The 56,698-nt window shown below is 72.6% G+C and carries 57 protein-coding genes (2 of these 57 running past the window's edge); 40 read left to right on the forward strand and 17 right to left on the reverse strand.

Translation table 11 applies throughout. The features are described from left to right. From malQ to BJY28_RS08805, 12 genes are all read left to right on the forward strand, one after another. A protein-coding gene (gene malQ / locus BJY28_RS08750) for a 4-alpha-glucanotransferase (protein ID WP_343037026.1) crosses the window boundary here: on the forward strand, nt 1–1,010 show its final stretch. The gene continues 1,084 nt to the left of window position 1, outside the view; 1,010 of the gene's 2,094 nt are visible here — the last part of the coding sequence; its start codon lies beyond the left edge, outside the window; the stop codon is at nt 1,008–1,010. A gap of 314 nt (nt 1,011–1,324) precedes the next feature. Further along, nucleotides 1,325–2,956 carry a peptide ABC transporter substrate-binding protein gene (locus BJY28_RS08755; protein ID WP_179462674.1) on the forward strand — a complete coding sequence of 544 codons (1,632 nt, stop codon included), beginning with the start codon at nt 1,325–1,327 and terminating at the stop codon, nt 2,954–2,956. 79 nt (nt 2,957–3,035) lie between these two features. After that, complete coding sequence (locus BJY28_RS08760; RefSeq protein WP_179462675.1) at nt 3,036–3,959, forward strand: ABC transporter permease subunit; 924 nt, start codon at nt 3,036–3,038, stop codon at nt 3,957–3,959. Further along, the gene (locus BJY28_RS08765) at nt 3,952–4,917 is read left to right on the forward strand and encodes an ABC transporter permease (RefSeq protein ID WP_179462676.1); all 966 of its coding nucleotides are present in this window, start codon (nt 3,952–3,954) and stop codon (nt 4,915–4,917) included. Before BJY28_RS08760 ends, BJY28_RS08765 begins: the two co-directional genes overlap by 8 nt. 18 nt (nt 4,918–4,935) lie before the next feature. Then, on the forward strand, nt 4,936–5,964 hold the full coding sequence (locus BJY28_RS08770) for an ABC transporter ATP-binding protein (protein WP_179462677.1): 1,029 nt from the start codon (nt 4,936–4,938) through the stop codon (nt 5,962–5,964). Next, nucleotides 5,957–7,033: an ABC transporter ATP-binding protein gene (locus BJY28_RS08775; protein WP_179462678.1), complete on the forward strand. Its 1,077-nt coding sequence runs from the start codon at nt 5,957–5,959 to the stop codon at nt 7,031–7,033. Before BJY28_RS08770 ends, BJY28_RS08775 begins: the two co-directional genes overlap by 8 nt. Nucleotides 7,034–7,300: 267 nt before the next feature. After that, a complete protein-coding gene (locus BJY28_RS08780; protein WP_179461960.1) occupies nt 7,301–8,509 on the forward strand; it encodes an IS110 family RNA-guided transposase in 1,209 nt (402 codons plus the stop codon). Nucleotides 8,510–8,688: 179 nt separating this feature from the next. Then, entirely contained in the window at nt 8,689–10,596 is a 1,908-nt protein-coding gene (gene typA / locus BJY28_RS08785; RefSeq protein WP_179462679.1) for a translational GTPase TypA, read from the forward strand. 10 nt (nt 10,597–10,606) lie between these two features. Further along, nucleotides 10,607–12,349 (forward strand): ABC transporter substrate-binding protein, encoded by a 1,743-nt coding sequence (locus BJY28_RS08790; protein ID WP_179462680.1) that lies wholly within the window; start codon nt 10,607–10,609, stop codon nt 12,347–12,349. After that, nucleotides 12,346–13,323, forward strand: coding sequence for an N-acetyl-1-D-myo-inositol-2-amino-2-deoxy-alpha-D-glucopyranoside deacetylase (gene mshB, locus BJY28_RS08795; RefSeq protein WP_343037027.1), 978 nt, complete (start codon nt 12,346–12,348; stop codon nt 13,321–13,323). The genes BJY28_RS08790 and mshB overlap by 4 nt, the downstream gene beginning before the upstream one ends. Continuing rightward, nucleotides 13,320–13,805, forward strand: coding sequence for a flavin reductase family protein (locus BJY28_RS08800; protein WP_246313377.1), 486 nt, complete (start codon nt 13,320–13,322; stop codon nt 13,803–13,805). Before mshB ends, BJY28_RS08800 begins: the two co-directional genes overlap by 4 nt. Before the next feature lie 5 nt (nt 13,806–13,810). Beyond that, nucleotides 13,811–15,541, forward strand: coding sequence for a VanW family protein (locus BJY28_RS08805; protein WP_246313708.1), 1,731 nt, complete (start codon nt 13,811–13,813; stop codon nt 15,539–15,541). A 97-nt stretch (nt 15,542–15,638) separates the two neighbouring features. On the opposite strand, the gene BJY28_RS08810 is transcribed toward BJY28_RS08805, so the two are convergent. Further along, nucleotides 15,639–16,688: a GNAT family N-acetyltransferase gene (locus BJY28_RS08810; protein WP_179462682.1), complete on the reverse strand. Its 1,050-nt coding sequence runs from the start codon at nt 16,686–16,688 to the stop codon at nt 15,639–15,641. Between the two features lie 21 nt (nt 16,689–16,709). On the opposite strand from BJY28_RS08810, the gene fdxA reads away from it, so the two are divergent. From fdxA to BJY28_RS08825, 3 genes are all read left to right on the forward strand, one after another. Continuing rightward, the gene (gene fdxA / locus BJY28_RS08815; protein ID WP_179462683.1) at nt 16,710–17,036 is read left to right on the forward strand and encodes a ferredoxin; all 327 of its coding nucleotides are present in this window, start codon (nt 16,710–16,712) and stop codon (nt 17,034–17,036) included. 44 nt (nt 17,037–17,080) lie between these two features. After that, the gene (gene dapC, locus BJY28_RS08820; protein WP_343037028.1) at nt 17,081–18,232 is read left to right on the forward strand and encodes a succinyldiaminopimelate transaminase; all 1,152 of its coding nucleotides are present in this window, start codon (nt 17,081–17,083) and stop codon (nt 18,230–18,232) included. A gap of 136 nt (nt 18,233–18,368) precedes the next feature. Beyond that, nucleotides 18,369–19,652 carry a citrate synthase gene (locus BJY28_RS08825; RefSeq protein ID WP_179462684.1) on the forward strand — a complete coding sequence of 428 codons (1,284 nt, stop codon included), beginning with the start codon at nt 18,369–18,371 and terminating at the stop codon, nt 19,650–19,652. Between the two features lie 163 nt (nt 19,653–19,815). Here BJY28_RS08825 and BJY28_RS08830 read toward each other — a convergent pair whose 3' ends face one another. Then, nucleotides 19,816–20,736 (reverse strand): hypothetical protein, encoded by a 921-nt coding sequence (locus BJY28_RS08830; RefSeq protein WP_343037029.1) that lies wholly within the window; start codon nt 20,734–20,736, stop codon nt 19,816–19,818. 6 nt (nt 20,737–20,742) lie between these two features. Continuing rightward, complete coding sequence (gene dapD, locus BJY28_RS08835; RefSeq protein ID WP_179462685.1) at nt 20,743–21,672, reverse strand: 2,3,4,5-tetrahydropyridine-2,6-dicarboxylate N-succinyltransferase; 930 nt, start codon at nt 21,670–21,672, stop codon at nt 20,743–20,745. A gap of 142 nt (nt 21,673–21,814) precedes the next feature. Between dapD and BJY28_RS08840 the strand changes: the two genes are divergently transcribed. The 9 genes from BJY28_RS08840 (at nt 21,815) to BJY28_RS08880 (ending at nt 28,626) form a co-directional block, all read left to right on the forward strand. Beyond that, nucleotides 21,815–22,264 carry a hypothetical protein gene (locus tag BJY28_RS08840; RefSeq protein WP_179462686.1) on the forward strand — a complete coding sequence of 150 codons (450 nt, stop codon included), beginning with the start codon at nt 21,815–21,817 and terminating at the stop codon, nt 22,262–22,264. A 94-nt stretch (nt 22,265–22,358) separates the two neighbouring features. After that, entirely contained in the window at nt 22,359–23,441 is a 1,083-nt protein-coding gene (gene dapE / locus BJY28_RS08845; RefSeq protein ID WP_179462687.1) for a succinyl-diaminopimelate desuccinylase, read from the forward strand. A gap of 9 nt (nt 23,442–23,450) precedes the next feature. Continuing rightward, nucleotides 23,451–24,218 (forward strand): LOG family protein, encoded by a 768-nt coding sequence (locus tag BJY28_RS08850; protein WP_425485704.1) that lies wholly within the window; start codon nt 23,451–23,453, stop codon nt 24,216–24,218. 4 nt (nt 24,219–24,222) lie between these two features. Continuing rightward, nucleotides 24,223–24,627, forward strand: coding sequence for a DivIVA domain-containing protein (locus BJY28_RS08855; protein WP_343037030.1), 405 nt, complete (start codon nt 24,223–24,225; stop codon nt 24,625–24,627). Continuing rightward, nucleotides 24,624–25,121, forward strand: coding sequence for an SRPBCC family protein (locus tag BJY28_RS08860; protein WP_179462688.1), 498 nt, complete (start codon nt 24,624–24,626; stop codon nt 25,119–25,121). The genes BJY28_RS08855 and BJY28_RS08860 overlap by 4 nt, the downstream gene beginning before the upstream one ends. Further along, the gene (locus BJY28_RS08865) at nt 25,118–26,407 is read left to right on the forward strand and encodes a hypothetical protein (RefSeq protein ID WP_343037031.1); all 1,290 of its coding nucleotides are present in this window, start codon (nt 25,118–25,120) and stop codon (nt 26,405–26,407) included. The genes BJY28_RS08860 and BJY28_RS08865 overlap by 4 nt, the downstream gene beginning before the upstream one ends. Before the next feature lie 114 nt (nt 26,408–26,521). Further along, nucleotides 26,522–26,695 carry a DUF3117 domain-containing protein gene (locus tag BJY28_RS08870; RefSeq protein WP_179462689.1) on the forward strand — a complete coding sequence of 58 codons (174 nt, stop codon included), beginning with the start codon at nt 26,522–26,524 and terminating at the stop codon, nt 26,693–26,695. A 93-nt stretch (nt 26,696–26,788) separates the two neighbouring features. Beyond that, nucleotides 26,789–28,255, forward strand: coding sequence for a M17 family metallopeptidase (locus BJY28_RS16860; protein WP_218875258.1), 1,467 nt, complete (start codon nt 26,789–26,791; stop codon nt 28,253–28,255). Continuing rightward, nucleotides 28,252–28,626: a hypothetical protein gene (locus BJY28_RS08880; RefSeq protein ID WP_179462690.1), complete on the forward strand. Its 375-nt coding sequence runs from the start codon at nt 28,252–28,254 to the stop codon at nt 28,624–28,626. Before BJY28_RS16860 ends, BJY28_RS08880 begins: the two co-directional genes overlap by 4 nt. A 12-nt stretch (nt 28,627–28,638) precedes the next feature. On the opposite strand, the gene BJY28_RS08885 is transcribed toward BJY28_RS08880, so the two are convergent. Then, a complete protein-coding gene (locus tag BJY28_RS08885) occupies nt 28,639–29,271 on the reverse strand; it encodes an O-methyltransferase (RefSeq protein WP_179462691.1) in 633 nt (210 codons plus the stop codon). A 76-nt stretch (nt 29,272–29,347) separates the two neighbouring features. On the opposite strand from BJY28_RS08885, the gene sigE reads away from it, so the two are divergent. Genes sigE through BJY28_RS08900 form a run of 3 tightly spaced genes read left to right on the forward strand, consistent with a single transcriptional unit; the run spans nt 29,348 to nt 31,678 of the window. Next, on the forward strand, nt 29,348–29,977 hold the full coding sequence (gene sigE, locus BJY28_RS08890) for an RNA polymerase sigma factor SigE (protein WP_343037032.1): 630 nt from the start codon (nt 29,348–29,350) through the stop codon (nt 29,975–29,977). A gap of 55 nt (nt 29,978–30,032) precedes the next feature. Continuing rightward, nucleotides 30,033–31,268: a S1C family serine protease gene (locus BJY28_RS08895; RefSeq protein WP_218875260.1), complete on the forward strand. Its 1,236-nt coding sequence runs from the start codon at nt 30,033–30,035 to the stop codon at nt 31,266–31,268. After that, a complete protein-coding gene (locus BJY28_RS08900) occupies nt 31,268–31,678 on the forward strand; it encodes a twin-arginine translocase TatA/TatE family subunit (RefSeq protein ID WP_179462693.1) in 411 nt (136 codons plus the stop codon). The genes BJY28_RS08895 and BJY28_RS08900 overlap by 1 nt, the downstream gene beginning before the upstream one ends. 57 nt (nt 31,679–31,735) lie before the next feature. On the opposite strand, the gene BJY28_RS08905 is transcribed toward BJY28_RS08900, so the two are convergent. The 4 genes from BJY28_RS08905 to BJY28_RS08920 form a co-directional block, all read right to left on the reverse strand. Continuing rightward, complete coding sequence (locus BJY28_RS08905; protein ID WP_179462694.1) at nt 31,736–32,881, reverse strand: Mrp/NBP35 family ATP-binding protein; 1,146 nt, start codon at nt 32,879–32,881, stop codon at nt 31,736–31,738. Between the two features lie 35 nt (nt 32,882–32,916). Continuing rightward, a complete protein-coding gene (locus BJY28_RS08910; protein WP_179462695.1) occupies nt 32,917–33,468 on the reverse strand; it encodes a DUF1003 domain-containing protein in 552 nt (183 codons plus the stop codon). Continuing rightward, nucleotides 33,461–34,738: a magnesium transporter MgtE N-terminal domain-containing protein gene (locus BJY28_RS08915; protein WP_179462696.1), complete on the reverse strand. Its 1,278-nt coding sequence runs from the start codon at nt 34,736–34,738 to the stop codon at nt 33,461–33,463. Before BJY28_RS08915 ends, BJY28_RS08910 begins: the two co-directional genes overlap by 8 nt. 128 nt (nt 34,739–34,866) lie before the next feature. Continuing rightward, a complete protein-coding gene (locus BJY28_RS08920; RefSeq protein WP_179462697.1) occupies nt 34,867–35,442 on the reverse strand; it encodes a hypothetical protein in 576 nt (191 codons plus the stop codon). Nucleotides 35,443–35,559: 117 nt separating this feature from the next. Between BJY28_RS08920 and BJY28_RS08925 the strand changes: the two genes are divergently transcribed. The 7 genes from BJY28_RS08925 (at nt 35,560) to BJY28_RS08955 (ending at nt 42,158) form a co-directional block, all read left to right on the forward strand. Then, a complete protein-coding gene (locus tag BJY28_RS08925) occupies nt 35,560–36,636 on the forward strand; it encodes an HpcH/HpaI aldolase/citrate lyase family protein (protein WP_179462698.1) in 1,077 nt (358 codons plus the stop codon). A 3-nt stretch (nt 36,637–36,639) separates the two neighbouring features. After that, entirely contained in the window at nt 36,640–37,518 is an 879-nt protein-coding gene (locus BJY28_RS08930; protein ID WP_343037033.1) for an HpcH/HpaI aldolase/citrate lyase family protein, read from the forward strand. 123 nt (nt 37,519–37,641) lie between these two features. Further along, nucleotides 37,642–38,346, forward strand: coding sequence for a L,D-transpeptidase family protein (locus BJY28_RS08935; protein WP_179462699.1), 705 nt, complete (start codon nt 37,642–37,644; stop codon nt 38,344–38,346). Between the two features lie 124 nt (nt 38,347–38,470). Further along, nucleotides 38,471–39,364, forward strand: a complete 894-nt coding sequence (locus BJY28_RS08940; protein ID WP_246313380.1) for a L,D-transpeptidase family protein — start codon at nt 38,471–38,473, stop codon at nt 39,362–39,364. 110 nt (nt 39,365–39,474) lie between these two features. After that, complete coding sequence (locus BJY28_RS08945; protein WP_179462700.1) at nt 39,475–40,677, forward strand: acyl-CoA dehydrogenase family protein; 1,203 nt, start codon at nt 39,475–39,477, stop codon at nt 40,675–40,677. A gap of 11 nt (nt 40,678–40,688) precedes the next feature. Continuing rightward, nucleotides 40,689–41,315 carry a YflT domain-containing protein gene (locus BJY28_RS08950; protein ID WP_246313381.1) on the forward strand — a complete coding sequence of 209 codons (627 nt, stop codon included), beginning with the start codon at nt 40,689–40,691 and terminating at the stop codon, nt 41,313–41,315. A gap of 108 nt (nt 41,316–41,423) precedes the next feature. Continuing rightward, nucleotides 41,424–42,158, forward strand: coding sequence for a PIG-L family deacetylase (locus BJY28_RS08955; RefSeq protein WP_179462701.1), 735 nt, complete (start codon nt 41,424–41,426; stop codon nt 42,156–42,158). A 105-nt stretch (nt 42,159–42,263) separates the two neighbouring features. On the opposite strand, the gene pdxT is transcribed toward BJY28_RS08955, so the two are convergent. Together pdxT and pdxS are read right to left on the reverse strand one after the other, a co-directional pair. Beyond that, the gene (gene pdxT, locus BJY28_RS15850; protein WP_343037034.1) at nt 42,264–42,878 is read right to left on the reverse strand and encodes a pyridoxal 5'-phosphate synthase glutaminase subunit PdxT; all 615 of its coding nucleotides are present in this window, start codon (nt 42,876–42,878) and stop codon (nt 42,264–42,266) included. Then, nucleotides 42,875–43,834, reverse strand: coding sequence for a pyridoxal 5'-phosphate synthase lyase subunit PdxS (pdxS, locus tag BJY28_RS15855; protein ID WP_218875262.1), 960 nt, complete (start codon nt 43,832–43,834; stop codon nt 42,875–42,877). Before pdxS ends, pdxT begins: the two co-directional genes overlap by 4 nt. A gap of 96 nt (nt 43,835–43,930) precedes the next feature. Between pdxS and pdxR the strand changes: the two genes are divergently transcribed. Beyond that, entirely contained in the window at nt 43,931–45,403 is a 1,473-nt protein-coding gene (pdxR, locus tag BJY28_RS08965) for a MocR-like pyridoxine biosynthesis transcription factor PdxR (RefSeq protein WP_179462702.1), read from the forward strand. A gap of 6 nt (nt 45,404–45,409) precedes the next feature. Here pdxR and BJY28_RS08970 read toward each other — a convergent pair whose 3' ends face one another. From BJY28_RS08970 to BJY28_RS08980, 4 genes are all read right to left on the reverse strand, one after another. Further along, complete coding sequence (locus tag BJY28_RS08970) at nt 45,410–45,934, reverse strand: RBBP9/YdeN family alpha/beta hydrolase (protein WP_179462703.1); 525 nt, start codon at nt 45,932–45,934, stop codon at nt 45,410–45,412. Then, complete coding sequence (locus BJY28_RS08975) at nt 45,931–46,821, reverse strand: MFS transporter (protein WP_281367022.1); 891 nt, start codon at nt 46,819–46,821, stop codon at nt 45,931–45,933. Before BJY28_RS08975 ends, BJY28_RS08970 begins: the two co-directional genes overlap by 4 nt. A gap of 129 nt (nt 46,822–46,950) precedes the next feature. Next, nucleotides 46,951–47,094, reverse strand: coding sequence for a hypothetical protein (locus BJY28_RS15860; protein ID WP_218875266.1), 144 nt, complete (start codon nt 47,092–47,094; stop codon nt 46,951–46,953). A 28-nt stretch (nt 47,095–47,122) separates the two neighbouring features. Beyond that, nucleotides 47,123–47,728, reverse strand: a complete 606-nt coding sequence (locus BJY28_RS08980; RefSeq protein ID WP_343037035.1) for a 3-keto-5-aminohexanoate cleavage protein — start codon at nt 47,726–47,728, stop codon at nt 47,123–47,125. On the opposite strand from BJY28_RS08980, the gene BJY28_RS08985 reads away from it, so the two are divergent. Beyond that, nucleotides 47,680–48,096, forward strand: a complete 417-nt coding sequence (locus BJY28_RS08985; protein ID WP_179462705.1) for a helix-turn-helix domain-containing protein — start codon at nt 47,680–47,682, stop codon at nt 48,094–48,096. The two genes, BJY28_RS08980 and BJY28_RS08985, sit on opposite strands and share 49 nt — an antisense overlap. 391 nt (nt 48,097–48,487) lie before the next feature. Here BJY28_RS08985 and BJY28_RS08990 read toward each other — a convergent pair whose 3' ends face one another. Continuing rightward, nucleotides 48,488–49,417: a LysR family transcriptional regulator gene (locus tag BJY28_RS08990; protein WP_179462706.1), complete on the reverse strand. Its 930-nt coding sequence runs from the start codon at nt 49,415–49,417 to the stop codon at nt 48,488–48,490. Between the two features lie 96 nt (nt 49,418–49,513). Here BJY28_RS08990 and BJY28_RS08995 point away from each other — a divergent pair, with 96 nt between their 5' ends. Next, a complete protein-coding gene (locus BJY28_RS08995) occupies nt 49,514–50,677 on the forward strand; it encodes an SLAC1 family transporter (RefSeq protein WP_179462707.1) in 1,164 nt (387 codons plus the stop codon). Nucleotides 50,678–50,829: 152 nt separating this feature from the next. On the opposite strand, the gene BJY28_RS09000 is transcribed toward BJY28_RS08995, so the two are convergent. Beyond that, nucleotides 50,830–51,894, reverse strand: a complete 1,065-nt coding sequence (locus BJY28_RS09000; RefSeq protein ID WP_179462708.1) for a MaoC family dehydratase — start codon at nt 51,892–51,894, stop codon at nt 50,830–50,832. Between the two features lie 162 nt (nt 51,895–52,056). Further along, nucleotides 52,057–53,547 (reverse strand): aminopeptidase P N-terminal domain-containing protein, encoded by a 1,491-nt coding sequence (locus tag BJY28_RS09005; RefSeq protein ID WP_179462709.1) that lies wholly within the window; start codon nt 53,545–53,547, stop codon nt 52,057–52,059. Nucleotides 53,548–53,589: 42 nt separating this feature from the next. Between BJY28_RS09005 and BJY28_RS09010 the strand changes: the two genes are divergently transcribed. From BJY28_RS09010 to BJY28_RS09020, 3 genes are all read left to right on the forward strand, one after another. Next, nucleotides 53,590–54,435, forward strand: coding sequence for a PHP domain-containing protein (locus BJY28_RS09010; RefSeq protein WP_179462710.1), 846 nt, complete (start codon nt 53,590–53,592; stop codon nt 54,433–54,435). Between the two features lie 85 nt (nt 54,436–54,520). Then, the gene (locus BJY28_RS09015) at nt 54,521–55,294 is read left to right on the forward strand and encodes an AAA family ATPase (protein ID WP_179462711.1); all 774 of its coding nucleotides are present in this window, start codon (nt 54,521–54,523) and stop codon (nt 55,292–55,294) included. Further along, a protein-coding gene (locus tag BJY28_RS09020; RefSeq protein ID WP_343037036.1) for a glycosyltransferase family protein crosses the window boundary here: on the forward strand, nt 55,291–56,698 show its 5' portion. 470 nt of this gene lie beyond the right edge of the window; the window shows 1,408 of its 1,878 coding nt (coding positions 1–1,408); its start codon is at nt 55,291–55,293; its stop codon lies off the right edge, out of view. The genes BJY28_RS09015 and BJY28_RS09020 overlap by 4 nt, the downstream gene beginning before the upstream one ends.

Below are 56,698 nucleotides of genomic sequence, written 5' to 3' on the forward strand. Positions count from 1 at the left end.
GCGAGGAGATCTCGTACCAGGTGTGGCTGCAGTGGGTCGTGCAGACCCAGCTCGCGCACGCCCAGCAGCGGCTGCAGGAGGCCGGCATGCCGCTGGGCATCGTCGGTGACCTCGCGGTCGGCATCCACGCCGAGGGCGCCGAGCGGTGGGCCCTCGGCGACGTCTTCGCCCACGGGGTGACCGTCGGTGCGCCGCCGGACCAGTTCAACCAGCTCGGTCAGGACTGGAGCCAGCCGCCGTGGCGGCCGGACCGTCTCGCCGAGGCGGGCTACGCCCCCTTCCGGGACATGATCCGGGCGGTGCTGCGCGCGGCCGGGGGGCTGCGGGTGGACCACATCATCGGCCTCTTCCGGCTGTGGTGGGTGCCGGAGGGCGGCCTGCCGGTCGACGGCGCCTACGTCCGCTACGACCACGAGGCGATGATCGGGATCCTCGCCCTGGAGGCCGAGCGGGCCGGTGCGGTGGTCATCGGCGAGGACCTCGGCGTGGTCGAGCCGTGGGTGCGCGAGTACCTCACCGAGCGCGGGGTGCTCGGCACCAGCGTCGTCTGGTTCGAGCGCGACGAGCAGGGCGAGCCGCTGCCGCCGGAGCGCTACCGCGAGCTGTGCCTGGCCACCGTGACCACGCACGACCTGCCGCCCTCGACGGGGTACCTGCAGCTCGAGCACGTCGACGTCCGTCAGCGGCTGGGGCTGCTCACCCGCCCGGAGGAGCAGGAGCGGGCCGCCGAGCAGGAGAGCATCGACCAGGTCCGGCGCGCCCTGGCCGCGCGCGACCTGCTGCCCCGGGAGGACGCGCCGGTGGCCGAGGTGGTCGACGCGCTGCACCGCTGGCTGGAGCTCACCCCGTCGCGGCTGCGCGGGCTCGCCCTCACCGACCTCGTCGGCGATGTGCGCGCGGTCAACCAGCCGGGCACCTCGACCGAGTACCCCAACTGGCGGCTGCCGCTGGCCGGCCCGGACCGGCAGCCGCTGCTGCTGGAGGACCTCATCGACGGCGACACGCGCTAGCGCGCGGGAGCGATTGCCGTCACCTGGTTTCTCGCCTGTCGAGACTGCCGGTTGAAGGGCATTCTCACCGCAAGATCTTCGCTGCTGCCTTGATCACCCCAGACGTCCTGCGCTTAGGCTGCCCTGGTCGCCCAATAGTCACATTTGTGTCTCACCACACATGCCCGGATGGCGCTTGGCCGCTTCATGTCATTTCATGTCAGGTGCGCCTGCGAACGCAGTCGCGATCTATCCCTGAGGGAACCGGCGGCGACGCCGGTCCCGGATCATCAAGACCTTGCCGCCGACAGGCGGCTCGACGGAGGAGGACATCCATGCGGGTCAAGTCTCGCGCGATGACCGTCGCCAGCATCTCAGCGGTCGCGCTCTTCGCGACCGCGTGCGGTGGGAGCGACGACAGCGGCGACAGCGGTGGTGGTACCGGCGGCGAGATCATCGCCAAGGGCTGCGAGCCGGAGAACCCGCTGATCGGCGGCAACACCGGTGAGAGCTGCGGGCACGACATCGTCGAGCTCTTCACCTCGACCCTCTTCCGCTACGACCCGGAGACCTCCGAGCCGATCGCCGACCTGGCCGAGTCCGTCGAGACCGAGGACAACCAGAACTTCACGGTGAAGATCAAGGAGGGCGTGAAGTTCCACGACGACACCGAGGTCAAGGCCAAGAACTTCGTCGACGCCTGGAACTACACCGCGAACTCCGAGAACGCCCAGTACCTCGCGTACTTCTTCGAGCCGATCGAGGGCTACGAGGACGTCACCGCCGAGGAGGAGGGCGCCAAGCCCGCCAAGAGCGAGATGTCCGGCCTCGAGGTCGTCGACGACTACACCTTCACCATCAAGACCTCCGAGCCGGTCTCCAACCTGCCGATCCGCCTGGGCTACACCGCCTTCGCCCCGCAGCCGGACTCCTTCTTCGAGGACCCGGAGGAGTTCGCCAAGAACCCGGTCGGCGCCGGCCCGTACCAGCTGACCGAGTGGTCCTCGGGCCAGCAGGCGGTGCTGGAGAAGTTCGCCGACTACGGCGGCGGCGCGGCCAAGGGCAACCTCGACAAGATCACCTTCCGGATCTACGACGACGAGGAGGCCGCCTACAACGACCTGCTCGCCGGCAACCTGGACACCCTGGACAACCTGCCGGCCAGCGCCCTGGTCGACCAGCAGTACCGCACCGACCTCGGTGACCGCTGGGCCCAGGAGGAGTACCCGGCCATCCAGACCGTCACCTTCGCCCCGGCCGACGTCGACCCGAAGTACGACGACACCAAGCTGCGCCAGGCGGTCTCGATGGCGATCGACCGCGAGAAGATCATCACCGACCACTTCGACGGTGCCCGCGAGCCCGCCACCGGTTGGGTCGCCCCCGGCGTGGAGGGCTTCAAGGAGGGCGCCTGCGGCGAGTACTGCGAGTTCAACCCGGAGGAGGCCAAGAAGCTCCTCGACGAGGCCGGTGGCTTCGAGGGCCGGATGACGATCAGCTACAACGCCGATTCCGACCACAAGCCGTGGGTCACCGCCACCTGCAACTCTATCCGCGAGGCCCTGGACGTGGACTGCGTCGCCCAGCCGGTGACCACCTTCGCCCAGTTCCGTGAGCAGATCGGTGACGAGGAGATGAAGGGGATGTTCCGCTCCGGCTGGATCGCGGACTACCCGCACATCGAGAACTTCCTCACCCCGCTCTACGCCACCGACGGCTCCAGCAACGACGGCAACTACTCCAACAAGGAGTTCGAGTCCACCCTCGAGGAGGCCGCTCAGGCCGAGGGCGACGAGTCGCTGGCCCTCTACCAGGAGGCCGAGGCGATGCTCGCCGGCGAGGACTTCCCGGCCATCCCGATGTGGTACTACACCGCCACCATCGGCTGGTCCGAGAACGTCAGCAACGTCAAGGTCAGCCAGGCCTCCGGTCGCCCGGACCTGCTGAACGCGACCGCCAACAACTGATCGGCCGCGACATCGGCCCGGCCGCCGCAGCACGCGGTGGCCGGGCCCTTGTCAGGTTCTCGCGAGGAAGGAGGGCGACGTGGGCCAGTACGTGCTGCGGCGTCTGCTGCAGATGATCCCGGTGATCATCGGGGCGACGTTCATCATCTACGCGATGGTCTTCGCGCTCGGTGACCCGTCGGCCGGTGCGTGCGGCGACAAGCCGTGCCCGCCCGGCGTGCAGGCGGAGTTCGACGAGAAGTACAACTCCAACGACCCGCTGCCGGTGGCCTACGCCAAGTACCTCGGCGGCTTCGTCCAGGGCGACCTGGGGGAGAGCCGCTACGACCGCCCGGTCAGCGAGGAGCTCACCCAGCGGTACCCGGTCACCGCGAAGCTCGGCGCGATGGCGCTGGTCATCGAGGCCGTCATCGGCATCGCTGCCGGCGCCCTGGCCGCGGTGCGCAAGGGCGGCTTCCTCGACAACCTCGTCCTGGTGAGCACCCTGGTGCTCATCTCGGTGCCGGTCTTCGTCACCGGCGCGCTGGCGCAGTATTTCCTCGGGGTGAAGCTGGCCCTCTTCCCGGTGACCGTCCCCGCCGACCCGACGATGTACGACCTGCTGCTGCCGGCGATCGTGCTCGCGTCGCTGTCGATGGCCTACGTCGCCCGGCTCACCCGGACCAACCTGGCCGAGAACCTGCGCGCCGACTACGTGCGCACCGCCAAGGCGAAGGGGTTGACCCCCGGCCGGACCATCGGCGTGCACGCGCTGCGCAACTCGATGATCCCGGTGATCACCTTCATCGGCTACGACTTCGGCGCGCTGCTCGGCGGCGCCATCATCACCGAGCGCATCTTCAACATCCGGGGGGTCGGCGGATACGTCTTCGCCGGGATCGGCCAGCGGGACGCCTACGCCGTCGTCGGCGCGGTCACCGTGCTGGTCATCGTGTACCTGATCGTCAACCTCATCGTCGACCTGCTCTACGGCGCCCTCGACCCCAGGATCACCCATGACTGACACCAAGCCCCAGCACCCCCGGGACCCGGAGGCCGGTCAGCCGATCGAGGACGACCTCGACATCACGCCCGCCAGGGCGGGCGGCGACGGTCAGGACAAGGCCCGCTCGCTCGGCGCGGACGCCTGGCGCGAGCTGCGGCACAACTGGATGTTCTGGCTGGCCGCCGTGCTCATCGTGCTCTTCGTCGTCATGGCCGCCTTCCCCGGCCTCTTCACCGGCACCGACCCCCGGGCCACCGGCCAGGTCCGCGAGACCCCGAACGCCGACGCCTGGTTCGGCCGGGACACCCAGGGCTACGACATCTACGCCCGCACCATCCACGGCGCCCGGGCCTCGATCCTCGTCGGCATCCTCACGACCATCCTCACCACGGCCGTCGGCGTGGTCACCGGCATCGCCGCCGCCTACTTCGGCGGCTGGGTGGACACCCTGGTCAGCCGGATCACCGACGTCTTCTTCGCCATCCCGCTGATCCTCGGCGGCATCGTCTTCATGACCGCCTTCCCCAACGACCAGTCCACCCCCTACCTGGTGGTCGTCGGCAAGGTCGTCATCGCCCTGGCGCTGCTCGGCTGGCCCAGCGTCACCCGGCTGATGCGCGGCTCGGTCATGCAGGTGATGCCCAACGACTACATCCAGTCGGCGCGCGCCCTGGGTGCCTCGCCGTTCCGGATCATCCGGCGGCACGTGCTGCCCAACGCCATCGCGCCGGTGATGGTCGTGGCGACGATCAACCTCGGTGTCTACATCGTCGCCGAGGCCTCGTTGTCCTTCCTCGGCATCGGGCTGACCCCGCCGGCGATCTCCTGGGGCGTGGCGATCAGCGACTCGCTGACCACGGTCCGCAGCTACCCGCACATCCTCTTCTTCCCGGCGGCCTTCCTCAGCGTCTGCGTCTTCAGCTTCATCCTGCTGGGCGACGCGGTGCGGGACGCCTTCGACACGAAGAGCCGATGAGAGGCCGGTGACACGATCATGAGCACCTCCACGACGAGCGAGCACGCCCGGACCGCGGGCACCCCCGCCGACCACCTGCTCGAGGTCGACGACCTGCACGTCGAGTTCCGCACCCGGGACGGCGTCGCCAAGGCGATCAACGGGGTGAGCTTCTCCCTCGACGAGGGCGAGACCCTGGCGATCCTCGGCGAGTCCGGCTCGGGGAAGTCGGTGACCGCCCAGGCGATCATGGGCATCCTCGACATGCCCCCCGGCCACATCGGCGGCGGCCGGATCCTCTTCCAGGGCCGCGACCTGCTGACGATGCCGGAGAAGGAGCGGCGGGCCATGCGCGGCCCGGACGTCTCGATGATCTTCCAGGACGCGCTGAGCTCGCTGAACCCGGTCTTCCCGGTCGGCTGGCAGATCGGCGAGATGTTCCGCAAGCACCGCGGGATGAACCGCTCGGACGCCTACGAGCAGGCGGTCCGGCTCATGGAGCGGGTGAACATCCCGGCCGCCAAGGAGCGGGTCAAGGCCTACCCGCACCAGTTCTCCGGCGGGATGCGCCAGCGGATCATGATCGCCATGGCGATCGCCCTCGACCCCAAGGTGCTCATCGCCGACGAGCCGACCACGGCGCTCGACGTCACGGTCCAGGCGCAGATCATGAACCTGCTCAAGGAGCTCCAGGAGGAGTTCCACATGGGCCTGATCCTCATCACCCACGACCTCGGTGTGGTCGCCGACGTCGCCGACCGGATCGCCGTCATGTACGCCGGGCGGATCGTCGAACGGGCAGACGTCGGGGACATCTACGCCCGGCCGGCGCACCCCTACACCCGTGGGCTGCTGGAGTCGATCCCGCGGCTGGACCAGAAGGGGCAGACCCTCTCGGCCATCGGCGGGCTGCCGCCGAGCCTGCTGGCCATGCCCGACGGTTGCGCCTTCCACCCGCGCTGCGCCTTCGCCCGGGACGTCTGCCGCAGCGAGATCCCGCCGCTGGAGCAGATCGGCCCCCGCCGCGAGTCGGCCTGCCACTTCTCCGAGGAGGTCCTCAATGCCTGAGCGCGACGTCATCCTCAGCGCCCGCGACCTGAAGAAGCACTACCCGATCAAGGGCGGCGTGCTGCGCCGCACCGTCGGCGAGGTCAAGGCGGTCGACGGGGTCAGCTTCGACCTCTACAAGGGCGAGACGCTCGGCGTCGTCGGTGAGTCCGGCTGCGGCAAGTCCACCCTCGGCCGGCTGCTCATGCGGCTGGAGGACCCCACCGCGGGCAGCGTCACCTTCGACGGGGTGGACATGTACGAGCAGGCGGGGGCGGACATGCGCCGGCTGCGCCGGGACATCCAGATCGTCTTCCAGGACCCCTACACCTCGCTGAACCCGCGCCGGACGGTCGGCGAGATCATCTCCGAGCCCTTCGAGATCCACCCGGACGTGCTCGGCAAGAAGGACCGCACCGCCCGGGTCAAGGAGCTGCTCGAGCTCGTCGGGCTCAACCCGGAGCACATCAACCGCTACCCGCACCAGTTCTCCGGCGGTCAGCGGCAGCGCATCGGCATCGCCCGCGGCATCGCGCTCAACCCCAAGGTGCTCATCTGCGACGAGCCGGTCTCGGCCCTGGACGTCTCCGTCCAGGCGCAGGTGATCAACCTCATGGAGGAGCTGCAGGACGAGCTGGGCCTGTCCTACGTCTTCATCGCCCACGACCTCTCGGTGGTGCGGCACATCTCCGACCGGGTCGCGGTGATGTACCTCGGGCGGATCGTCGAGCTCGGCGACGAGGACGAGGTCTACAGCCGGCCCACCCACCCCTACACCCAGGCGCTGCTGTCGGCGGTGCCGGTGCCGGACCCGACGCTGCGCGGCAAGCGCGACCAGATCGTGCTCACCGGCGACGTGCCCAGCCCGGCGAACCCGCCGGCCGGCTGCCACTTCCACACCCGCTGCTGGAAGGCCGAGGACGTCTGCCGCACCGACGCCCCGGACCTGGCCGAGCGGGCCGACGGCGTCGGCCGGCACCCTTCGCGCTGCCACTTCGCCGAGCCGCGCGAGATCGTCCAGACCGAGGACGTCACCCACGTCGCTGGCGCCGGGATGCTCGCCGACACCTCGGGGGAGAGCACCCCCTGACCCTGGGGCGCCGCCCTCTCACCCTCCCCCGTTACCTTCTTCGTGCCCTCGATGATGGGGGTGTTGGTCGCTGGGTCCGGCATGACTGACCGCCCCTGTCTCGTCGATGATCCGGGGGGTGTTGTCACCGGGCCTGGTGGCGTCGGTCTGACCGCTGATAGGGACACGACCCCCGAACGGGTGGTCTCTTCGTAACGTGGCTGCCGGCTGCTGACGCCTGACCGCGGCCAGCATGATCACTGTCCGCGTGGGGCAAGGAGGCCCGTCATGGAAGAGCCATCAGCAGATCATGGGTACGCGGTGTTCCTCGGGTTGGACGTGGGCAAGGGCGAGCACCACGCCACCGCTCTCGACCCTGACGGGCGACGGGTGCACGACAAGCCGTTGCCGCAGGACGAGCACGCCCTGGGGGGCCTGTTCGAGCAGCTGAGCGAGCACGGGCCCGTGCTCGTCGTGGTCGACCAGCCCGCCTCGATCGGCGCACTGCCGGTCACGGTCGCGCGCGATGTGGGCGTGGACGTGGCCTACCTTCCCGGGCTGGCCATGCGCAGGATCGCTGACCTGCACCCGGGCAACGCCAAGACCGATGCCCGCGACGCGTACGTGATCGCCGAGGCGGCACGGTCGATGCCGCACGCCCTGCGGCGGGTCGACACCGGCGACGAAGCCCTAGCCGACCTGGAAGTCATCGTCGGATTCGACGACGACCTGGCCGCCGAGGTCACCCGGGTGACCAACCGCATCCACGGGCTGCTCACCCAGATCCACCCCGCCCTCGAACGGGCTATCGGCGGCAAGTTGCACCACAAGGCGATCCTGGAACTGCTCCGCCGCTTCGGTGGACCGACCGGCCTACGTCAAGCAGGCAAACGCCGGATCGCTGCAGCGGTCCGGGCGCGGGCTCCACGCAGCCACCACGCGATCGTCGAAGCGATCATGTCCGCGCTGGACGAGCAGAGCGTGACCGTGCCCGGCACCCGGGCCACCGAGCTGGTCCTGCCCCAACTGGCCGACCAGCTGACCTCGCTGCTGGCTCAACGCGAGCAGGCCGCCACGCAGGTCGAGGGGATGCTCGATGCGCACCCTCTTGCCGCGGTCCTGACCTCGATGCCCGGCATCGGGGTCAGGACCGGAGCGCGGATCCTCCTCGAGGTCGGCGACGGGTCGAGCTTCCCCACGCCGGGCCACCTGGCCGCCTACGCCGGACTGGCTCCAGTCACCCGCAGATCAGGCTCCTCCATCCGCGGCGAGCACCCCTCCCGAGCCGGCAACAAGAACCTCAAACGCGCCATGTTCCTCGCCGCGTTCGCCGCACTGTCCGACCCGACCTCACGCGCCTACTACGACCGCAAAAGAGCCCAAGGCAAGAAGCACAACGCCGCGCTGATCTGCCTGGCCAGACGACGCTGCGACGTCATCTACGCCATGCTCCGCGACGGCACCCCCTACCAGCCCCGCCCCGCCACCGCCGCTTGACGAAACCCATAGGGACACCCCCCTTCACCTCCATCCCCCACGGGGTGCGCGCTCTCACGACCCGGCTACCACGCAGTAAGTGCTGTGATCACGACACTTACTGCGTGGTAGCCAGGGGTTTAGGGTGCGCGGGGACAGCGCATTTGGGCCGGGAGCGGCCCGCTGAGACAATGCGCCCCATGCCCACCCAGACCCGCCACGACGTGCGCAACGTCGCCATCGTCGCCCATGTCGACCACGGCAAGACCACCCTCGTGGACAAGATGCTGTGGCAGGCGGGGACCTTCGGCGAGCACGACCACGTCGACGAGCGGGCCATGGACTCCGGCGACCTGGAGCGGGAGAAGGGGATCACGATCCTCGCCAAGAACACCGCGATCCGCTACGCCGGCCCCTCCGCCGCCGAGCACCAGGCCCCCGACGGGGTCACCATCAACATCATCGACACCCCCGGCCACGCCGACTTCGGCGGCGAGGTCGAGCGCGGGCTGTCCATGGTCGACGGGGTCGTGCTGCTCGTCGACGCCTCCGAGGGCCCGCTGCCGCAGACCCGCTTCGTGCTGCGCAAGGCGCTGGCCGCGCGGATGCCGGTCATCCTGTGCATCAACAAGGTGGACCGCCCGGACAGCCGCATCGCCGAGGTCGTCGACGAGGTCTACGAGCTCTTCATGGACCTCGTCGACGACGCCGCCGACCAGGAGAGCGCCCTGGACTTCCCGGTCGTCTACGCCTCGGCGAAGGCGGGTGTGGCCAGCCTGGAGGCACCGGCCGACGGCGGTCTGCCTGACGGGGACGACCTCGAGCCGCTCTTCGCCACCATCCTCGAGACGATCCCGGCGCCGACCTACGACAGCGACACCCCGCTGCAGGCGCACGTCACCAACCTCGACTCCAGCAACTTCCTCGGCCGCCTCGCCCTGCTGCGGGTGCACAACGGCGAGATCAGCAAGGGCCAGCAGGTCACCTGGTGCCGCACCGACGGCAGCCAGCAGCGGGTGAAGATCACCGAGCTGCTCATGACCGACGGCCTGGAGCGCAAGCCCCTGGAGGGCCGCCCGGCCGGCCCCGGCGACATCATCGCCATCGCCGGCATCCCCGAGATCATGATCGGCGAGACCATCGCCGACGCCGAGGACCCGCACCCGCTGCCGGTGATCACCGTCGACGAGCCGGCCATCTCGATGACCATCGGCACCAACACCTCCCCGCTGGTCGGCCGCGGCCCGACCCGCGGCACCAAGGTCACCGCCCGCCTGGTCAAGGACCGCCTCGACCGCGAGCTCGTCGGCAACGTCTCGCTGCGGGTGCTGCCCACCGAGCGGCCGGACGCCTGGGAGGTCCAGGGCCGCGGCGAGCTGGCGCTGGCCATCCTCGTCGAGCAGATGCGCCGCGAGGGCTTCGAGCTGACCGTCGGCAAGCCGCAGGTGGTCACCAAGGAGGTCGACGGCAAGGTCCACGAGCCCAGCGAGCGGCTGACCATCGACACCCCCGAGGAGCACCTCGGTGCGATCACCCAGATCCTCGCCGCCCGCAAGGGCCGGATGGAGCAGATGACCAACCACGGCACCGGCTGGATCCGGATGGAGTTCATCGTGCCCAGCCGCGGCCTCATCGGCTTCCGCACCGAGTTCCTCACCGAGACCCGCGGTACCGGCATCGCCCACCACGTCTTCGACGGCTACGAGCCGTGGGCGGGCACGATCACCACCCGGGTCTCCGGCTCGCTGGTGGCCGACCGCTCCGGCCCGGTGACCTCCTACGCCATGGTCAACCTGCAGGAGCGCGGCACCCTCTTCACCGACCCCGGCACCGAGGTCTACGAAGGGATGATCGTCGGCGAGAACTCCCGCGCCGACGACATGGACGTCAACATCACCAAGGAGAAGAAGCTCACCAACGTGCGCGCCTCCTCCGCCGACAACTTCGAGAAGGTCGTCCCCCCGCGCCGGCTCTCCCTGGAGCAGTCCCTGGAGTTCTGCCGCGAGGACGAGTGCGTCGAGGTCACCCCCGACGCCGTGCGCATCCGCAAGGTCGAGCTCGACCACACCCTGCGCGCCCGCGCCGCGGCGCGCGCCCGCAACTCCTGAGGCAGGACCCATGACCGGCACCCCGACCCGCTCTCGACGTGCCCGGCTGGCGGCCCTCGCGGCCACCGCCGGGGTGGTGCTCGCTGGATGCACCGGCGGCGACGACCAGGCCGAGGAGACCTCGACCCCGGAAGGACCGGAGGGGGAGCTGACCCTGCTCGCCCAGGGGCCGGTGGACGCCTGGGACCCGCAGCGGATCGTCGACCGGCGCACCGCGGGGGTCGCCAGCCGGCTGTGGATGCGCACCCTCACCGCCTACCCGCCGGCCGAGGACGCCGCCGGCCAGCGCGAGCTCACCGGTGACCTGGCCACCGACACCGGCACCCCCAACGAGGACCTCACCGAGTGGTCCTTCACCCTCCGCGAGGGCCTCACCTGGCAGGACGGGTCGCCGATCACCTGCGGCGACGTGCGCTACGGCGTCTCCCGCGCCTTCGCCGAGGACACCGGCTCCGGCGGCTACGCCGTCACCTACCTCGACATCCCGAAGCGGGCGGACGGCACCTCCACCTATCCCGGGCCCTACGGCAGCGAGGGCCGCAGCAGCGACGCCCGGAAGCTCATCGCCGATGCCGTCGAGTGCGACGGCCAGACGGTGACCTTCAACCTCGGCGAGCCCGTGGCCACCTTCGACGAGATCGTCAGCGTGCCGGAGTTCGCGCCCTACGAGGAGGCCCAGGACGAGCAGGGCGACTCCGCGCACCTCGCCTTCTCCTCCGGCCCCTACATGCTCGAGGAGGACTGGACCCCCTCGGACGGCGGCACCTGGGTGCGCAACCCGGAGTGGAGCGAGGGCGACGACCCGCTCCGCGAGGCCGGGCCGCGCGAGATCGTCCACCGCGAGGGCCTCGAGCCCGAGGACGCGCTGGCCGCACTCGCCGAGGACGACGGCACCCGCAGCCTCATGCTCGACCCGCTGCCGCCGGCCCTGGCCGACCAGCGCGAGCAGCTCGGCCAGGACGCGCGCTCGGTGACCGGGGACGGGCAGCTCGTGGAGTACCTCGCGCCCAACATGGAGAGCGACGCCTTCGCGAAGCAGGACGTGCGCCGCGCTTTCGCCCTGTCCACCGACCGCCGCGGCTACGTCGAGGCGCTCGGCGGACGCGACGCCGGCGGAGCGGCCTGGTCGCTGCTGCCGGAGATCCTGCCGTCCGCGCACGACGCGGTGATGGACGCCGGCCCGGGCGGCGACCCGGAGCGGGCCCAGGAGCTGCTCACCGAGGCCGAGGAGGACGAGCCGGTCGCGGTGACCGTCGCCTACCGCAGCGACACCGAGGGCATGGACGAGGCGATGCAGGCGCTCGCCGACGGCTGGGAGGCCGGGGGTTTCGAGGTGACCCTGGAGCCGGTCGAGACCGACTACTACGAGCAGGTCGGGGCCCGGCGGACCGCCGACGAGCGGGACGTCGTCTGGGCCAACTGGGGCCACGACTACCCGTCGGCCGCCACCGTGCTGCCGCCGCTCTTCGACAACCGGGTCAACCTCACCTCCACCTCGCTCGGCCGCAACTACGGCCAGGTCGCCGACACCGAGCTCAACGAGGCGATGGACGAGGCCGGGGAGACCCGCGGGGACTCCGCCCGCGCCGAGGCGTGGACCGAGGTGGACACCGAGCTGCTGCGCGACGGCGCCTACGTGCCGCTGCGCCAGACCCAGGTCACCTACGTCGCCGGGAGCGAGGTCACCGGTCTCGGGATCAACGCGGCCTACGGCGGGGTGCCCGACCTCGGCAGCGTCGGGGTGCGCCGGTGACGCTGGCGTCCGCCGCGCCGGTGCCGGTGCCGGGCCGACCGGCCCGGCTGCTGCTGGTGCACGCCCACCCGGACGACGAGACCCTGGCCACCGGCGTGACGATCGCCCATCACGTCGCCGCCGGCGACGAGGTGCACGTGCTCACCTGCACCCTCGGCGAGGAGGGCGAGGTCATCCCGGACGAGCTGGCGCACCTGGCGGCCGACCGGGAGGACCGTCTGGACGCGCACCGTCGCGAGGAGCTGCGCGGCGCGATGGCCAGCATCGGCGCGCGCAGCCACGTGCTGCGCGACGGGAGCCCCGAGCGCTGGCGCGACTCCGGGATGGCCGGCAGCCCGAGCGCCGCGCACCCGCGGGCATGGGCGGGGGCCCCGCTGGAGGAGGCCGCGGCCGCGGTCCGCGAGGTGATCGCGCAGGTCGACCCGGACCTGGTCATCACCTACGACCAGCACGGCGGCTACGCCCACCCCGACCACATCCGCACCCACGAGGCCACCTGCGCGGCGCTCGCCGCGATGCCGGCAGCCGCCCGGCCCGCGCTCTTCGGGATCTACACCCCGCGGTCCTGGGCGGACCAGGACCGGGACTGGCTGGCGGCGCACCCGGTGCCGGGCTGGACGCAGCCGGAGGGGCCCTACCCGCCGTCGGTGGTGGATGACGCCGTGGTCACCCACGCCGTCGTCGACCCGGACGCGGTCGCCGCCCAGGCCGCCGCCCTGGAGCACCACCGCACCCAGGTCACCGTGGCCGGCGAGACCTACGCCCTGTCCAACGACGTCGCCGCGCGGCTGCCGGGGCGCGAGGGCTTCGCCCGGCTGGACCCGGGGACCGGGCGGCCGCTGGCCGGCGACCAGCCCGCTGAGGTCGGCGACCGGCCCGCCGAGACGGGCGACAGGCTCGGCGACCCCGGTCAGGAGCGGCAGCCGTTGGTGCAGCGGACCGCGACCGCCGGATCGCCGGAGAGCTCGGGATGAGCGTCACCGGAGACCAGCTGCGGCAGGTGATGAGCCGCTTCGCCACCGGGGTCACCGTGGTCACCACCACCGCCGGTGAGCACGACCACGCGATGACCGCGAACACCTTCACCTCCGTCTCCCTGGACCCGCCGCTGGTGCTCGTCTGCGTCGAGCAGGACACCAGCTGGCACGACTCGGTCACCGCGGCCGGGGTCTGGGGCGTCTCCATCCTGCCGGCCTCGTCCCGCGCCGCCGCGGGCTGGCTGAGCACCGGCGGCCGACCGCTGCTGGGCCAGCTGGGGCGGGTGCCGCACCACCGCGGAGAGCTCGGGGTGGCGCTGCTCGACGGGGCACTGGCTACGGTGGAGTGCCGTACCACCCAGGCCCACCCCGCCGGGGACCACACCATCGTCGTCGGGGCTGTCGTGTCGGCCCGCGTCGACGAGCGCCCGGATGATGCACTGATCTACTACCGCAGCCGATACGGATCGACGAGGTGACCGAGATGTCCAGCCACGAGTACGCCGAGCCCCCTGCCCGGCGCGAGCCGCGCGGGCGCGGCTGGATCGCCGGTGCCTTCGTGCTGCTGGTCCTCGCCTTCCTCTACTTCGGGGCGGCCCTCTTCTTCGGCGACAAGGTGCCCTCTGGCACGACCGTCGGCGGGGTCAACGTCGGCGGCATGACCGAGGACGAGGCGCGCGAGGCGATCGAGCGCGACCTCGCCGACGACGAGGCCCGCGAGCTGACCATCAACGGCAGCGAGGAGTCGTTCAGCGTCGCCCCGGCCGACGCCGGCCTCGCCTACGACTACGAGGGCTCGATCGACGGGCTCACCGGCTTCAGCGCCAACCCGGTCGACCTCGTCCGGCACGTCAGCGGCGGCACCGACCACCAGGTCGAGACCACCATCGACCACGAGACGCTGCGCGCGACGGTCGACGAGGGGGCCGCCACGCTGGAGAGCGAGGCCGTCGAGGGCAAGGTGACCCTGGAGGGCGCCGAGGTCGAGGTGAAGAAGTCCCAGGAGGGTCTCGAGGTCGACCGTGACGCGCTGATCGCCTCGATCGAGGACGGCTGGCCGCGCTCGGTGGAGTACCGGGCCCCGGAGTCCGCGGTCGAGCCGACGCTGGCGCAGGACGAGATCGAGCGCTTCGTCGAGGAGGACCTCACCCCGCTGGTCTCCGGTCCGGTGACCATCACCACCACCGACCCGACCCGCAGCGGCAGCAAGGACGTCGAGTACGAGGTCAGCACCGAGGCCCTGGCCGAGGCGGTGAGCATCAAGAACGCCGACGGCACCCTCTCCGCGACCATCTCCGACAAGACGATCGAGGAGGCCGTGCTGGCCGCCGGACGGTCCTCGGACACCCTGCGGGCGGCCACGGATGCCAGCGTGGAGCGCACCGGCACCCGCCGCTTCGAGGTGATCCCGGCCAAGAACGGGCTCACCCTGAAGACCGACAGCATCGCCGAGCCGGTCAAGGAGGCGATGACGAAGGAGGGCTCGAAGCGCACCGCGGAGGTCACCTCGGAGGCGGCCAAGCCCGAGCTGAGCACCACCCAGGCGCGGCGCACCGTGCCCAAGGAGGTCATCTCCACCTTCTCCACGACCCTCACCGACGACGCCGAGCGCACCGAGAACATCGACACCGCGGCGCGCACCCTGGACGGCACCTACGTGGGTCCGGGGGAGAGCTTCAGCCTCAACGACGTGCTCGGCGAGCGGACCGCGGCGAAGGGGTACAACGAGGCCCCGGTCATCCTCAACGGCCGGCTGCGGATGGACTACGGCGGCGGCATCAGCCAGCTGTCGACGACCCTCTTCAACGCGGTCTTCTTCTCCGGGGCGAAGATCGAGGAGTTCCACCCGCACTCCTTCTACATCTCCCGCTACCCCGAGGGCCGCGAGGCGACGATCTCCTGGCCGGACGTCGACAACCGCTTCACCAACGACACCGGCGCCGGGATCCTCATCGAGGCCGAGGTCAGCGGCGGCGAGGTGACCGTCACCTTCTTCGGGCAGAAGAAGTGGGACATCGAGGCGGTCAAGGGCGACCGGCGCAACGTCACCCAGCCGGACCGGATCGTCGACGACTCCGAGGGCTGCGTGCCCCAGGCGGCGAGCCCCGGCTTCGACGTCACCGTCACCCGGATCTTCAAGGAGGGCGGCTCGGAGGAGAAGCGCAGCAGCTTCACCACGACCTACATCCCCGAGGACGAGGTCATCTGCCGCTGACCCCGGTGGTGCCTTTATCGGGTTACCCGATAATGCGCCGGTCCCCGGGGAAGCCTTCCCCCGCATGCGAGCGTTTATCGGGTAACCCGATAAACGCTCAGGGCAGGCGCAGGTACTGGTAGGCGTGGTGGGGGCGCAGGCCGAGGTCGCGGTAGAGGGTCAGTGCCGCCTCGTTGGTGCTCTCGACCTGCAGGTAGAGCGAGCGGACGCCCGCCTCGTGGGCCACGCGCGCCGCCGCCACCGACAGCCGCCGCCCGATCCCCAGACGCCGGTGCGGCATCGGCACGCTCAGCCCGAAGATCCCGGCCCAGCCGTCGTTGACCGGCACCCGGACCACGCCGAGCACCTCCGGGCCGTCCTCCACCGACAGGAAGCGCTGGTCGGCAGGGCCGGTGACGACCCGCCGCGCGACGTCGCCGTGCGCGGCCACCGCCGGCCCGCAGGCCGCCCACCATCCCTCCGTGGGCTGCTCGCGCACCACGACCTGACCTGGCCCTGTGGTCTCGGCAGGAGCAGCACCGGCCACCTCGGCGCCGGTCACCTCGGTGCCGGCCACCTCGGCGCTCTCCCCGGTGAGCACCAGCACCGGCGGGCCGAAGGGGGTGTACCCCCGTCTCAGCAGCTCGGCCCCCAGCGGGTCCGCCGCGACGGCGACCTCGGCGGATCCCGGTGGCCCGGGCAGCATGACCAGCGGCCGCAGCCCGCGTTCCCGGTGCCACCCCGCGGCCATCTCCACCGCTTCTGGCAGCGGCACCCCGGGGTCCCCGAGGGGCAGCAGCGAGTTCGCCCTCCCGGTGTAGCCGCCGGCCGCGCGCAGCAGCCAGCCCCGCCCGGGGTCGCCGATCCAGGCACGCTCCAGCGGCGGGTTGCCCTCGGTCATCACCCGGTGCAGGTCGGCGACCCCGACCGCGCGGTGCGGGGCGCCGCGGCGGACCGGCCGCGGCGGCACCACCTTCGCCGCGACGATCTCGCTCCGTGAGAGGACCACCGGACCGCGCCGCGACTCCAGGGTGACGCTCGCCTCGTCGACCGCGACCACCTCGCCGACGGTGTCGGTCAGCCGCGGCCCGTGCTCCGGTGGCGGGACGATCCGGGCGCGCACCGCCATCCTCGTCCCTAAGGCGAACCTCACCTTCGCGTCGCTCATCCGCCGCATACTATTGATCGCATGACGTACGTGATCGCGCAGCCTTGTGTGGACCTGAAGGACAAGGCCTGCATCGAGGAGTGCCCGGTCGACTGCATCTACGAGGGTGAGCGCAGCCTCTACATCCACCCCGACGAGTGCGTCGACTGCGGTGCCTGCGAGCCGGTCTGCCCCGTCGAGGCGATCTACTACGAGGACGACGTGCCGGAGGAGTGGGCCGACTACTACAAGGCCAACGTCGAGTTCTTCGACGACCTCGGCAGCCCCGGCGGCGCCGCGAAGATGGGCATGATCAAGAAGGACCACCCGGTGATCTCCGTGCTGCCGCCGCAGGAGCACGACGAGTGACCCTGGGCGCCACCCGCCCCGCGGCCGCCTGAACGGGGGCGGCCGTGATCTCCTCGCTGCCCGACTTCCCCTGGGACTCGCTGCTCCCGGCGAAGGAGCGTGCCCGCGCCTTCACCGGCGCCACCCCGGACGAAGGGGAGGGGATCGTCGACCTGTCCGTCGGCACCCCGGTCGATCCCACCCCGCAGGTCGTCACCGACGCGCTCTCGGCCGCCGCCGACGCCCCCGGCTATCCGCAGACCTGGGGGACCCCTGACCTGCGCGAGGCCGTCGCCGACTGGTTCGCCCGGCGCCGCTCCGCGCCGGGCGTGGACCCGGACGGGGTGCTGCCGACGATCGGCTCCAAGGAGCTCGTCGCCTGGCTGCCCACCCTCCTGGGCCTCGGTCCCGGCGACGTCGTCGGCTTCCCCCGGGTGGCCTACCCCACCTACGACGTCGGGGCCCGCCTCGCCGGGGCGACCCCGACGCCGGCGGACGCCACCACCGCCTTCGGCCCGGCCGCGCCGCGGCTGCTGTGGCTGAACACCCCGAGCAACCCCACCGGGCAGGTCCTCGGGGTCGAGCACCTGCGCAAGGTCGTCGACTGGGCCCGCGAGCGCGGGGTGGTCGTCGCCTCCGACGAGTGCTACGCCGAGCTGGACTGGCGCACCGTCGAGGAGCGGGCCGCCGACGGCGACGGGCCGGACGCGGTGAGCACGCCCAGCCTGCTCGACCCGCGGGTGTGCGGCGGCGACCACACCGGGCTGCTGGTGGCCTACTCGCTGTCCAAGCAGTCCAACCTCGCCGGCTACCGGGCCGCCTTCCTCGCCGGTGACCCGCGCCTGGTGGCCGGGCTGCTCGAGGTGCGCAAGCACGCCGGGATGATCGTGCCGTGGCCGGTGCAGCGGGCGATGCTCGCCGCCCTGGGCGACGGGGGGCACGTCGCGGAGCAGAAGGCGCGCTACCGGGCCCGTCGGGGCGTGCTCGAGCCGGCGGTCGCGGCCGCCGGGCTGCGGGTCGACCACTCCCGGGCCGGCCTCTACCTCTGGGCCAGCGCGGACGAGCCCAGCCGGGTGACCGTGGACCGGCTGGCCGAGCGCGGGATCCTCGTCGCCCCTGGCGACTTCTACGGCACCGCCGGCGCGCAGCACGTGCGGATCGCGCTGACCGCGACCGACGAGCGGATCGCCGCCGCTGCCGCGCGGCTGGGCCGCTGACTGGCCGGGACGCCCCGTCCACGAGGCGACCCCACATGGTCATCAGCGCCACGGCTGGGGTAGCGTCACAAGTGACCGGCGCGCCGGCCCACGACGCCGTGCCGCGCCCATCCGTACAACATGAACGGGGAACGACATGAGCGCTGACGCGACCTTCTCCGCCGGAGGCAAGGACCTGACCTTCGACGTGGTCGAGGCCAGCGAGGGCAACGACGGCTACGACATCTCCTCGCTGCTGAAGGAGACCGGCAACGTCACCTTCGACACCGGCTTCGTCAACACCGCCGTCTGCCGCTCGGACATCACCTACATCGACGGTGGTGCCGGGATCCTGCGCTACCGCGGCTACCCGATCGACCAGCTGGCCGGGCAGTCGACCTTCGTCGAGGTCGCCTACCTGCTCATCTACGGCGAGCTGCCGACCGCCGACCAGCTCGGCGAGTTCGAGGAGCGGATCAAGCGGCACACGATGCTGCACGAGGACCTCAAGGCGTTCTTCAACGGCTTCCCCCGGGACGCCCACCCCATGCCGGTGCTCTCCTCCGCGGTATCCGCGCTGGGCACCTTCTACCAGGACAGCCTGGACCCCTTCGACGCCGAGCAGGTCGAGATCAGCACGATCCGGCTGCTGGCGAAGCTGCCGACGATCGCCGCCTACGCGCACAAGAAGAGCGTCGGCCAGCCCTTCCTCTACCCGGACAACAGCCTCACCCTCACCGAGAACTTCCTCCGGATGACCTTCGGCTTCCCGGCCGAGCCCTACGAGCTGGACCCGGACATCGTCCGCGCGCTCGACCAGCTCTTCATCCTGCACGCCGACCACGAGCAGAACTGCTCCACCTCGACGGTGCGGCTCGTCGGCTCCGCGCACGCCAACCTCTTCAACTCGGTCTCGGCCGGCATCCACGCGCTCTCCGGCCCGCTGCACGGCGGCGCCAACCAGGCGGTGCTGGAGATGCTCGAGCAGATCAAGGCCTCCGACGACGGCGCCGAGACCTTCATGAAGAAGGTGAAGAACAAGGAGGACGGCGTCCGGCTGATGGGCTTCGGCCACCGGGTCTACAAGAGCTACGACCCGCGCGCCGCCATCGTCAAGGACACCGCGCACACCGTCCTGGAGAAGTCCGGCAGCAGCGAGCTCATGGACATCGCCATGAAGCTCGAGGAGGTCGCCCTCGCCGACGACTACTTCGTCGAGCGCAACCTCTACCCGAACGTCGACTTCTACACCGGCCTCATCTACACCGCGATGGGCTTCGAGCCGAAGATGTTCACCGTGCTCTTCGCCATCGGTCGCCTCCCGGGCTGGATCGCCCAGTGGCGCGAGATGATCGAGGACAAGGAGACGAAGATCGGTCGCCCGCGCCAGATCTACACCGGCGCCACCGAGCGCGACTACGTGGAGATCGGCAAGCGCTGACCCACCCCTTCTCACGCACCGAACGAGCCTTTATCGGGTAACCCGATAAAGGCTCGTTCTCGTGGGAAGGCTTCTCCGGGGACCGAGAGGTTCTCGACATTCCGCGTGCCGCGACCTGCTGGCGAGCCGGTCGAGCGAGTGACCTTCCCGGGGCGAAGGGAGGTCAGTCGTTGAGGGTGATGACCACCCGGGTGCCGTCCACCGGCGTGTCCGAGTCGTGCCACTCCAGCGCGTCGTTGCCGCCGCCACGCCGCCACTCCTGGCCGCCCACCTGGACCGCGGTGATCTGCCGGGCGCCCGCCTGAGCCACCGCCCAGGCACCGACCCCCCAGGCTCGGTCCGCGTCCGGCGCGTCGACGACCACCGTGATGCCGCTGCCGAGGTTCTCCTGGCTCGCGGTCAGGCCGGTCTGCTCGTCGATCGCCGAGATCAGCGTCTCCGGCCGCCCTGGCGCGTCGGGGTCGTCCAGCCGGCAGCCGATCGCCGCGGGGGAGTGGCCGGCGATGACCGAGGCGAGGGTGCGCCCTTCCTGCTCGTGGTCGGCGTACGCCTCGGGGTAGGCGCTGCGCTGCACCTCCTGGGCGATCTCGGTGATCCGCATCTCCTCCCAGCCCTCGACCTGCACCAGGGCGTCGTAGAAGGCGGTGGTCGCGTAGATCGGGTCGAGCAGCTCGGCCTCGGTGCCCCAGCCCTGGCTCGGGCGCTGCTGGAAGAGCCCCACCGAGTCCCGGTCGCCGTAGGTGAGGTTGCGCAGCTTGGACTCCTGGATCGCCGTGGCCACCGCGATGCTCCCGCCCCGGGCGGGCAGCCCGCGCCGCACCCCGAGCTGGACGATCGTCGAGGCGTGGTTCACCTGCACCGGGTCGAAGGTGACCGTCTCCCCGGCGGCGGTGGCCTCGCAGCTCTCCCCGAAGAAGAGCCCGATCCGGTCCCGGGCGTACCAGACCCCGGCCGCCACGACGGCGATCACGCAGAGGACGGCGACGAGCACGACGAGCCGCGAGGTGCCGGTGTCGGGCATCTCGGGCGGGTGCTCGGGGTCCTCCCCGCGGCGCGGGCGCCGGGGTCGCTCAGGGGTGGTCACGGGGGATCAGTTGGCGTGCAGGGCCTCGTTCAGCGCGATGCCGTCGCCGGTGCGGTCGCGGGCCTCGACGGCGCCGGAGACCGAGTTCCGGATGAAGAGGAGCCCGTCCCGCCCGGAGAGCTCGCGCGCCTTGACGACGCCGCCGTCGGGCAGGGTGACCTTGGTGCCGGCGGTGAGGTAGAGCCCGGCCTCGACGACGCAGTCGTCGCCCAGGGCGATGCCGACCCCGGCCTCGGCGCCGACCAGGCAGCGCCGACCGATGGCGACCCGCTCGGTGCCGCCGCCGGAGAGGGTGCCCATCGTCGAGGCGCCGCCGCCGATGTCGGAGCCGTCACCGGCGACGACACCCTGGCTGATCCGCCCTTCGACCATCGAGGCGCCGAGGGTGCCGGCGTTGAAGTTGACGAAGCCCTCGTGCATCACGGTGGTGCCCTCGGACAGGTGGGCGCCGAGCCGGACCCGGTCGGCGTCGCCGATCCGGATGCCCGCCGGGGTCACGTAGTCGACCATCCGCGGGAACTTGTCGACCGAGTAGACGGTGACGTGGCCGCGTGCCCGCAGCTGGGCCCGGGTGAGCTCGAAGCCCTCCACCGCGCACGGCCCGTGGTTGGTCCACACGACGTTGGTCAGCTGACCGAAGAGGCCGTCGAGGTTGATCGTGTTCGGCGCGACCAGCCGGTGGCTGAGCAGGTGCAGCCGCAGGTAGGCGTCGCTGCCGCCCGCCGGCGCCGCGTCGAGGTCGATGCTCACGGTGACCACCTCGGTGCGCACCCCGCGCGCGGCGTCCTCGCCGACGAGCGCGTCGAGCTCGGCCGGGGCGCTCACGCCCTCGGGGGCGTGACCCAGCGTCGGGCTCGGGTACCAGGTGTCCAGCACCGTCCCGTCGGCGGTGAGCGTGGCGAGGCCGTGGCCCCAGGCTGCGCGGGTCTCAGTCATGCCCGAATGGTAGGCAACGGAGCGTGGTGCCTCCCAACTCACCCGTCCGGAGCATCGGTTCGGCGACGGCGCGCGCTAGATTCCTCTCCGTCGCGAAGGCTCGTGAATGGAGGACGAGGCATGAAGGCAACGCTGGCCTGTGGTGGATGACACTGCCCTCGATGACGATGGTTCGCTCGAGAACGACTGCTCGGTACGGCTCGTCTACGTGAGGTCGGGGCCTGGCGACGACTCCGTCGAACCCCTGGTGGCGGTTGTTGCGTCGGAGGCTGAGGCCCTGGCCATCTACCACGAGCTGGCGAGCAGGATGCCGGACGCGTACACGTCGTGGGAGCACCACCCGCTCCAGGGGTACGAGATCGGCAGCACCCCGCCGGAGGTGGTGCACGTCGTGATGTCTGGGTGGGCGGAGGATCGCATGGCAGACGGTCCGCGGGAGATGACCGATCCGATCGGTGCGGCCGCCTTCGTCGACCTGGACGACGCAGGGCGCCTGGCTGCGGAGCTTGCTGCTGCTGAGGCTCCGGACTTCGCGGTGTGGTCACGCCGACTGGGCGAGCGGCGTCACGGGTGGCCCTTCGTCCCCTCCTGAGGCATCGGTCCAGACCAGCAGCAGCCTTCGGTGGCGGACGGCGTCGAGCGCGCGATCAGAAGGGCTGTCGCCGACCTTTTGTACGGTGGCGGGCATGACAGACCAGCTCGACCTCGGCGCGGACATCGTCACGCTCACCCGGCAGCTCTGCGACATCGAGTCGGTCAGCCGTGACGAAGGGCGGATCGCCGACGCCGTCGAGGCCGCGCTGCGGGCGCTGCCGCACCTGAGCGTCAGCCGCACCGGGCACACCATCGTCGCCCGCACCGACCTCGGGCGCGACGAGCGGGTCGTGCTCGCCGGGCACCTGGACACCGTGCCGCTGACCGACCCGCCGAACCTGCCCACCCGCCTCGAGGAGCGCGACGGCGAGGAGGTGCTCTGGGGCCGCGGGACGGTGGACATGAAGGGCGGCGTCGCCGTCCAGCTCAAGGTCGCCGCGAACGTCCCCGAGCCGAGCCGCGACCTCACCTTCCTCTTCTACGAGGCCGAGGAGATCGAGGAGCGCTACAACGGCCTCAAGGCGCTCGGCGAGCGCGACCCCGAGGTGCTGCGCGAGGCCGACCTGGCGATCCTCTTCGAGGGCACCCGCGCCGAGGTCGAAGGGGGCTGCAAGGGCACCCTGCGGGTCGAGGTCCGCACCACCGGCACCGCCGCCCACTCGGCCCGGCCCTGGCGCGGGCACAACGCCATCCACGACGCGGCCGACGTGCTGCAGCGGCTGCGCGACCACATCCAGCAGGAGGTCGAGGTCGACGGCCTGACCTACCACGAGGCGCTGCAGGCGGTCGGCATCCGCGGCGGCATCGCCGGCAACGTCGTCCCCGACGAGTGCGTCGTCACCGTCAACTACCGCTTCGCCCCGGACAAGAGCGGCGAGCAGGCGCTCGCCCACGTCCAGGACGTCTTCGACGGCTACGAGCTCACCGTCACCGACCTCGCCGAGGGCGCCCGCCCCGGCCTGGACCGCCCGGCGGCGCAGGCCTTCGTCGCCGCCCTGGGCGTCCCGGTCGGCCCCAAGGAGGGGTGGACCGACGTCGCCCGCTTCTCCGCGCTCGGCGTCCCGGCGATCAACTTCGGCCCGGGCGACCCGGGGCTGGCCCACCAGGCCGACGAGCACACCCCGACGGCGCAGCTGCGAGCCGCGGAGGCCGCCGTGCTGCGCTGGCTCGCGTAGGTTGGCCCCGTGAGCCAGCAGAGCCAGCCGCCGGAGCGCAGCTACCACAAGGGCCCGGTGCTCATGCGTGGCGCGCAGGTGCCGCGCTCGACCACCGACCAGCGGCTGCTGGATACCTCCGGCACCGCCGACTGGGTGCACACCGACCCGTGGCGGGTGCTGCGCATCCAGGCCGAGTTCGTCGAGGGCTTCGGCGCGCTCGCCGAGCTGGGCCCGGCGATCACCGTCTTCGGCAGCGCCCGGCTCGGCGCCGGCACCCGGTGGTACGACGAAGGGGTGCGCCTGGGGGAGGCCCTCGTCCGCGAGGGCTACGCCGTGATCACTGGAGGCGGGCCCGGCGCGATGGAGGCCGCCAACAAGGGCGCGAAGGAGGCCGGCGGCACCTCCGTCGGTCTGGGCATCGAGCTCCCCTTCGAGGCCGGGCTCAACCCCTACGTGGACCTCGGGGTGAACTTCCGCTACTTCTTCGCCCGGAAGACGATGTTCGTCAAGTACGCGATGGGCTTCATCGTGCTGCCGGGGGGCTTCGGCACCCTGGACGAGCTCTTCGAGGCCCTGACCCTCGCGCAGACCGGCAAGGTCACCTCCTTCCCGGTGGTGCTCGTCGGCCGCGACTACTGGGGCGGGCTGCTGGACTGGCTCCGTGAGAGCGCGCTCGGCGACGGCATGGTCTCGCCGGAGGACATCGACCGGCTCTACCTCACCGACGACGTCGACGAGGCCGTGGCCTACGTCCGCTCCGCCTCCGCCCGCGCCGTCGGCGACCCGGAGGGCTGAGCCGGTGGTCTGGGTCCTCTTCATCGTCGTCGCGGTGCTCGTCTGCGCGGTCACCGCCGCGCTGATCACCGGGCGGCTGGTCGGCGACCCGATGGCCGAGGCCCGTGCCAGCACCCCGGACCCGGGGCTCAGCCCGGGCTTCGCCGTGGCCGACATCGACGAGGTCCGCTTCGACACCGCGCTGCGCGGCTACCGGATGGACCAGGTCGACGACGTCCTCGACCTGCTGCAGGCGCGGATCGCCGAGCTCGAGGGCGGCGCCCCGGCGGCGTCCGAGGGCAAAGCCGCACCGGCCAGCACCGACGAGCTCGTGCTGGACCGGTCCGTGCCCGCCGAGCGACCCGCGCCCGACGAGCCGACCGCGCCGGCCGAGCGGCCCGCCCCCGCCGACCCCGACGGCCCGCGATGACCGCCGTCGAGGAGCGGGCCCGCTGCACCGCCCCAGTGGCGGTCCTCTGGGAGGTGCTCATGGACCTCCCGGCGACCACCGAGCAGGTGCCGCTGACCACGGGCACCGGCGACCCCGGGCCGGTCCGGCTGGGCTGGTCCTTCACCGCGCGCACCAGCCTGGGCCCGCTGCACCTCGACGACGAGATGGTCGTCACCGGCCTGACCCCGCCGAGCGACGGGTCGCCGGGGCGGGTGCGGATCCTCAAGACCGGGCGGCTGCTCGCCGGGTGGGCCGAGATCGAGGTGCGCCCCGATGACGAGGGCAGCGACGGCCGCGACGGCGACGGCAGCCTGCTCGTGTGGCGCGAGGAGGTCGGTCCACGGGCTGCGCCGCTGGCCGCGCTGACCCCCGGCCCGCTGCAGGACCGGTCCACCCGCGAGTTGCTGCGCCGGATGGTCGCGGACGTGGTCGCCCGCGCCGAGCAGCGCGCCGACGGACCGGTCCCCGGGTGACCGTCGCCGACCGCCCGCGCACGACGGTGCGCGAGCTGCTCTCCAGCGACGGACGGCACACCGTCTTCCAGCGGTGCCTGCACCGCCCGGTCCGCTCGCTGCTGGTCATCTACGCCATCAGCCGGCTGATCGCCCTGCTGGCCATCTGGGTGGCCGCCCGCTACTACCAGAACCCGGCGGGTGTCGGTCACCTCGAGCCCGGGCTGGCCGACATGTTCCTGCTCTGGGACAGCGACTGGTACCACCAGATCGTCACCGACGGCTACCCGATCCCGCTGCCGGCCAACCCCCGCACCGGCGACATCACCTACAGCTCGTGGGCGTTCTTCCCGCTCTTCCCCGGGCTGGTGCGCCTGGTGATGCTCACCGGCCTCGACTTCACCGCCTCGGCGGTCCTGCTCAACGTCCTGCTCGGCGCCGGCGCCACCATCCTCGTCTGGAAGGTGCTCAGCCACCCCGGCCACGCCGCCTCGCAGCCGGCCCGCGACCGGCTCGCCTTCGTCGCCGCCGCCCTGTGGTGCTTCTACCCGGCGACCGGGGTGATGCTGCTGCCCTACACCGAGGCGCTGGCGGCGCTGCTCATCACCGGGGCGCTGCTGCTGCTCATGCGCCAGCAGTACCTCTGGGCGACGGTCGTGGTGCTGCTCATCGGCTTCTCCCGCGGGGTCGCCGCGCCGCTCGGACTGGCCGTGCTGGCCCACCTGGCGGTGCGCTGGCGCGACGACCGGGCCGCCGGCGTCCCGGTCTTCGCCCACGACCGCGCCAAGATCGCCGCCCTGGTCCTGGCCACCGGCATCTCCGGGGTCGCCTGGCCGCTGACCGTCGGCTACCTCTCCGGCCTGCCGGACGCCTTCTTCCAGGTGCAGGCCGCCTGGGGGCAGCGCCCCGACGAGGGCCCCTTCGTGCTGTGGTTCAACTGGGCCTTCACCGAGCGCGGCTGGATGGGCGTCATCGTCATGGTCGGGCTGGTCGCCACCTACCTGGCGCTGGTCCTCGGCCGCCACGGCCGGTGGATCCCGCTGGAGGTGCGGATGTGGGCGGTTGCCTACCCGCTCTACCTCTTCGCCGTGGTCCGCCCGATCACGAGCATGTGGCGCTTCCTGCTGCTCGACGTGCCGCTGGCCGCGCTGGTGGCCTCGGTGACCATGCGCACCTCGACCGGCCAGCAGGTGGTGCGGCACTGGCGCCGCCGCGCGGTGGTCGTCGTGCTCGTGTGCATCGGCGGCATCTTCGCCTGGTCGTGCGGTCTGCTGCCCTACGTGCCCTGGCACGTCACCCCACCGTGAGCCGGATTAGCGGCGACGCACCTCGCGAGGGATAATGGGGGCCTGACAACTGGCGCACCGCGTCGACGTCGGCGAGGTCGCCGAGGTCATCCAGTGATGAAGGGAACACGAGTCATGGCTGCCATGAAGCCGCGCACGGGAGACGGGCCCCTCGAGGTCGTCAAGGAGGGCCGCGGCATCGTGCTGCGGATGCCCCTGGAGGGTGGCGGCCGCCTGGTCGTCGAGATGACCCCCGACGAGGTCAAGTCGCTCGGCGAGGCGATCGACAGCTGCGAGGGCCTGTCCTGACGCCAGTCCTCCCGCACGCACGCGGCCCCCGGAGCGATCGCTCCGGGGGCCGCGTCGTGCCCCGGGGCATGTCCGGCGGCTAGGGTCGAGCGCGTGCCGGACGACGACCTGCTGAGCCCCCCGACCACCGACCTGCGCGCCGCGGCCACCCTCGGGGAGGCGCTCGCCGAGCTGCCCGAGCCGGCCGTGGACCTGCTCGTCGTCGACCGCGAGCGGGTCGAGGAGCTGGCCGCCGCCGGCCTGCGCGTCGCCGGCACCGAGCACGTCCGCTGGCCCGAGGACCCGGACGAGCTGGTGGTGATCGGCCGCGCCGACGGCGAGCGGCCGGTGCTGGTCAGTGCGGCCGCGCCGACCCCCACCGCGACCGCGCTGCGTACCCTCGGCGCCCGCATCGGACGGGCCGGGACCGGCCTCGGTCAGGTGGTCGTGGCGGTCGCCGGCGACGACCTGCGGCCGCTGCTGGAAGGGCTGCTGCTGGGCGGGCACCAGCCGGTCGCGCGGCGAGCCTCCGGGCCGGTGCCCGGGGCACGGCCAGCCGGGCGCACGGTCGTCGTGGGCGCCGCGGCCGAGGATCTGTCGCAGGTCGCCACGGCTGTCCGGGCCGGTCTGCTCGCCCGCAACCTGGCCAACGCCCCCTCCAACGTCAAGGATCCGCAGTGGATGGTCGAGCGGGCCCGTGCGGTGGCCGAGCGCCGCGGCCTGGACATGACCGTCCTCGAGGAGGACGCGCTCGCCGAGCGCGGCTACGGCGGGCTCGTCGCCGTCGGCGGGGGCTCGGTTAGCCCGCCGCGGCTGGTGCAGCTCGCGTACCGGCCGGACGGGGCGAAGGGCGGTGCACCGCACGTGGTCCTCGTCGGCAAGGGGATCACCTTCGACACCGGCGGGGTCAACGTCAAGCCGGCCGCCGGGATGCTGGCCATGCGCACCGACATGTCCGGCTCGGCGGTCGTGCTGGCGGTGATCGACGCCGCCGCCGCGCTCGGGCTGCCGCTGCGGGTGACCGCGCTGCTGCCGCTCGCCGAGAACGCGATCGGCGGCGCCTCCTACCGCCCCGACGACGTCATCACCCCCTACGGCGGGCGGCGCACGGTGGAGATCACCAACACCGACGCCGAGGGCCGGCTGGTGCTCGCCGACGCGCTGGCCCACGCCGACATCCACCTCGACCCGGACCTGGTCGTCGACGTCGCCACCCTGACCGGGGCCGCCCGGGTGGCCCTGGCCCGCAGCATGGCCGCCCTCTTCAGCGACGACGACGAGCTCGCCGCCGGGCTGCTCGCCGCCGGCGAGCGCACCGGGGAGCCCTTCTGGAGGCTGCCGCTGCACCACGCCTACCGGCCGATGCTGGACAGCGCGGTGGCCGACCTGGACAACGCCCCCGGGCAGGCCGGGGCGATCACCGCGGCCCTCTTCCTCGCCGAGTTCGTCGGGGACCGGCGCTGGGCGCACCTGGACATCGCCGGCCCCGGGCGGTCGGATGATGACACCGGGCTGCTCAGCGAGGGCGCGACCGGCTACGGTGCCCGGGCACTGCTCACCTGGCTGGAGGACCTGACATGAACGCCGGATACGGGATGTCCGTGAGGTGGTCGCTGGCCGACGCCCCCGACGGGGTGGAGGAGCAGCTGCGCGAGTACGTCGTCGGCACGTCGATGGCGAACTTCATGTTCCTCGACGGGCTCGCCTTCAAGACGTGGCGGATGCGGGCCGGGGAGTGGTTCGAGGGGACCTACGTCTTCGGCGAGGCCCGGGACCGGGACGCCTTCCTCGAGGGCTTCCGTCCGGGCGCGGCCACCGCCCCCGGCAGCGAGATCATCGGGTCCGCCCCGACGCACATCGAGACCTTCGAGGTGGTCGCCGTCGCCGAGGGGCCGGCGCAGTTCCGCCGCGGCCCCGGCCCGGGGACCGACGGCGCGCCGCAGCGGGTCTGAGGCCGTCGCGGGTCAGCGCTTGACGGCGGTGAGCAGCCCGTCGCCGACCGGCAGCAGCGCGCTGACCAGCCGCTCGTCGTCCCGGATCTGCTTGCCGAGGTCGCGCAGCAGCACGGTCGTCTCGTCCCGGCTGGCCGGGTCGGCGACCTTGTCGTGCCAGAGCATGTTGTCCATGGCCAGCAGCCCGCCCGGGCGCAGCAGCCGGATCGCGTGCTCGACGTAGTCCGGGTAGCCGGCCTTGTCGGCGTCCACGTGCACCAGGTCGTAGGAGGCGTCGTTCATCCGGGGCAGCACGTCCACGGCGGCACCGGTGATGACCCTGGTCCGCTGCGCCGGCACCCCGGCGGCGGTGTAGGCCTGCCGGGCGGCCCGCGCGTGCTCCGGCTCGATCTCGATGGTGGTCAGCACCCCGTCCGCGGGCATGCCCCCGAGCAGCCACAGGCCGGAGGAGCCGCCGCCCGCGCCGATCTCCACGACGTGCCGGGCACCGACGGCGGCGGCCAGCAGGCGCAGCGTCGACCCGCCACCGGTGCCGATCGGCGCGGCCCCGAGCTCTGCCCCGCGCAGCCGCGCCTGCTCCGTGGCGGGCTCCTCGGCGACGAAGCCCTCGGCGTAGGTGATCGAGGCGATACGGCTGGCGCTCATGGAGGGCAAGACTAGTCCGGGCGGGCGCCGGGCCCGGTCACAGGCTGCGCCCAGGTTGGTCGCGCACCATGGACGGGTGAGCAGCTCGACGACCCCGGACCCCTCCGCCGCCGCGGACTGGGTGCCCCCGACCTGGGAGCAGGTGGTCAGCGAGCACTCGGCGCGGGTGTACCGGCTGGCCTACCGGCTCACCGGTGACCCGCACGACGCCGAGGACCTCACCCACGACGTCTTCGTCCGGGTCTTCCGCTCCCTCGACGGCTACACCCCCGGCACCTTCGAGGGGTGGCTGCACCGGATCACCACCAACCTCTTCCTCGACCGGGCCCGGCGCAAGCAGCGCCTGCGCTTCGACGCCCTGACCGACGAGCTGTCCGCGCGGCTGCACGCCGCCCAGCCGGGCCCGGAGCAGGTCTTCGACGCCACCCACCTCGACGAGGACGTGCAGCGGGCGCTGGACGCGCTGCCGCCGCAGTTCCGCGCCGCCGTGGTGCTGTGCGACATCGAGGGCCTCAGCTACGAGGAGGTGGCCGAGGTGCTCGGCATCAAGCTCGGCACGGTGCGCTCGCGCATCCACCGGGGCCGGGCCCAGCTGCGGGAGAGCCTGAGCCACCGGGCCCCGACCCCCTCCGCCGAGCCGCCTGCCCGTCGCCGTGGCCGCGCCTCCGGCTTCCCGGTGGCCCGCCCGGTCACGGGGCTGCTGTGACGCGGATCGCCGGGGACGGCCGCACGCCGTCGCCGCGACACGGCAGAATCGGGGCATGAGCTCTCCCTACGAGCCCCCGCACCAGGGCGGCCCCGGACCCGCCGGGCCGCCCCAGGGCACGGGCGCGCCCGCAGGGCCGGGACGGCCGGCGCCGCACCCCACCCAGCCGCTGCCCCCCTTCTACCGCGACGCGCAGACGCCGCCCCCGCAGGGCGGGGCCGGTCAGCCGCAGCCGGGCGGCCGGCGCGGACCTGGGTGGATCGCGGTCGTGGCCATCGCCATGGTGGCTGCGCTGTGCTCCGGCACGCTTGGCGGTCTCGGCGGGGCGCTGCTCGCCGGCAGCGACGACGAGCCCGCGCGCGCCGAGGGAGCCATCACCGACATCGCCGCCCAGACCGTGCCCAGCGTGGTCACCATCCGGGTCGGGGGCAGCGCCGCGAGCGGCGGCACCGGCACCGGCTGGGTCTACGACGACCAGGGGCACATCGTCACCAACAACCATGTGGTCGCCGACGGGGGCGACGACATCGCCATCCAGACCGACGCCGGCGACCGCTACGACGCCGAGCTCGTCGGCCGTGACGTCTCCTACGACCTGGCCGTCATCAAGGTCGAGGGGGCCGACCTGCCGCCGCTGCCGGTCGGTGCCTCGAAGGACGTCGTCGTCGGCGACGAGGTGGTCGCGGTCGGCTCGCCGCTGGGGCTGTCCTCGAGCGTCACCTCCGGGATCGTCTCCGCGATCGAGCGCCCGGTCACCGCCGGCGAGGAGGGCGAGGAGTCCTTCATCTCGGCGATCCAGACCGACGCGGCGATCAACCCGGGCAACTCCGGCGGCCCGCTCATCGACGACGCCGGGGAGGTCGTCGGGGTCAACTCGGCCATCGCCCAGCTGCCCGGCGGCCAGGCCTCCGGGTCGATCGGCGTGGGCTTCGCCATCCCCTCGGACGTGGTCGCGCGCACCGCCGACCAGCTCATCGCCGACGGCGAGGCCGAGCACCCGGCGATCGGGGTGAGCCTGGACACCCGGTGGTCCCAGGAGGGCGCCCGGGTGCTCGAGGACAGCGACGCCGACGGCGGCCAGGCGGTGCTGCCGGACGGGCCGGCGGCGAAGGCGGGCGTGCAGCCCGGCGACGTCATCGTCGAGATGGACGGCCAGCGGATCACCAGCCACGACCAGCTCATCGTGCGCATCCGGGCGAAGGCGGTGGGCGACCAGGTCACCCTCACCGTGCAGCGCGGCGACCAGGAGGAAGAGCTGACCATGACCCTCGAGCCGGCGCAGGAGCAGTAGTGGGCATCGTCTCCGGCTGGGAGTTCATCCTCCTCATCGTGCTGGCCATCGTCATCCTCGGCCCGACCAAGCTGCCCGAGTACTCGGCCAAGCTCGCCCGCCTCGTGATGAACGTGCGGCGGATGGCCTACGACGCCCGCGGGCAGCTGCGCGAGCAGATGGGGCCGGAGTTCGACGAGCTGAACTGGAAGCAGTACGACCCGCGCCAGTACGACCCGCGCAAGATCGTGCGCGAGGCGTTGATGGAGCCGCTGGAGGACGCCTTCAGCATCGAGGACGGCCGGTCCTCGGCCGGCTCGGACCGGCGCAGCGGGTCGACCGCGGCCGACGAGCTCGTCGAGAGCGGGGCGGGGGCTGACGGCACGTCCGACGGTCCCCGTCCGACCCCGTGGGACCCCGAGGCCACCTGAGGCTGAGGCGGCCTGAGGCGCGGTCCCAGGGAGGCGGTCCCAGGGCAGGAGGGCGCCTCAGCGGCCGCTCGGGGTCAGCCCCAGGCTGCGGCCGGCCAGCCCACGGCTGCGGGTCGCCAGCGACCGGGCGATACCGCGCAGCGCCACCGCCGCCGGCCCGTCCGGGGAGGCGGTGACCACCGGGTCGCCGTGGTCGGCGCCCTCGCGCAGGCTCGGGTCGAGCGGGATCTGCCCCAGCAGCGGCACCTCGGCGCCGATCGTGCGGGAGAGGCTGTCGGCGACGGAGCGCCCGCCGCCGGCGCCGAAGATCTCCTGCCGGCTGCCGTCGGGCAGCTCCAGCCAGGACATGTTCTCGATGACCCCGACCACCCGCTGGTGGGTCTGCACGGCGATCGAGCCGGCCCGCTCGGCCACCTCGGCCGCAGCCTGCTGGGGAGTGGTGACGACGAGGATCTCGCTGCCCGGGATGAGCTGGGCCACCGAGATGGCGATGTCGCCGGTGCCCGGCGGCAGGTCGAGCAGCAGCACGTCCAGGTCGCCCCAGAAGACGTCGGCGAGGAACTGCTGCAGCGCCCGGTGCAGCATCGGCCCGCGCCAGACCACCGGCTGGTTGCCGGGGACGAACATGCCGATCGAGATCACCTTCACCTCGGAGGCGATCGGCGGCAGGATCATGTCGTCGACCTGGGTCGGCTGGTGGGTGACGCCGAGCATCCGGGGGATGGAGAAGCCGTAGATGTCGGCGTCGACGACGCCCACCTTCAGCCCCTCGGCGGCCATCCCGGCGGCCAGGTTGGCTGTGATCGAGGACTTGCCGACCCCGCCCTTCCCGCTGGCGACGGCGTAGACCCGGGTCAGCGAGCCCGGCTTGGCGAAGGGGACCTCCCGCTCGGCCTGGCCGCCGCGCAGCTGCTCCTTGAGCTGGGCGCGCTGCTCGTCGTCCATCACCCCGAGGGTGACGCTGACGTCGGTGACCCCCTCGACGCCGTGCAGCGCCTTCTCGGTGTCCTCGGTCAGCGTGGCCTTCATCGGGCAGCCGGCGACGGTGAGCAGGATCGTCACCCGGGCGTGGCCGTCGGCGTCCACCGAGGCGTCACCGACCATGCCGAGCTCGGTGATCGGGCGGCGGATCTCGGGGTCGACGACGGTGCTCAGCGCCTGGCGGAGCGCGTCGTCGGTGATCGTGGGGTGCGCAGCGGACATGCCCTCCATCGTAGGTCGCCGCCGCGACGGTGCTGTCAGCCGGTGGGCCCGCCGGGGGCGTGGTCCTGGCCACCGTCCTCGCGCCGGCGCACCTCCAACCCCTTCTCCTCCATGTCCTCCAGCAGCTGACGCAGCTCGCTGCGCACGAAGTCACGGGTGGCCGAGTCGCGCAGCGCGATCCGCAGCGCGGCCACCTCGCGGGTGAGGTACTCGGTGTCGGCCAGCGCCCGCTCGGCCTGGACCCGGTCCTGCTCGGCCTGCACCCGGTCACGGTCGTCCTGGCGGTTCTGGGCCAGCAGGATCAGCGGGGCGGCGTAGGAGGCCTGCAGGGAGAGGATGAGCGTCAGCAGGGTGTAGTTCAGCGCGCGCGGGTCGAACTGGGCGCTCTCCGGCATGAAGGTGTTCCACGCCAGCCAGGCGACGACGAAGACCGACATCCCGATGAGGAAGCTCGGGGTGCCCATGAAGCGGGCGAACTTCTCCGAGAGCACCCCGAAGGTCTCGACGCTCATCACCGACGGCCGGCGCACCCAGCGGCGCCGGACCTCCCGGGGCTGGTCGACCCGGGGCACGTGACGCTCAGACATCGGTCACCTCGTGCCGCTCGTCGCGCCAGTCGTCGGGGAGGATGTGGTCGAGCACGTCGTCGACGGTGACCGCGCCGAGCAGCCGGCGCTGCTCGTCGACCACCGGCAGCGAGATGAGGTTGTAGGTGGCCAGCTGCCGGGTGACCTGACCCAGCGGGGCGTCGACGAGGATCGGGTCCACGCCGGTGTCGAGGTAGCTGCCGACGGGCTGGTGCGGCGGCTCGCGCAGCAGCCGCTGCAGGTGGACCATGCCGAGGTAGCGGCCGGTCGGGGTCTCCAGCGGGGAGCGGCAGACGTAGACCGCGGCCGCGTCGGCGGCGCTGATCTCCTCGCGGCGCACGATCGCCAGCGCCTCGGCGACGGTGTCCTCGGGGCCGACGACGACCGGCTCGGTGGTCATCAGCCCGCCGGCGGTGTCCTCCTCGTAGGTCAGCAGCCGGCGCAGCGGCGCCGCGTCGTCGGGCTGCATCAGCTGCAGCAGGCTCTCGGCGCGCTCGGGCGGCAGCGCGGAGAGCAGGTCGGCGGCGTCGTCGGGCTCCATCGCCTCGAGCACGTCGGCGGCCCGGGAGCCCTTGAGGGTGACGATGATCTCGGCCTGGTCGTCCTCGCCGAGCTCCTGCAGGATGTCGGCGAGCCGGTCGTCGTCGAGGGCGGCGACGACGTCGGAGCGGCGCTCGGGCGCGAGGTCGGAGATGACGTCGGCGAGGTCGGCGACCTTGAGGTCCTCGAAGGACTCCAGCAGCTTGGCGGCGGACTGCTCGACCTGGGTGCGCCGCCCGGACAGGCCGGTGACCTCCTCCAGCGGCACCGTGAAGGTCTCGCCGCGACGGCGGGTGAGCAGGCCCCGGGTGTGCTTGCGCCCGGCGCGGACGAAGACCCGGTTGACGTCCCAGTTGCGGTTGGCCTGCTGCTCGATGCCGATGTCCTCGACGGTCGCCTCGACCGGCCCGTCGTCGGTGTTGACCGTGACCTGGCGCTCGATGAGCTCGGCCAGCACGAGGGTCTCGTTGGCCCGCTGCTCGAAGCGGCGCATGTTCACCAGCCCGGTGGTGATCACCTGCCCGCCCTCGACGGAGGTGACCCGGGTCATCGGCACGAAGACCCGCCGCCGGCCGGGGACCTCGACGACCAGACCGATCGCCCGCGGCCGCCGCCGGGTGCTGGAGAAGACGACGACGACGTCCCGCACCCGACCCACCTGGTCACCGAGCGGGTCGAAGACGTTGAGGCTGGCCAGGCGCGCGACGTAGAAACGGGCGGGCGCACTCACGGGGGACAGGTTAGTGCCGCCGCCCACCCGGAGCCTTTATCGGGTTACCCGATAATCGCTCGCTCCCCGGGGAAGCCTTATCCGGGAACCGAGAGGTTCTCCGCACCCTTGCGCGTCGGCCCCCTTCGTCATGTCGGTGGCCTACCGCCACGCACCGGTCGGCGGCGGCCGCGACCGCCCAGGTGCCACGGGCGCCGGACCGGGGTCGTTGCGTCGGACGCTCCCACCGGACCGCCGACGCGTCCCTGCGGGTCCGGCCCGGGCGTCCCGGGCGCCTGCTCCGGGGTGCCGAAGGGGAGCAGCGCCCAGAGCGTGCTCCCGGCCCGCCAGGTCGCCACCACGTCCGTGGGGGCGTTCAGCCGCTCCGCGCGAAGGGCGTCGGCCGTCACCTGCCACTCGGAGTCGCCGGGGTCGCCGGATTCGCCGGGGTCGCCGGGGTCGAGCCGGCGTGCCTGCACACGCAGGGTGAGCAGCCGACCGCCGTCGCCCTTGCTGCGCAGCACCAGCCGGGTGCCCTCGGCCAGCTCGCCCAGGTCCGGCTCGATCCCCCCGGAGACGAGCAGCACCTGCCCGGCCAGCGGGCCGTCGGCGGGGCCGGTGGCGAACCAGGTGGCCCGCTCGTGCCCGCTCGCGCCGACCCACAGCACGCCGGAGGTGCTCAGGGCCTTCTCGGTGAGGGCGGAGACGTTCACGTCGGGGCTCACCCCGCCATCCTGCCCTGCGCGGGGCGGCGAGTGGGCTTGCTCACAGGCCGACCGGCCCGCGGCGCTGATACGTTCGGCGCGAGCCCACCCATCCCGTCGGAAGGACGCCACCTCGCCATGCGCCCCGCCAAGGACTTCTTCGCCCCGCTCGCCGTCGGAGCCCCCGCCCCGGTCCACGAGGTCCCGGCCCGACCGGCCCGGATGATCCACTTCTTCGACCCGAGCAACCCGAAGATGGCCGCCAAGGTCCCGGACATGGTCGGCACCGTCGACGTCCTCCTCGGCAACCTCGAGGACGCGGTCAAGGCGGAGTCGAAGGAGGCCGCCCGCGAGGGCCTGGTCCGGATCGGGCGGGACACCGACTTCGGCGAGCACACCCAGCTGTGGACCCGGGTGAACGCCCTCGACAGCCCCTGGGTGCTCGACGACCTCACCACGCTGGTCACCGAGATCGGCGACACCCTCGACGTCATCATGGTCCCCAAGGTCCAGGGCCCCGAGGACATCCACTACGTCGACCGGCTGCTCGCCCAGCTCGAGGCGAAGGCGGGGATCGAGCGCCCGATCCTCGTGCACGCCATCCTCGAGACCGCCCGCGGCGTCGCCAACGTCGAGGAGATCTGCGGCGCCAGCCCGCGGATGCAGGGGATCAGCCTGGGCCCGGCCGACCTGGCCGCGGACCGCCGGATGAAGACCACCCGGGTCGGCGGCGGGCACCCCGGCTACCTGGTGCGCCAGGACCCGGTCGCCGGCGCCGACGGCACCCCCGACTACGCCGGCGAGCGCCCGCACTTCCAGCAGGACCTGTGGCACTACACGATCGCCCGGATGGTCGACGCCTGCGCGATGCACGGGATCTTCCCGTACTACGGCCCCTTCGGCGACATCAAGGACACCGTCGCCTGCGAGGACCAGTTCCGCAACGCCTTCCTCCTCGGCTGCGTGGGCACCTGGACGCTGCACCCGGTGCAGGTGGACATCGCCAAGCGGGTCTTCAGCCCCACCGCCGAGGACGTCGCCCACGCCCGCCGGGTCAAGGAGGCGATGGGCGACGGCACCGGCGCGGTCATGCTCGACGGGAAGATGGAGGACGACGCCAGCCTCAAGCAGTGCCTGGTCATCCTCGAGCTCGCCGACCGCCTCGCCGCCACCGACCCCGAGCTCGCCGAGCTCTACGCGCAGAAGGAGGCCTGAGCCGTGAGCGCCAGCCCCGAGACCAGCTACACCCCCCGCCGCTCGGTCCTCTACATGCCCAGCAGCAACGCCCGGGCGCTGGAGAAGGCCAAGACCATCGCCGTCGACGCCCTCATCCTCGACCTCGAGGACGCGGTCGCTCCCGACGACAAGCCGGCCGCCCGTGAGGCCGCCTGCGCCGCCGTGACCTCCGGCAAGTACGGGGACAAGGAGCTGACCATCCGGGTCAACGGGATCGGCACCCGGTGGCACGAGGAGGACCTCGCCGCCGCGGCGAAGGCCGGTCCGGCCGGGATCGTCGTGCCGAAGGTGGGCAGCGCCGACGAGGTGCGCTCCCTGGTCGCGGCGATGGAGGCCGCCGGCGCACCGGAGCGAACCCGGCTGTGGGCGATGGTCGAGACCCCCGCGGCGATCTTCTCGGCGCGGGAGATCGCCCAGGCCTCGCCGCGGCTGGAGGCCTTCGTGCTGGGCACGAACGACCTGGTCAAGGAGCTGCAGGCGCAGCACGTCCCGGGCCGCGAGCCGCTGCTGACCAGCCTGCAGCTGGCACTGCTGGCCGGCCGTGAGGCCGGGATCGCCGTGCTCGACGGGGTCTACAACGACGTCAAGGACGCCGAGGGCTTCGCCGCCGAGTGCGTCCAGGGCCGGGACATGGGCTTCGACGGCAAGACCCTCATCCACCCGGGCCAGGTCGAGGCGTGCAACGCCACCTTCGCCCCGGACGAGGCCGCCGTCGAGGACGCCCGAGGGGTCCTGCAGGCCTGGCAGGACGGTGCCGGCAGCGGCGTCGTGACCTACCAGGGGCGCCTGGTGGAGCAGCTGCACGTCGACATCGCCGAGCGGGTCCTGGCGACCCACGAGGCGATCGTTGCGCGAGGGTGACCGACGCTGTCGGTGCCAGGCCATAGATTCCTCCCCAACGACAGGCAACCGCGGAGGCGGCTGCGGCGTCTGAGGGTGTGACGACCCGGGCCGCGGTCGTCCACCGCCGAAGGGGGAGACGCCATGACCGCCATCGACATCGACCGACGCACCCTGGTCCGAGGGGCCGCCGCGACCACCCTGGCGGGCGGGCTGCTGGTGACCGCGGGCGAGGACGCCCGGGCCGCCCGGCCCCGCCTGCTCAATGAGGGTGACCGCGGCTGGTGGGTGCAGAACGTCCAGCGCCGGCTGAAGAGCGCCAACTACTGGCTGCGCTACACCAACGGGGTCTACGACGACACCACCCAGCAGGCCGTCATGGCGCTGCAGAAGGTGCACGGCCTCAGCCGTGACGGGATCGTCGGGCCGAGCACCTGGAGCGCCATCTACGACCCGATCACCCCGCGCCCGCGCACCGCCTCCTACTGGGAGATCGACCTGGACCGGCAGATCATCATCGACGCCAGCTACGGCTGGGGGAAGTGGATCTTCAACACCAGCACCGGCAACGGCGAGCGCTACTGGTCCTCGCAGTCCGGCCGCTACCTCACCGCCGTCACCCCGCGCGGGCGGTACCGCTTCTTCCGTGAGGTCAACGGCATGCGGCACGCCCCGCTGGGGCGGCTGTGGCGGCCGAAGTACTTCAACGGAGGCATCGCCATCCACGGGGCGCCCTCGATCCCGGGCTACCCCGCCTCGCACGGCTGCGCCCGGATGAGCAACAAGGCGATCAACTGGGTGTGGTGGAAGGGGCGTGCCCCGATGGGGCGTAGCGTGTACGTCTACTGAGGCGTGACGAGGATCCGGGCCGACCGGGGCCGGATCCACCGACCAGGACGCGCAGGGCCGAGGGCGCGCGTCTCGTACCAGGACACCAGCGGTGCACGAGCGCCGTGAGCAGGGGAGCAGGACGATGAGCAGGGGACGACGGCGGGCAGCCGCCGGGATGGTGGTGTGTGCCGCGCTGGCGGCCGGGGTCGTGGGATGCAGCCTGCAGGCCGACGAGCTGGCGGCGCAGTCACCGACGCACAGCAGCGCCGGGAGCACGAGCGCGACCGGCAGCGGGAGCAGCAGCACGAGCAGCAGCGGGAGCGCCAGCACCGCTGGCAGCGACCGCAGCGGCACGGGTGCGGAGGACACCGCCGAGGGCGAGGGCACCGAGACCGCCGCTGGTCAGGACGGTGCCAGCGCCGAGGGTGCCGGCACCGCCGACGAGCCGCTGCAGCCCGGCGACTCCGGCCCCGAGGTCCGCGATCTGCAGCGCCAGCTCTCCGACCTCGGCTACTGGCTCGGCACCGCCGACGGCACCTACGGCCACTCGACCGCCCAGGCGGTGCTGGCCCTGCAGAAGTCCGCGGGCCTGGACCGGGACGGCGTCGCCGGCGAGGCCACCCTCGAGGCGCTGGCCGAGGGGACGCTGCCCCCGCTGCAGGGCGGGCCGGCCGACCGGGTCGAGATCGACCTGGACCGGCAGGTGCTGCAGGTTGTCGCCGACGGCGAGCGGGTGCTCGTGCTCAACACCAGCACCGGCTCCAACGAGTACTTCACCAGCGACGGCTACACCCGGGCCGCGGTCACCCCGCCGGGCACCTTCGCCGTGGACCGGGTCTACGACGGCGTGCACACCGGCCCGCTCGGCAGCCTCTACCGGCCGCGCTACTTCAACCAGGGCATCGCCGTCCACGGCGCCCCATCGATCCCCGGCTACCCGGCCTCGCACGGCTGCGCCCGGGTGAGCAACGCCGCCATGGACATGCTCTGGGCGCAGGACCACCTGCCGATGGGCGGCACCGTCGTCGTCCACTGACGGCTGCGGGCGTGTCTGACGCCACCGACCACCACGTGGCGGTGGCGGCCGACCGGTTGCGATACTGAGCGGCACACACCCTTCATCGACCCGAGGTGGCGATCAACCGCATGTCCCGACTCCAGACGACCGACGGCCTGACCGAGGAGCAGAGCGAGCTGCTCAAGCTGGTGCGGGAGTTCGTCGACGAGCAGATCATCCCGGTCGCCCAGGAGCTCGAGCACGCCGACGAATACCCGCAGAAGATCGTCGACCAGATGAAGGAGATGGGGATCTTCGGGCTGATGATCCCCGAGGAGTTCGGCGGGCTCGGCGAGTCGCTGCTGACCTACGCGCTGTGCGTGGAGGAGATCTCCCGCGGCTGGATGCCGGTCTCCGGGATCATCAACACCCACTTCATCGTCGCCTACATGATCCTCAAGCACGGCACCGAGGAGCAGAAGCAGCACTACCTGCCGAAGATGGCTACCGGCGACATCCGTGGCGCCTTCTCGATGTCCGAGCCGGGCCTGGGCTCCGACGTCGCCGGGATCAAGACCAAGGCGGTCCGCGACGGGGACAGCGACGACTGGACCATCAACGGCCAGAAGATGTGGCTGACCAACGGCGCCAGCGCCAACCTCGTCGCCGTGCTCGTCAAGACCGACCTCGGTGCCGACGGCGCGCACAAGAACATGACGACCTTCCTCATCGACAAGGAGTCCGGCTTCGGCGAGACCGCGCAGGGCGTCTCGGTGCCGGGCAAGATCGAGAAGATGGGCTACAAGGGGGTCGACACCACCGAGCTCATCCTCGACGGGCACCGCACCACCTCGGACAAGATCCTCGGCGGGGAGCCGGGCAAGGGCTTCTACCAGATGATGGACGGCGTCGAGGTCGGCCGGGTCAACGTCGCCGCCCGCGCCTGCGGCCTGTCGATGCGCGCCTTCGAGCTGGGCGTGGCCTACTCCCAGCAGCGGGAGACCTTCGGCAAGAAGATCGTCGACCACCAGGCGATCCTCTTCCGCATCGCCGACATGGCCAGCAAGGTCGAGGCCGCCCACCAGCTGATGGTCAAGGCGGCCCGCCTCAAGGACAAGGGCGAGCGCAACGACCTCGAGGCCGGGATCGCCAAGTACATGGCGGCCGAGTACTGCGCCGACGTGGTGAACCAGAGCTTCCGGATCCACGGCGGCTTCGGCTACTCCAAGGAGTACGAGATCGAGCGTCTCTACCGCGAGGCGCCGATGCTGCTCATCGGTGAGGGCACCGCCGAGATCCAGAAGATGATCATCGGCCGCTCCATCCTCAAGGACTACCAGCTGAAGGGCTGAGCACGATGTCGATGAACCAACCGCCGGCCGGAGGGCTGGCCGCCAGCGGGCTGCTGACGCTCAACTACCCGATGTCCCTCGGGGTCTACGACGAGTACGGCGAGGCGCAGAAGGCGGTCGACTACCTCGCCGACCACGAGTTCCCGGTGCGCGACGTCATGATCGTCGGGACCGACCTGCGTCAGGTCGAGCGGGTCACCGGCCGGATCACCACCGGCCGGGTGCTCGCCGGCGGGCTGCTGTCCGGCATCTGGATCGGGGTCTTCGTCGGGCTGATCTTCGCGATGTTCGAAGGGGGCGAGTCGCTGTGGGCGCGGCTGCTGTCCACCGTCGCCATCGGCGCCGTCTTCGGCCTGGTGTGGGCCTGGATCGGCTACCGGGCGACCGGTGGTCAGCGCGACTTCTCCTCGATCGCCCAGGTCGTCGCGACGAAGTACGAGGTGCTCGTCGAGCACAAGCACATCGAGCGCGGCCGCGAGCTGCTGGCCGAGCTGGACCCGATGCGCGCCGCCCAGGACCGGGCCCGACGGATGCAGGAGCGGGCGGCCGAGCAGGCGGCCCGCTCGGGTCAGGCGGGGCAGCCGGGTTCGGCGGGTCAGGCGGGTCAGGCGGGTCCGCCGCCGGCCGACCGCGCCTGATCCGCGGCGCGGCTGATCAGGTCTGGACCGCCGGGCGGCGGGTCAGGCGTGATCTCCTTGGCGGCCGATGACGCCTGATCTGCGGCCCGGCCACCTAGGCTGAGGGCCGTGAGCGAGGCGCTGCAGCCCCTGGACGAGGACCGGTTCGACTCCGTGCTCTGCGTGGTCGCCCACCCCGACGACATCGAGTACGGCACCGCGGCAGCGGTCTCCCGCTGGACCGCCGCGGGCAAGCGGGTGGCCTACTACCTGCTGACCCGCGGCGAGGCAGGGATCGATGGCCTGGACCCGGTCGACGCCGCCCCCGCCCGCGCCGACGAGGAGCGGGCCAGCGCGGCGGTCGTCGGCGTGGACACGGTCGAGTTCGGTGACTGGACCGACGGGGTGATCGAGCACGGCGTCCCCCTTCGTCGGGACATCGCCGCCGCGATCCGTCGGCACCGGCCTGACCTCGTGGTCACCCTGTGCCGGCACGAGACCTTCGACGGGGGTGGCCTCAACCAGGCCGACCACCGCGCGGTCGGGCTGGCGACGCTGGACGCGGTCGCCGACGCCGGCAACCGGTGGATCCACCCCGAGCTGGCCGCCGACGGGCTGGAGCCGTGGCACGTCTCCCTGCTCGCCTTCGCCGCCTCTCCGCAGAGCGGGCACTACGTGGACGTCACCGGCCATCTCGACGCGGCGGTCGAGTCGCTCGAGGAACACCGGGTCTACAACGCCGCGCTGCCCGCGGACTTCCCGGCGCCGCGGGAGCTGCTGGAGGCCATCCTCGGCGGCGGGGCTCAGCGCGTCGCCGACCCCGAGGTCAGCCACGCGCTCGCCCTGGAGGTCGTCGAGCGCTGAGAGCGTCGGGCGTCTGGACAGCAGGCGCCGCGCGTCGGGACGCCGACGGGGGAGAAGCGCTCGGATGCGGGAGAAGCCTTCCCCGGCGAACGGGACATTATCGGGTTACCCGATAAAGGCTCGGGGAGCGGCGGTCATCGCGAGGAGGGAGCGGTGGGCCGTGGGGTCGCCGGTCAGCTCGGGGTGCAGCGCCAGGCCGAGCAGCTGGCCCTGGCGCACGCCGACCACCCGGTCCTGCCGGTCGACCGCCATCGTCGCGACGATCTCGACACCGGGCCCGGTCTGGACCACCTCGGGCGCCCGGATCGCGGCCGCGCGCAGCCGGGTCGGGCCGTCGGGGCCGGCCTCCCAGGTGGCCGTGGTCTCCACCGAGTCGACCTGCCGCCCGAAGGCGTTGCGGCGCACGGTCACGTCGAGCAGCCCGAGGCTGCGCTGGCCGGGTGCCGGGTTCGCCACCCGCGCGGCCAGCAGCACCAGCCCTGCGCAGGTGCTCAGGGTCGGCAGGCCGCCGGCAACCGCCTCGTGCAGCGCCGAGCGCAGCCCGGCCACGTCGAGCAGCCGGTCGAGCACCGAGGACTCGCCGCCGGGGATCACCAGCGCGTCCAGCCCGTCGAGGTCGGCGGGCCGGCGGACCCGGCGCGAGGTCACCCCCAGCCCGGTGAGGAGCCGTTCGTGCTCGGCGACCCCGCCCTGGAGGGCGAGCACCCCGACGGTGGTCACCAGCCGCGCTCGGCCAGCCGGTGGGGCGCGGGCAGGTCGGCCACGCTGATCCCGACCATCGCCTCGCCCAGGCCCCGTGACGCCTCGGCGACCGCGGCGACGTCGTCGTGGAAGGTGGTCGCCCGCACGATCGCGGCGGCCCGGGCCGCCGGGTCGCCGGAGAGGAAGATGCCGCTGCCGACGAAGACCCCTTCGGCGCCCATCTGCATGAGCATCGCCGCGTCGGCGGGGGTGGCCACGCCACCGGCGGTGAACATCACCACCGGCAGCTCGCCGGTGCGCGCGACCTCCAGCACCAGTTCGGTCGGCGCGGCCAGCTCCTTGGCGCGGTGGAAGAGCGCGTCCGGGCTGGTGGCGTGCAGCGCCTGCAGCTCGGCGATCTCGGTGCGGATCGTGCGGATGTGCCGCACCGCCTCGGAGACGTCGCCGGTGCCTGCCTCGCCCTTGCTGCGGATCATCGAGGCGCCCTCGCCGATCCGGCGCAGCGCCTCGCCCAGGTTCGTTGCCCCGCAGACGAAGGGGACGTCGAAGCCGCGCTTGTCGATGTGGTGGGTGTAGTCGGCCGGGGAGAGCACCTCGGACTCGTCGATGTAGTCGACGCCGAGGTGCTGCAGGATCTGCGCCTCGACGGTGTGCCCGATCCGGGCCTTGGCCATCACCGGGATGGAGACCGCGTCGACGATGCCCTGCACGAGGTCGGGGTCGGACATCCTGGCTACCCCGCCCTGGGCGCGGATGTCGGCCGGCACCCGCTCCAGCGCCATGACGGCGACGGCGCCGGAGTCCTCGGCGATCCGGGCCTGCTCGGCGGTGACGACGTCCATGATGACGCCGCCCTTGAGCATCTCGGCGAGGCCGCGCTTGACCAGCGGGGTGCCGGTGGCCGGGGTGGTGCCTGCGGCGGGGGTGGTGGGAGCGGAGGTCGGGGCGGCGGAGCCGGTGAGCGTGTCGGTCATGGGCCGAGTCTGCGCCCGGAGACTGGTCCATCGGAAGGTCCAGATCCAGCACATCCGAGTAGACCACTATGAGTGGTGTGGCGTAGCCTCCCCGACGTGCGTCACCCTCACGACATCGACGTGCCGCTCGTCCTCGACCGGACGAGCGAGGTGGCGCTGCCGCGGCAGATCGCCGCCGGTCTGCGGCGCGCGGTGGAGTCCGGCGTGCTCCGGCCGGGCGACCCGCTGCCGTCGACGCGCACCCTGGCCGCCCGGCTCGTGGTCTCCCGGGGGACCGTCGTCGCCGCCTTCGACCAGCTCCACGGCGAAGGGTGGCTCCTGGCCGACCGCGGGGCCACCCGCGTCGACCCCGACCTGGCCCGGCACCCGGTGCCCGGTCCCCGGCCCACCCGGCGGACGACCGGACCTGGGCCGTCGGCGGAGGCAGGTGCGGGCACCGGTCTCGTCGACCTTCGCCCCGGCCAGCCGGACGTCTCCGCGGTGGTCGGCGGCGACTGGCGGGCGGCCTGGCGCGCGGCCAGCGCAGGCGTGGGCAGGCGACACGAGCCGGCCGGTTCGCTCCGGCTGCGGACCGCGCTCGCCGAGCACCTGCGCCTGGCCCGAGGGACGCTCGCCGAGCCGGATGACCTGATCGTCACGGCCGGGGTCCGGGACGGCTGGCAGCTGGTCCTGACGGCGCTCGCACGGCGGGCCGGCCGCCCGCTGGTGGTCGCGGTGGAGGATCCCGGCTACCCGGCGCTGCGACGGGTCCCGGCCATCCTCGGTCACGAGGTGCGCCCGGTCCCGGTCGACGCCGACGGGCTCCTCGTCGAGGCGCTCGCCCGGGGTGCCACCCCCGACCTCGTGCTGGTCACCCCCAGCCACCAGTACCCCCTCGGCGGCGCGATGCCGGTCGCCCGGCGCCTGGACCTGCTCGCCTGGGCGGGGGAGCACGAGGTGCTCGTCGTCGAGGACGACTACGACGGCGAGCTGCGCTTCACCGGAGAGCCGGTGCCGGCTCTGGCCGCGCTCGACCGACGCGCCTACGGCCACGGCCGCCACGTCGTGACGCTCGGCTCCTTCGCCACGGTGCTCGCCCCGGGCCTGGGTGCCGGTCACGCCCTGCTGCCGCCCGACCTGCGCGCCGAGCTCGTCATGCTGCGCGAGGCGCTGGGCAGCCCGGTCGCCGCGACCGTGCAGGACGCGCTGACCCACTACCTCGACGCCGGCGCGCTGCGTCGGCACACCGCGCGGATGCGGCGCCGCTACCGGACGCGGCGCGACCTCGCGGTCTCAGCCCTCGACGGCCTGACCGGGGTACGGGTGCGTCCGATGGCCGGCGGTCTGCACGGTGTCGTCGAGCTCGTCGACGCCGATGCCGAGCGGGAGCGCACGCTCGTCGCCGCGGCGGCGGAGTATGGCGTGCTCGTCGCCGGCATGGCCGGCTACTGGGCCGGTGAGGTCGCGGCCCCCGGGCCGCCATCGACGCCGCCCGCAGACCTGCCGCAGCACGGCCTGGTCGTCGGCCTCGGCGCGGAGCGCCTCGCGGAGGGTCTCGACCTGCTCCGCGAGGCGCTCACCGGCTCGTGACGAGGCTCAGACCCGCGGCCGGCTCACCCCCAGCAGGTCCTCGACGACCTCCTCGACGAAGGGCCACGCCCCGAAGCCCGACGCCGGGTTGGCGTGCCCGACGTGGCCTGCCGGGACGAGGGCGTCGTCCTCGCTGACCAGCACCGTGCTGGCGAAGGGCAGCCGGCCCGAGGGCACCGGCAGCCACCCGGCCTCGCGCATCTGCGACAGGCGGGGGTAGACCGGCGGCAGCTCGGCACGCAACGTCGGCGGCGTGACCAGCAGCCCGGCGACGACCCGCCGTCCCTGCTCGGCCGAGGCCCGGGCAGCCCAGTGCAGCAGGGTGAGCACCCCGGCGCTGTGCGCCACCAGCAGCACCGGCCCGGAGGCCGAGGAGACCACCGCGTCGAGATCGCCGACCCGACCGTCGAGGTCGAGCGGGTCGCGCCCCACCGGCAGGTGGGTGGCGCCGGTGGTCGCCGCCATCCGCTCCTGCCAGTGGTCCGGCGCCGAGCCGCGCAGGCCCGGGACGAGGACGATCTCGGTGCTCATCGCGCCCACCCCGGCCCTGCCGGACCGGCCACGGCCGGGTCCGTCGACGGCGCCACGGGGGCGCCCACCTTCGCCAGGCTCACGGTGTAGCGCGACCGGCCCCACAGCAGCAGCCCGATGACCACCACGGAGATCAGCGGCGCCAGGCCCAGCGCGGGCCCCAGGCCCATCCGGTCGGCCAGCGCCCCGACGACCATCGGGCCGGCGGCCAGACCGAGCAGGTTGTTGGCCATCGACAGCGTGGCGAAGGCGGTGGCCCGGATCGACGACGGCGTCAGGTTGGCCACCATCGCTCCGGCGGGTCCGGTGATCGCCGCGCAGAAGAACGCTCCCAGGCAGAGCACCCCGACCTGCGCCGGCCCGTTCGGCAGCCGGAAGCCGACGAGCAGGAAGACCATCGAGAGCAGGCAGAAGGCGATCGATGCCTCCCAGGTGCGGATCGGCACCTTCTCGCTGATCCGGTCGGTGATCGCGCCGTTGAGCACCATGCCGATCGCCACGACGAGCACGACCAGCCCGGCGAAGGCACCGGCCGCGGTCGTCGACACCTCGTACTCGCGCACGAAGAAGCTCGGCAGCCAGGCGTAGAGCGCGCCCACGACGAGCAGCTGCAGGCCGCTGGCCAGGTAGGCGGCGATCACCGAGGGCGTCGAGACCAGGGTGATGAAGCGGCCCTTGACGTCGCCGGACTCGGCCGCCGACATCCGCTCCTGCTCGGGGTCGGCGTTGCGGGCCAGCCGCTTGTCGGTGATCGCCAGCGCGTAGAAGGCGGTGAGCACGATCCCGGCGAGGCCGAAGGCGATGAAGGCGGCCCGCCAGCCGAAGGCGTCGGCCACCGCGCCACCGATCATCACCCCGAGCACCGAGCCGACCGAGGCGCCGGCCAGGAACGCGCCGGCGGGCCCGGCCGAGCCGGTCGCCGACGATCGACAGCGGGACCGCGAGGATCGCCACGCTGAGGCTGACGACGCTGTTCAGGGTCGCCAGGCGGGTATCGAACAGCGCCCACTCCTCCTTCAGGAGCGGGAAGATCGCCGGGACATGTAGTCCGAGAGCAGCAGACCGAAGGTGAGGGCGAAGACCGCCCACTTGAACCAGGGTGCCGGGCCGGAGGCCCCGTCCCGGTCGGGACGGGGCCTGGCCATCGCGATGGACGCCATCGTCCCTCGCTCGTCGCGACGCTCGCCGTCAGGCGAGCGCCGGCGCCTGCTCGGTGCTGGTGCCCGCGTCCGGGGTGCCGGCGTCCGTGGTGCCCGCGTCGGCGCTGGCGTCGCTGCCGGCGCCCTCGGTGGTGGCCGGGGTGGCGGTGCGGATCACCGGACGCTCGTGCATGAGGAAGCCGCGCTGGCCGGGCAGGCGGTTCGGCGGCAGGCCCAGGTAGCGCAGGGCGTCGTCGACGTCGTCGTAGTACGTGCCGATCTGGTACAGCTCACGTGCCTCCTTCGCGGTGGCCACCTCGCGGCCGAGCTCGCCGGCCAGCCGGACGATCTGCTCGATCTGCTGCACCGACGTGGCGTGCTCGCCCTTCTTGCCCCACAGGGTGTCCTCGTCCTCGTTGCCGCAGCAGGTGTGCAGACCCATCGCGGTCGCCATCGCGTTGATCGGCAGCACGTTGCGCTGGATCGACTCCAGGGTGAGGCTGGCGCCGTCCGGCACGCGCCGGATGAACTCCATCATGTTGTACGGGCTCGGGCCGTCGAAGCCGCCACCGATGGCGACCCACGTGTGCGAGCGAGGACGCGGTGGTGCTGCGCGGCGACGACCTCGATGCGGTGGCGGCCGACGACGACCCACAGCAGCGGGCCTACGCGCAGCGCTTGCTCGCCTCGCTCGCCTCGGCGGAGGAGACCACGCGCACGGCGCAGGTGCGGCGGCTGGTCACCGTGCTGCTGCCGACGGGGCGCTGCTCGGCGCCGCGGGTCGCGGCCAGCCTCGGGGTGGAGCGACGGACCCTGCAGCGCTGGTTGGGCGCGGAGGGGGAGACCTTCGGCGGGGTGGTCACGCAGGTGCGGCGGGACCGGGCCGAGGGGTTGCTCATCGAGGGGCGGCAGAGCCTCATCGAGGTCGCCGAGGCGCTGGGCTTCACCGAGCCGAGCAGCTTCTCCCGGTGGTTCTCGGGGGAGTACGGGGTGAGCCCGAGCGCGTGGCAGCGGAGCCGGTAGCTGCCCGACGGCGACGACTCGACGGGCGACGACTCGCCGTCACCTGGCCCTAATCCGCCCTTCACCTGTGCGCCCTACGAAAATGCTGCCGGCTGCATCTGCGTGAGCCAGCAGCAGCTCGAGGTGCTGCTGGCTGACGAAACTGCAGCCACGTGACGGCGAGAGCCTGACGCCGATGGGTCTGGTGGCGACCGCGCTGACGGCGACCGCCGACGACGACGCCGCGGGACTGCCACGCGGACCACTCGCCCAGACGGGGCCGGCCCTGACAGGTGCTCACCTTCGTCTCATCCGCTCGGCTTGCAACCTGAGGGGATCCAGCTGCCTAGGCGGTTGGGCAGGAGGGGGGCAGGAAGGGGGCGGGGGCGGGAGGGGCTGGTCGGGGCCGGGGTCAGCCGGAGGTGGGGCGGCGGGGTGCGGCGAGGGCGAGCAGGTCGGCGGTCACACCCGTGGGACGCTGCCGCGGGTGCCAGACGGCCCGCAGCCGCCTCGGCAGCCGGAGGTCGCTGACCGTCACCCGGTGCAGGCTGCCGGCGGCCAGCTCGGCCTCGACCGCGAGCGAGGAGAGCACCGCCGGGGAGCCGGTCACCTGGACCAGGCTGCGCGCCGCCGCGGTCGAGGTGACCTCGTGGGCCGGCTCGACCATCTGCTCCAGGCCCAGCTCGAGGGTGCGCCGGGTGCCGGAGCCGCGCTCGCGCAGCACCAGCGGGGTCCTGGCCAGCTCGGCCCGGGTGATGCCCCGCCGGCGCCGGGCCCACGGGTGGTCCGGGGCCACGACGACCACGAGCTCGTCCTGGGCGACGGTGCGGCTGCTCAACGATCGCGGGATGCTCGGGCACTCGACGAAGCCGAGGTCGCTCTCCCCGTCGGCGACCCGGGTGAGCACCTCCTCGGAGTTGCCGGGATGGACCTGGACGCGCACCTGCGGGTGCCGGGTCCGCAGCTGCGCCGCCCACGCCGGCAGCAGGCACTCCGAGACGGTGTTGCTCGCCGCGACCCGGGTGGTGGTGCGGGTCGCCGGGCGCAGCCCGGCGACACCCGTGCTCAGCGTGCTCGCCGCGCGCAGCACGTCGTGCGCCCAGGTGACGACGACCTGACCGGACGGGGTCAGCCGCACCCCTTGCGTGGAGCGCTGGAAGACGGCGACGCCGAGGACCCCTTCGGCGGTGCGCACCCGGGCGCTGACCGCCTGCTGACTGATCCCCAGCCGGGTCGCGGCCGCAGACATGCTGCCGGACTCGGCCACGAGCACCAGGGCGAGCAGGCCGTCGAGGTCGGGGACATGGGCCAGCTCGAGGGGCTGACGGGCAGCAGCGTCCATGCTGCTCAGCCTACGCCCGTGCCACAACCTCTGGTTGTGACCTGACAGTCCCAGGCCAGGTTTCCGCCTCAGGCCGTGGCTCGAGAAGGTGAGGACATGACGACGATCTCCGAGGGCGAGAGCACGGTGGCCCAGCACGTGGAGGTGGCCGGAGCCGCCCGTGCCGGCTCCGGGATCGTCCGCCGTGGAGCTGCTGGCGCTGCACGGGCCGGTCGAGGCGCGGCAGCGCCCGTGGTGCCGCCGGTCGGACCGCCGTGGTTCGGCGCGGTCATGGGTACCGGCATCCTCTCGTCGCTGCTGCAGCGTGCCGAGCTCGGTGCGCTCAGCGCGATCGGTGCCCCGGTGCTGCTGGGCCTGGGCTGGCTGCTGCTGCTCGGGCTGGCCCTGGGCTACCTCGTCCGGCTCCGCGCCGGCCGGACGAGCCTGCGGCAGAGCGTCGCCGCGGTGGCCGACGCCACTGCCTGGGGCCTCGTCGCGATGGGTGTGCTGAGCATCGGCGGCGCCACTCTGGCGACGCTACCGAGCCTCGGGGCACCCACCGGTCTGGCCGTCACGCTCGCCGCCGCCCTGTGGGTCGCGGGGACGCTGCTGGGGCTGGTGACCACGCTCGCCTTCGCCCGGCGGGTGCCGCGGGAGCCGGGGGCGCCCACCTTCACCTGGGGTCTGCCGGTGGTGCCGCCGATGGTCTCGGCGACCACCGGGGCCGCGCTCGCGGCCGCGCTGACCACCTCGGGCGTTGCGCTCGCGGTGCTGGTGGTCAGCGCCGCCTGCTTCGTGCTCTCCCTCGTGGTCGGCGGGTGGATCTTCGCCGCCGCCTACCGGCACCACCGGCGGGTACCGCTGCCGCTGGCAGCGAGCGTCTCGGCGTGGATCCCGCTCGGGATCGTCGGTCAGTCGACGGCGGCGGCGCAGGGGATCGCCCCGGAGACCGGCCGGTGGTCGAGCCCGGACGTGGCCGAGCTGCTGCGGGGGCTGGCCGTCGGCTACGGCGCCGTGGTCCTCCTCGTCGGCATGCCGCTGGTGCTCTGGGCGGTGCGGCGGACGGTGTCCGGACTGGCCCAGGGCATGCCCTTCTCGCCCGGCTGGTGGGCGCTCACCTTCCCCCTCGGCACGCTGGCGCTGGGCGCCGGCGCGCTCGGTGCCGGTGCGGGGAGCGCCGCGCTCGTGGCGCTCGGGGTGGCCCTCACCCTGGCCCTGGTCGGCACGGGGACCTTCTGCGCGCTCGCCACGGTGCGGGTGCTGGTCGCCGCGCGCCGGTAACCGCCGGTGATCTGGTCCGCTGTGCTGCCCCTCTGCTGACCCGGCCGGGTGCGGCCCCGGATCCTCGGGGCAGCACCGCGCCCTCGTCGGAGACCTGCAGCACAGCGGACCACCTGGAGCTCGCGGCGACCCGCCCGGAGCCCCCGGGAAGGTCAGCGGCGGGGGATGAGCACCGTGTAGTCGAGGTCGAGCACGACCTCGGGCAGGTACTTCCCGTCCTCGCCCTTGTAGGGGAAGTCCTCGCAGGTGCGGTCCTTCGTCGCGACAGTCCGCAGCCGCAGCGCGCCGACATCGGTGCGCCCGGGCAGCTCGATCCGCTCCAGCACCTCCGACCAGGCGTGGATGGTGTCGCCGGCGAAGGTGGGGTTGGCGTGCACGCCGGCGTTGATCGCCGCGACCACCTGCGCGTTGGCGAGCCCGTTGAAGCTCAACGACCGGGCCAGGCTGATGACGTGGCCGCCGTAGATGAGCCGCCGCCCGATCTTCGTCTCCCGCTGGGCGAGGGCGTTGAAGTGCACCTTGGCGGTGTTCTGGTAGAGCCGGGTGGCCAGCATGTGGTCCGACTCCTCGATGGTCATGCCGTCGACGTGGTCGATCCGCTCGCCGACCTCGTAGTCGTCCCAGAGGTCGGTGCTGCCGGCCAGGGCGGTGAGCTCGCCGGCGTAGTCCACCCCGGTGAGGTCGAAGGGGACGTGCAGATCCTCGGCGGCCACGGCGCCGGGCAGGTCGGGCACCACGGTCTCGGGAGCCGGGAACGCGGCGTCGCGCTTGTGCACCATCACCCAGCGCACGTAGTCCAGGACGGTCTCGCCCTTCTGGTTCACCCCGACCGAGCGCACGTGCACGACGCCGGTGCGGCCGTTGCTGTTCTCCTTCAGGCCGATCACGGTGCTCGTCGTCGTCACGGTGTCGCCGGGGTAGAGCGGCGCGCCGAAGACGCCGCCGGCGTAGCCGAGGTTGGCGACGGCGTTGAGCGAGATGTCCGGGACGGTCTTGCCGAAGACCAGGTGGAAGGCGAGCAGGCTGTCCACCGGCATCCGCTCCAGCCCCATCGACCCGGCGAAGGTGGCCGCCGAGGTCATCGCGAAGCGGCTGCCGTAGAGAGCGGTGTAGAGCGCGATGTCGCCCTCGGTGACCGTGCGCGGCGTGGCGTGGACGATCTCCTGGCCGACCGCGAAGTCCTCGAAGTAGTTGCCGGGGAAGGTCTTGCTGGGCATGCGCGCGTCGGCCTCTCGGTGGGGTGCGGGTCCGCGCCATCATCCCACCCACGACGACCCGGCTACCACGCAGGAAGTGTTGTGATCACGACACTTACTGCGTGGTAGCCCGCGTCGTAGGGGGCGCCGCAGGTGCTCAGGCCCGGGTGGGCGAAGGGGGAGTCAGCCGGCCTGGACCTCGGCGATCCATGCCTCCACCTCGTCGGCCGTCGTCGGGAAGCCCGCCGAGAGGTTGCGGCAGCCGTCCTCGGTGACGACGACGTCGTCCTCGATGCGCACGCCGATGCCGCGGACGTGCTCGGGCACCTTGAGGTCGTCGGCCTTGAAGTACAGCCCCGGCTCGACGGTGAGCACCATGCCCGGCTCGAGCACCGCGTCCATGTACTCCTCGCGGGTGGCCAGCGCGCAGTCGTGCACGTCGATGCCGAGGTGGTGGCTCGTGCCGTGCACCATCCACCGCCGGTGGTACTGCCCGTGCTCGGTGTCCAGGGTGTCCTCGACGCTGACCCCGTCGGGCAGGTACCCCCAGGCGTGCAGGTGCTCGGCGATGACCCGGATGGCGGCGGCGTGCACGTCGGAGAACCTGTTGCCCGGCTTGACCGCGGCGATCCCGGCGGCCTGGGCCTCGCGCACCGCCTCGTAGATCTCGCGCTGGGTGTCGGTGAAGCGCCCCGAGACGGGCAGCGTGCGGGTGATGTCGGCGGTGAAGAGCGAGTCGAGCTCGACCCCGGCGTCCAGCAGCAGCAGGTCGCCCTCGCGCACGTCACCGGTGTTGCGGATCCAGTGCAGGGTGTTGGCGTGGTCGCCGCTGGCGCAGATCGAGTCGTAGCCGACCCCGTTGCCCTGGTGGCGGGCGTGCAGCCCGAAGACCCCTTCGACCCACCGCTCGCCGCGACCCCGGGCGACGGCCTCGGGCAGGTCGGCGATGACCGCGTCGAAGCCCACCTTCGTGGCGTCGACGGCGGCCTGCATCTGCTCGATCTCCCAGTCGTCCTTGACCATCCGCAGCACCGAGAGCTCGTGGGCGAGCGCGTCGTCGGTCTCGGCCAGGGTCTCCTCGGTGGCACCGCCGGCGACCCGGGCGGCGTCCAGCCGCGCGGTGAGCTCGCGGTCGGCGTCGCGCACCACGCGCACGGTGATCTCGCCGGCGTCCTTGGCGGCCGCGTCGACGAGCCCGTCGACGTGCGCCCCGGTCAGCCCGAGCTCGGCCTCGATGTCCTCGACGGTCGGCCCGGCACCGATCCAGAACTCGCCGTAGCGCGGATCGCCGAAGAACTCCTCGGAGTCGCGCGGCGCCATCGGCCGGAAGTACAGGGTCGCGTCGTGCCCGCCCCCGTCGACCGGCTCCATGACGAGCACGGCGTCCGGCTCCCGGTCGGCCCCGAGCCCGGTGAGGTGGGCGAAGGCGGAGTGCGGCCGGAAGACGTAGTCGGTGTCGTTGCTGCGCACCGTCAGCCCGCCCGCGGGGATGACCAGCCGCTCGCCCGGGTGGGCGGCCGAGACGGCCTCCCGGCGGACCGCGGCCCTGCGGGCGGCTTCGGTGCGCACCGGTCGCTCGTCGGAGCGCGGCGCCCAGTCCTGCGCGACGTACTCGCGGAACTCCTGGGTCGTCGGGCGCCTGCGGTTCTCGGCCTGGGTCTGCTCCTCGCTCACCTCTTCAGGGTACGGGCCCCGGTGACGCCCTAGGGTTGAGCCGTGATCGACCTGCACACCCACACCGACCGCAGCGACGGCACCGACACCCCGACCGGGCTCGTCGAGGCAGCGCTCGCCGCGGGGGTGAGCACGCTGGCGATCACCGACCACGACACCACCGCGGGCTGGGCCGAGGCGCAGGCCGCCGCCGACCGGCTCGGCATCACCCTGGTCCGCGGCGCCGAGCTGTCCACCCGCTGCCACGGGATCAGCGTGCACCTGCTCGCCTACCTCTTCGACCCCGACGACACCGCGCTGGCCACGGAGATGGCGCTCACCCGGGACGACCGGCTGCCCCGGCTGCACCGGATCGTCAAGCGCTTCGTCGACGACGGCTTCGACCTCACCTGGGAGGACGTGGAGGCCGAGATGGCCGAAGGGAGCACCCCCGGCCGGCCGCACGTCGCCGACGCGCTGGTGACGAAGGGGTACGCCGAGCACCGCAACGACGTCTTCTCCCGCTGGCTGCACAACGGCAGCCGCTACTACGTCCCGCACCACGCCACCGAGACCTCCGACGCGGTGCGCCTGGTCCGGGCCGCCGGCGGGGTGCCGGTGCTAGCCCACCCCTTCGCAGCCTCCCGGGGCCGGGTCATCGACCCCGACGACGTGCGCCACCTCACCGAGGCCGGGCTGCTGGGCATCGAGGTGCGCCACCGGGACCACGACGCGCAGGAGGTGGCGCGGGCGGCCGACCTCGCCGCCGAGCTCGACCTGATCCCCACCGGCAGCAGCGACTACCACGGCACCGGCAAGCACAACCGGCTCGGCGAGCGCACCACGGCCCCGGAGTCGCTGGAGCGGATCGAGGCGTTGGCCTCCGGGACCCCCGTGCTGCGCGGCTGACCGGCGTGCCGGTCCGAGCCCGGCGGCGCACCTGACAAGATGGCCCCGGCACATCGACCAGGGGGACCGAGGAGGAAGGCCGCGCGTGGCACGAGCGAAGAAGGCGGCGGTCATCGCCGTCGCCAACCAGAAGGGTGGCGTCGCCAAGACGACCTCCGTCGCCTCGATCGGCGCCGCGCTCGCCGAGCAGGGCAAGCGGGTGCTGCTGGTCGACCTCGACCCGCAGGCGAGCCTGACCTTCAGCCTCGGCATCGACCCCGACGCTGTCGAGCTGTCCGTCAACGAGGTCGTGCTCGGCCAGGCGGAGATCGCCGAGAGCATCCTCGAGGTCGACGAGCACGTCGACGTGCTGCCCTCGACGATCGAGCTGGCCGGCGCGGAGGCACAGCTGCTCACCCGGCCGGGCCGCGAGTACGTGCTCTCCTCCGTGCTGGACGAGGTGCGCACCGACTACGACGTCATCATCCTCGACTGCAGCCCCAGCCTCGGCGTGCTCACCCTGGCCGCGCTCACCGCCGCCACCGGGCTGGTCATCCCGATGCAGGCGGAGATGCTCAGCCACCGCGGCGTCGGCCAGCTGCTGGACACGGTCAAGGACGTCAAGCGGCTGCTCAACAAGAAACTCAAGATCATCGGGATCCTGCCGACGATGTACGACGGGCGCTCGAACCACTCCCGCGAGGTGCTCGAGGACCTCGGCACCCGCTACAAGCTCCCGGTGCTCAGCCCGCCGATCCCGCGCACGGTGCGCTTCGCCGAGGCTCCTGCCGTGGGGCGGTCCGTGCTGGACACCGCGCGCCGGAGCAAGGGCGCCGAGGCCTACCGCGAGGTCACCGACAGCATCCTCGCGGCCCTGTGAACCCGCGGGACGAGCTCGCCCGCCAGGTCACCCGGGCCCGACGGGCCTGGCAGCGCACCGAGGGGGACCCGGCCGCGCGCAAGGAGATGGGCCGCACCGCGGTGCGCCGGGCCCGCAAGAAGGTCACCGCCTGGCGGCACGGGGTGCGCACCACCGTCGCGCTGCCTGCTGCCGAGATCCCGGACGGGCCGGTGGAGCGCCCCGACCTGCGGGTCGCGGTGATCCTCGACCCCTTCTCCGAGATGGCGTTCCGCTACGAGTGGGACCAGGTGCTGATCACCCCCTACGGGTGGCGGGCCGAGCTCGAGGCGCGCCGGCCGGCGCTGCTCTTCGTCGAGTCGGCGTGGCAGGGCAACCGCGGCGCGTGGCGGCTGGCGATGTCCACCGAGCGCGGTCCCAGCGCCGAGCTGGTGGAGCTCGTCGCGTGGTGCCGCGAGCAGGGCATCCCCACGGTCTTCTGGAACAAGGAGGACCCGCCGAACTACGACCGCTTCATCGAGACGGCGCGGCTCTTCGACCAGGTCTTCACCGTCGATGCCGACAAGATCCCCACCTACGTCGCCGACCTCGGGCACGAGAAGGTGGGGCTGCTCCCCTTCGCCGCGCAGCCGCGGATCCACAACCCGGTCCAGCGCGGCCCGGGCCGGGTCCGTGAGGTCGCCTTCGCCGGCACCTACTTCGCCGACAAGCACCCGGAGCGGCGCGAGCAGATGGACGTCCTGCTCGGCGCGGCGCTGGAGCACGACCTGGAGATCTGGTCTCGGCAGCAGGGTGACGACCCGCGCTACCGCTTCCCGGCACGCTTCGCCCGGCGGATCGTCGGCTCGCTGCCGTACGAGCAGATGCTGTCGGCCTACACCGCCTACAAGGTCTTCCTCAACGTCAACTCCGTGACGGAGAGCCCGACGATGGGCGCGCGCCGGCTCTTCGAGCTGTCCGCCGCGCAGACGGCCATCCTCTCCGGGCCGGCCGCCTCGATCGAGCCCTTCTTCGGCGACACGATCACCGTCGCCACCGAGCCCGAGGCCGCCCGCCGGGACCTCAAGGTGCTGCTGGAGCAGGACGCCTACCGCGACCGGCTGGCGCTGCGGGCGCACCGGCGGGTCTTCGATGAGCACCTCTACCGGCACCGGGTCGACACCGTGCTGGCGAGCACCGGCGTGGCCGCGCGCGAGCCGGACCGGTCGCTCTCCGCGGTCGTGGCGACGATGCGCCCGCACGAGCTGGAGCGGGTCGCGGCCAACCTCGCCCGGCAGCGGCACACCGACCGTGAGCTCGTGCTGGTCACGCACGGCTTCGAGGCGCCCGCGGGGCTGGTCGAGCGGTGGCGCGACGAGCACGGGCTGGAGGCGGTGACGGTCGTGCCGGCCGAGGGCGGGCTGACCCTCGGCGCCTGCATGAACC

It is taken from the genome of Janibacter alkaliphilus (assembly GCF_013408565.1).
Lineage (GTDB): Bacteria > Actinomycetota > Actinomycetes > Actinomycetales > Dermatophilaceae > Janibacter > Janibacter alkaliphilus.

Bases quoted from the DNA above. Each gene is read 5' to 3' on its own strand.
- BJY28_RS08910 (WP_179462695.1), bottom strand. From the start codon at position 33,468: ATGTCTGAGCGTCACGTGCCCCGGGTCGACCAGCCCCGGGAGGTCCGG.
- BJY28_RS09000 (WP_179462708.1), bottom strand. From the start codon at position 51,894: ATGCCCAGCAAGACCTTCCCCGGCAACTACTTCGAGGACTTCGCGGTC.
- BJY28_RS08935 (WP_179462699.1), top strand. From the start codon at position 37,642: ATGACCGCCATCGACATCGACCGACGCACCCTGGTCCGAGGGGCCGCC.
- BJY28_RS08995 (WP_179462707.1), top strand. From the start codon at position 49,514: ATGACGACGATCTCCGAGGGCGAGAGCACGGTGGCCCAGCACGTGGAG.
- BJY28_RS08860 (WP_179462688.1), top strand. From the start codon at position 24,624: ATGACCGCCGTCGAGGAGCGGGCCCGCTGCACCGCCCCAGTGGCGGTC.
- BJY28_RS08925 (WP_179462698.1), top strand. From the start codon at position 35,560: ATGCGCCCCGCCAAGGACTTCTTCGCCCCGCTCGCCGTCGGAGCCCCC.
- BJY28_RS08775 (WP_179462678.1), top strand. From the start codon at position 5,957: ATGCCTGAGCGCGACGTCATCCTCAGCGCCCGCGACCTGAAGAAGCAC.
- dapE (WP_179462687.1), top strand. From the start codon at position 22,359: ATGACAGACCAGCTCGACCTCGGCGCGGACATCGTCACGCTCACCCGG.
- BJY28_RS08780 (WP_179461960.1), top strand. From the start codon at position 7,301: ATGGAAGAGCCATCAGCAGATCATGGGTACGCGGTGTTCCTCGGGTTG.
- BJY28_RS08800 (WP_246313377.1), top strand. From the start codon at position 13,320: ATGAGCGTCACCGGAGACCAGCTGCGGCAGGTGATGAGCCGCTTCGCC.
- typA (WP_179462679.1), top strand. From the start codon at position 8,689: ATGCCCACCCAGACCCGCCACGACGTGCGCAACGTCGCCATCGTCGCC.
- BJY28_RS08880 (WP_179462690.1), top strand. From the start codon at position 28,252: ATGAACGCCGGATACGGGATGTCCGTGAGGTGGTCGCTGGCCGACGCC.
- BJY28_RS08770 (WP_179462677.1), top strand. From the start codon at position 4,936: ATGAGCACCTCCACGACGAGCGAGCACGCCCGGACCGCGGGCACCCCC.
- BJY28_RS08805 (WP_246313708.1), top strand. From the start codon at position 13,811: ATGTCCAGCCACGAGTACGCCGAGCCCCCTGCCCGGCGCGAGCCGCGC.
- BJY28_RS08950 (WP_246313381.1), top strand. From the start codon at position 40,689: ATGAACCAACCGCCGGCCGGAGGGCTGGCCGCCAGCGGGCTGCTGACG.
- BJY28_RS08825 (WP_179462684.1), top strand. From the start codon at position 18,369: ATGAGCGCTGACGCGACCTTCTCCGCCGGAGGCAAGGACCTGACCTTC.
- BJY28_RS08970 (WP_179462703.1), bottom strand. From the start codon at position 45,934: ATGAGCACCGAGATCGTCCTCGTCCCGGGCCTGCGCGGCTCGGCGCCG.
- pdxS (WP_218875262.1), bottom strand. From the start codon at position 43,834: ATGACCGACACGCTCACCGGCTCCGCCGCCCCGACCTCCGCTCCCACC.
- BJY28_RS08905 (WP_179462694.1), bottom strand. From the start codon at position 32,881: ATGTCCGCTGCGCACCCCACGATCACCGACGACGCGCTCCGCCAGGCG.
- BJY28_RS08945 (WP_179462700.1), top strand. From the start codon at position 39,475: ATGTCCCGACTCCAGACGACCGACGGCCTGACCGAGGAGCAGAGCGAG.
- dapD (WP_179462685.1), bottom strand. From the start codon at position 21,672: ATGACTGAGACCCGCGCAGCCTGGGGCCACGGCCTCGCCACGCTCACC.
- BJY28_RS08765 (WP_179462676.1), top strand. From the start codon at position 3,952: ATGACTGACACCAAGCCCCAGCACCCCCGGGACCCGGAGGCCGGTCAG.
- BJY28_RS08810 (WP_179462682.1), bottom strand. From the start codon at position 16,688: ATGAGCGACGCGAAGGTGAGGTTCGCCTTAGGGACGAGGATGGCGGTG.
- BJY28_RS08755 (WP_179462674.1), top strand. From the start codon at position 1,325: ATGCGGGTCAAGTCTCGCGCGATGACCGTCGCCAGCATCTCAGCGGTC.
- fdxA (WP_179462683.1), top strand. From the start codon at position 16,710: ATGACGTACGTGATCGCGCAGCCTTGTGTGGACCTGAAGGACAAGGCC.
- BJY28_RS08895 (WP_218875260.1), top strand. From the start codon at position 30,033: ATGAGCTCTCCCTACGAGCCCCCGCACCAGGGCGGCCCCGGACCCGCC.
- BJY28_RS08870 (WP_179462689.1), top strand. From the start codon at position 26,522: ATGGCTGCCATGAAGCCGCGCACGGGAGACGGGCCCCTCGAGGTCGTC.
- BJY28_RS15860 (WP_218875266.1), bottom strand. From the start codon at position 47,094: ATGGCGTCCATCGCGATGGCCAGGCCCCGTCCCGACCGGGACGGGGCC.
- BJY28_RS08940 (WP_246313380.1), top strand. From the start codon at position 38,471: ATGAGCAGGGGACGACGGCGGGCAGCCGCCGGGATGGTGGTGTGTGCC.
- BJY28_RS08885 (WP_179462691.1), bottom strand. From the start codon at position 29,271: ATGAGCGCCAGCCGTATCGCCTCGATCACCTACGCCGAGGGCTTCGTC.
- BJY28_RS08990 (WP_179462706.1), bottom strand. From the start codon at position 49,417: ATGGACGCTGCTGCCCGTCAGCCCCTCGAGCTGGCCCATGTCCCCGAC.
- BJY28_RS08790 (WP_179462680.1), top strand. From the start codon at position 10,607: ATGACCGGCACCCCGACCCGCTCTCGACGTGCCCGGCTGGCGGCCCTC.